This window comes from Nocardia sp. NPDC003726 (genome assembly GCF_053586955.1).
The window spans coordinates 1-56,213 of the sequence record NZ_JBSFNF010000017.1; the positions used below are offsets into that span (position 1 = coordinate 1).

Annotated in this window: 57 protein-coding genes (1 of these 57 running past the window's edge); 37 read left to right on the top strand and 20 right to left on the bottom strand. The window is 69.2% G+C overall.

What is annotated here, in order from left to right; translation table 11 throughout:
- The first annotated feature begins 108 nt into the window (after positions 1–108).
- The 5 genes from ACWDMM_RS21735 to ACWDMM_RS21755 all read left to right on the top strand — a co-directional run bounded on the left by ACWDMM_RS21735 (position 109) and on the right by ACWDMM_RS21755 (position 4,180).
- Positions 109–999, top strand: coding sequence for a dienelactone hydrolase family protein (locus ACWDMM_RS21735; RefSeq protein WP_449939108.1), 891 nt, complete (start codon positions 109–111; stop codon positions 997–999).
- 44 nt (positions 1,000–1,043) lie between these two features.
- Complete coding sequence (locus tag ACWDMM_RS21740) at positions 1,044–2,222, top strand: PQQ-dependent sugar dehydrogenase (RefSeq protein WP_449939111.1); 1,179 nt, start codon at positions 1,044–1,046, stop codon at positions 2,220–2,222.
- Positions 2,223–2,306: 84 nt separating this feature from the next.
- Positions 2,307–2,753, top strand: a complete 447-nt coding sequence (locus ACWDMM_RS21745) for a MarR family winged helix-turn-helix transcriptional regulator (protein WP_357106341.1) — start codon at positions 2,307–2,309, stop codon at positions 2,751–2,753.
- 1 nt (position 2,754) lies between these two features.
- The gene (locus ACWDMM_RS21750) at positions 2,755–3,177 is read left to right on the top strand and encodes an organic hydroperoxide resistance protein (protein ID WP_195081655.1); all 423 of its coding nucleotides are present in this window, start codon (positions 2,755–2,757) and stop codon (positions 3,175–3,177) included.
- Positions 3,178–3,193: 16 nt separating this feature from the next.
- Positions 3,194–4,180: a zinc-binding dehydrogenase gene (locus ACWDMM_RS21755; RefSeq protein WP_195081654.1), complete on the top strand. Its 987-nt coding sequence runs from the start codon at positions 3,194–3,196 to the stop codon at positions 4,178–4,180.
- On the opposite strand, the gene ACWDMM_RS21760 is transcribed toward ACWDMM_RS21755, so the two are convergent.
- On the bottom strand, positions 4,168–5,727 hold the full coding sequence (locus ACWDMM_RS21760) for a phytoene desaturase family protein (protein WP_449939117.1): 1,560 nt from the start codon (positions 5,725–5,727) through the stop codon (positions 4,168–4,170). The genes ACWDMM_RS21755 and ACWDMM_RS21760 overlap by 13 nt on opposite strands.
- Positions 5,728–5,856: 129 nt before the next feature.
- Here ACWDMM_RS21760 and ACWDMM_RS21765 point away from each other — a divergent pair, with 129 nt between their 5' ends.
- The 6 genes from ACWDMM_RS21765 (at position 5,857) to ACWDMM_RS21790 (ending at position 11,204) form a co-directional block, all read left to right on the top strand.
- On the top strand, positions 5,857–6,459 hold the full coding sequence (locus ACWDMM_RS21765; RefSeq protein ID WP_357462285.1) for a hypothetical protein: 603 nt from the start codon (positions 5,857–5,859) through the stop codon (positions 6,457–6,459).
- Positions 6,460–6,792: 333 nt separating this feature from the next.
- Complete coding sequence (locus ACWDMM_RS21770) at positions 6,793–7,401, top strand: hypothetical protein (RefSeq protein ID WP_195081652.1); 609 nt, start codon at positions 6,793–6,795, stop codon at positions 7,399–7,401.
- Positions 7,402–7,901: 500 nt separating this feature from the next.
- Positions 7,902–8,177: a hypothetical protein gene (locus tag ACWDMM_RS21775; protein WP_357106331.1), complete on the top strand. Its 276-nt coding sequence runs from the start codon at positions 7,902–7,904 to the stop codon at positions 8,175–8,177.
- A gap of 195 nt (positions 8,178–8,372) precedes the next feature.
- A complete protein-coding gene (locus tag ACWDMM_RS21780) occupies positions 8,373–9,044 on the top strand; it encodes an SGNH/GDSL hydrolase family protein (protein ID WP_357206351.1) in 672 nt (223 codons plus the stop codon).
- Positions 9,045–9,124: 80 nt separating this feature from the next.
- Positions 9,125–10,513, top strand: coding sequence for an MFS transporter (locus ACWDMM_RS21785; RefSeq protein ID WP_449939122.1), 1,389 nt, complete (start codon positions 9,125–9,127; stop codon positions 10,511–10,513).
- Positions 10,514–10,898: 385 nt separating this feature from the next.
- Complete coding sequence (locus tag ACWDMM_RS21790; RefSeq protein ID WP_195081647.1) at positions 10,899–11,204, top strand: hypothetical protein; 306 nt, start codon at positions 10,899–10,901, stop codon at positions 11,202–11,204.
- Positions 11,205–11,517: 313 nt separating this feature from the next.
- Here the strand turns inward: ACWDMM_RS21790 and ACWDMM_RS21795 are convergent, their stop codons facing one another.
- Both ACWDMM_RS21795 and ACWDMM_RS21800 read right to left on the bottom strand, forming a co-directional pair.
- A complete protein-coding gene (locus ACWDMM_RS21795; protein WP_449939124.1) occupies positions 11,518–13,512 on the bottom strand; it encodes a serine/threonine-protein kinase in 1,995 nt (664 codons plus the stop codon).
- A 243-nt stretch (positions 13,513–13,755) separates the two neighbouring features.
- Positions 13,756–14,988: a PucR family transcriptional regulator gene (locus tag ACWDMM_RS21800; protein ID WP_449939127.1), complete on the bottom strand. Its 1,233-nt coding sequence runs from the start codon at positions 14,986–14,988 to the stop codon at positions 13,756–13,758.
- Between the two features lie 126 nt (positions 14,989–15,114).
- Here ACWDMM_RS21800 and pruA point away from each other — a divergent pair, with 126 nt between their 5' ends.
- The 6 genes from pruA to ACWDMM_RS21830 all read left to right on the top strand — a co-directional run bounded on the left by pruA (position 15,115) and on the right by ACWDMM_RS21830 (position 23,604).
- The gene (gene pruA / locus ACWDMM_RS21805) at positions 15,115–16,752 is read left to right on the top strand and encodes an L-glutamate gamma-semialdehyde dehydrogenase (RefSeq protein WP_195081644.1); all 1,638 of its coding nucleotides are present in this window, start codon (positions 15,115–15,117) and stop codon (positions 16,750–16,752) included.
- Positions 16,752–17,711, top strand: coding sequence for a proline dehydrogenase family protein (locus tag ACWDMM_RS21810; protein ID WP_449939129.1), 960 nt, complete (start codon positions 16,752–16,754; stop codon positions 17,709–17,711). The genes pruA and ACWDMM_RS21810 overlap by 1 nt, the downstream gene beginning before the upstream one ends.
- A 338-nt stretch (positions 17,712–18,049) precedes the next feature.
- Positions 18,050–19,495: an amino acid permease gene (locus tag ACWDMM_RS21815; RefSeq protein WP_195081642.1), complete on the top strand. Its 1,446-nt coding sequence runs from the start codon at positions 18,050–18,052 to the stop codon at positions 19,493–19,495.
- 113 nt (positions 19,496–19,608) lie between these two features.
- A complete protein-coding gene (locus tag ACWDMM_RS21820) occupies positions 19,609–21,018 on the top strand; it encodes an amidase (RefSeq protein ID WP_195081641.1) in 1,410 nt (469 codons plus the stop codon).
- Between the two features lie 727 nt (positions 21,019–21,745).
- Positions 21,746–22,387, top strand: coding sequence for a GntR family transcriptional regulator (locus ACWDMM_RS21825; protein ID WP_195081640.1), 642 nt, complete (start codon positions 21,746–21,748; stop codon positions 22,385–22,387).
- Positions 22,387–23,604: an MFS transporter gene (locus ACWDMM_RS21830; protein WP_449939134.1), complete on the top strand. Its 1,218-nt coding sequence runs from the start codon at positions 22,387–22,389 to the stop codon at positions 23,602–23,604. Before ACWDMM_RS21825 ends, ACWDMM_RS21830 begins: the two co-directional genes overlap by 1 nt.
- A gap of 10 nt (positions 23,605–23,614) precedes the next feature.
- On the opposite strand, the gene ACWDMM_RS21835 is transcribed toward ACWDMM_RS21830, so the two are convergent.
- Entirely contained in the window at positions 23,615–24,046 is a 432-nt protein-coding gene (locus tag ACWDMM_RS21835; protein WP_195081638.1) for a nitroreductase family deazaflavin-dependent oxidoreductase, read from the bottom strand.
- Positions 24,047–24,141: 95 nt separating this feature from the next.
- Complete coding sequence (locus tag ACWDMM_RS21840) at positions 24,142–24,549, bottom strand: TIGR03668 family PPOX class F420-dependent oxidoreductase (protein WP_357106457.1); 408 nt, start codon at positions 24,547–24,549, stop codon at positions 24,142–24,144.
- Positions 24,550–24,724: 175 nt separating this feature from the next.
- Here ACWDMM_RS21840 and ACWDMM_RS21845 point away from each other — a divergent pair, with 175 nt between their 5' ends.
- The 9 genes from ACWDMM_RS21845 (at position 24,725) to ACWDMM_RS21885 (ending at position 32,609) form a co-directional block, all read left to right on the top strand.
- Positions 24,725–25,141 (top strand): hypothetical protein, encoded by a 417-nt coding sequence (locus ACWDMM_RS21845; protein WP_357106310.1) that lies wholly within the window; start codon positions 24,725–24,727, stop codon positions 25,139–25,141.
- Between the two features lie 469 nt (positions 25,142–25,610).
- Positions 25,611–27,002, top strand: a complete 1,392-nt coding sequence (locus tag ACWDMM_RS21850; protein ID WP_449939137.1) for a sensor histidine kinase — start codon at positions 25,611–25,613, stop codon at positions 27,000–27,002.
- Positions 26,999–27,415 carry a roadblock/LC7 domain-containing protein gene (locus ACWDMM_RS21855; RefSeq protein WP_195081635.1) on the top strand — a complete coding sequence of 139 codons (417 nt, stop codon included), beginning with the start codon at positions 26,999–27,001 and terminating at the stop codon, positions 27,413–27,415. Before ACWDMM_RS21850 ends, ACWDMM_RS21855 begins: the two co-directional genes overlap by 4 nt.
- Positions 27,412–27,777 (top strand): DUF742 domain-containing protein, encoded by a 366-nt coding sequence (locus tag ACWDMM_RS21860; protein WP_195081634.1) that lies wholly within the window; start codon positions 27,412–27,414, stop codon positions 27,775–27,777. Before ACWDMM_RS21855 ends, ACWDMM_RS21860 begins: the two co-directional genes overlap by 4 nt.
- The gene (locus ACWDMM_RS21865) at positions 27,758–28,393 is read left to right on the top strand and encodes an ATP/GTP-binding protein (protein WP_195081633.1); all 636 of its coding nucleotides are present in this window, start codon (positions 27,758–27,760) and stop codon (positions 28,391–28,393) included. Before ACWDMM_RS21860 ends, ACWDMM_RS21865 begins: the two co-directional genes overlap by 20 nt.
- Positions 28,390–29,661 (top strand): cytochrome P450 family protein, encoded by a 1,272-nt coding sequence (locus tag ACWDMM_RS21870; protein WP_357206367.1) that lies wholly within the window; start codon positions 28,390–28,392, stop codon positions 29,659–29,661. Before ACWDMM_RS21865 ends, ACWDMM_RS21870 begins: the two co-directional genes overlap by 4 nt.
- A complete protein-coding gene (locus tag ACWDMM_RS21875; RefSeq protein ID WP_323124312.1) occupies positions 29,658–30,893 on the top strand; it encodes a cytochrome P450 family protein in 1,236 nt (411 codons plus the stop codon). Before ACWDMM_RS21870 ends, ACWDMM_RS21875 begins: the two co-directional genes overlap by 4 nt.
- Before the next feature lie 27 nt (positions 30,894–30,920).
- Complete coding sequence (locus ACWDMM_RS21880) at positions 30,921–31,763, top strand: helix-turn-helix transcriptional regulator (protein ID WP_195081631.1); 843 nt, start codon at positions 30,921–30,923, stop codon at positions 31,761–31,763.
- Between the two features lie 75 nt (positions 31,764–31,838).
- Positions 31,839–32,609 (top strand): SDR family NAD(P)-dependent oxidoreductase, encoded by a 771-nt coding sequence (locus tag ACWDMM_RS21885; RefSeq protein WP_195081630.1) that lies wholly within the window; start codon positions 31,839–31,841, stop codon positions 32,607–32,609.
- Between the two features lie 15 nt (positions 32,610–32,624).
- On the opposite strand, the gene ACWDMM_RS21890 is transcribed toward ACWDMM_RS21885, so the two are convergent.
- Complete coding sequence (locus ACWDMM_RS21890; protein WP_357106296.1) at positions 32,625–33,617, bottom strand: NAD-dependent epimerase/dehydratase family protein; 993 nt, start codon at positions 33,615–33,617, stop codon at positions 32,625–32,627.
- Between the two features lie 218 nt (positions 33,618–33,835).
- Here ACWDMM_RS21890 and ACWDMM_RS21895 point away from each other — a divergent pair, with 218 nt between their 5' ends.
- The 3 genes from ACWDMM_RS21895 to ACWDMM_RS21905 all read left to right on the top strand — a co-directional run bounded on the left by ACWDMM_RS21895 (position 33,836) and on the right by ACWDMM_RS21905 (position 36,083).
- A complete protein-coding gene (locus ACWDMM_RS21895) occupies positions 33,836–34,432 on the top strand; it encodes a TetR/AcrR family transcriptional regulator (protein WP_195081628.1) in 597 nt (198 codons plus the stop codon).
- Between the two features lie 52 nt (positions 34,433–34,484).
- On the top strand, positions 34,485–34,883 hold the full coding sequence (locus tag ACWDMM_RS21900) for an NUDIX hydrolase (protein WP_195081627.1): 399 nt from the start codon (positions 34,485–34,487) through the stop codon (positions 34,881–34,883).
- A gap of 129 nt (positions 34,884–35,012) precedes the next feature.
- Positions 35,013–36,083 carry a DUF2293 domain-containing protein gene (locus ACWDMM_RS21905; RefSeq protein WP_449939144.1) on the top strand — a complete coding sequence of 357 codons (1,071 nt, stop codon included), beginning with the start codon at positions 35,013–35,015 and terminating at the stop codon, positions 36,081–36,083.
- A 5-nt stretch (positions 36,084–36,088) separates the two neighbouring features.
- On the opposite strand, the gene ACWDMM_RS21910 is transcribed toward ACWDMM_RS21905, so the two are convergent.
- The gene (locus ACWDMM_RS21910; protein ID WP_195081625.1) at positions 36,089–36,493 is read right to left on the bottom strand and encodes a hypothetical protein; all 405 of its coding nucleotides are present in this window, start codon (positions 36,491–36,493) and stop codon (positions 36,089–36,091) included.
- Positions 36,494–36,921: 428 nt separating this feature from the next.
- On the opposite strand from ACWDMM_RS21910, the gene ACWDMM_RS21915 reads away from it, so the two are divergent.
- The 4 genes from ACWDMM_RS21915 to ACWDMM_RS21930 all read left to right on the top strand — a co-directional run bounded on the left by ACWDMM_RS21915 (position 36,922) and on the right by ACWDMM_RS21930 (position 40,054).
- Positions 36,922–38,085, top strand: coding sequence for a lipase family protein (locus tag ACWDMM_RS21915; RefSeq protein ID WP_357106289.1), 1,164 nt, complete (start codon positions 36,922–36,924; stop codon positions 38,083–38,085).
- Between the two features lie 129 nt (positions 38,086–38,214).
- Positions 38,215–38,541, top strand: a complete 327-nt coding sequence (locus ACWDMM_RS21920) for a plasmid stabilization protein (RefSeq protein ID WP_067809656.1) — start codon at positions 38,215–38,217, stop codon at positions 38,539–38,541.
- 43 nt (positions 38,542–38,584) lie between these two features.
- Entirely contained in the window at positions 38,585–38,830 is a 246-nt protein-coding gene (locus ACWDMM_RS21925) for a hypothetical protein (protein WP_067809689.1), read from the top strand.
- 162 nt (positions 38,831–38,992) lie between these two features.
- A complete protein-coding gene (locus ACWDMM_RS21930; protein WP_195081623.1) occupies positions 38,993–40,054 on the top strand; it encodes an NAD-dependent epimerase/dehydratase family protein in 1,062 nt (353 codons plus the stop codon).
- A 139-nt stretch (positions 40,055–40,193) separates the two neighbouring features.
- Here ACWDMM_RS21930 and ACWDMM_RS21935 read toward each other — a convergent pair whose 3' ends face one another.
- Together ACWDMM_RS21935 and ACWDMM_RS21940 are read right to left on the bottom strand one after the other, a co-directional pair.
- A complete protein-coding gene (locus ACWDMM_RS21935; RefSeq protein WP_195081622.1) occupies positions 40,194–40,934 on the bottom strand; it encodes an IPT/TIG domain-containing protein in 741 nt (246 codons plus the stop codon).
- Positions 40,935–41,121: 187 nt separating this feature from the next.
- Entirely contained in the window at positions 41,122–41,706 is a 585-nt protein-coding gene (locus ACWDMM_RS21940) for a TetR/AcrR family transcriptional regulator (RefSeq protein WP_323124311.1), read from the bottom strand.
- Between the two features lie 64 nt (positions 41,707–41,770).
- Here ACWDMM_RS21940 and ACWDMM_RS21945 point away from each other — a divergent pair, with 64 nt between their 5' ends.
- The 3 genes from ACWDMM_RS21945 (at position 41,771) to ACWDMM_RS21955 (ending at position 43,997) form a co-directional block, all read left to right on the top strand.
- A complete protein-coding gene (locus ACWDMM_RS21945) occupies positions 41,771–42,637 on the top strand; it encodes an alpha/beta fold hydrolase (protein WP_195081621.1) in 867 nt (288 codons plus the stop codon).
- Positions 42,638–42,759: 122 nt separating this feature from the next.
- Entirely contained in the window at positions 42,760–43,134 is a 375-nt protein-coding gene (locus ACWDMM_RS21950) for a MerR family transcriptional regulator (protein WP_195081620.1), read from the top strand.
- Positions 43,131–43,997 (top strand): TIGR03619 family F420-dependent LLM class oxidoreductase, encoded by an 867-nt coding sequence (locus ACWDMM_RS21955; protein ID WP_449939149.1) that lies wholly within the window; start codon positions 43,131–43,133, stop codon positions 43,995–43,997. The genes ACWDMM_RS21950 and ACWDMM_RS21955 overlap by 4 nt, the downstream gene beginning before the upstream one ends.
- A gap of 32 nt (positions 43,998–44,029) precedes the next feature.
- Here ACWDMM_RS21955 and ACWDMM_RS21960 read toward each other — a convergent pair whose 3' ends face one another.
- The 10 genes from ACWDMM_RS21960 to ACWDMM_RS22005 all read right to left on the bottom strand — a co-directional run bounded on the left by ACWDMM_RS21960 (position 44,030) and on the right by ACWDMM_RS22005 (position 54,441).
- Positions 44,030–44,530: a flavin reductase family protein gene (locus ACWDMM_RS21960; RefSeq protein WP_195081618.1), complete on the bottom strand. Its 501-nt coding sequence runs from the start codon at positions 44,528–44,530 to the stop codon at positions 44,030–44,032.
- 326 nt (positions 44,531–44,856) lie between these two features.
- Entirely contained in the window at positions 44,857–46,080 is a 1,224-nt protein-coding gene (locus ACWDMM_RS21965; protein WP_195081617.1) for a cytochrome P450 family protein, read from the bottom strand.
- A gap of 10 nt (positions 46,081–46,090) precedes the next feature.
- Positions 46,091–47,353 carry a cytochrome P450 gene (locus tag ACWDMM_RS21970; protein ID WP_195081616.1) on the bottom strand — a complete coding sequence of 421 codons (1,263 nt, stop codon included), beginning with the start codon at positions 47,351–47,353 and terminating at the stop codon, positions 46,091–46,093.
- A 204-nt stretch (positions 47,354–47,557) separates the two neighbouring features.
- Positions 47,558–48,850, bottom strand: a complete 1,293-nt coding sequence (locus tag ACWDMM_RS21975; protein ID WP_397070985.1) for a cytochrome P450 — start codon at positions 48,848–48,850, stop codon at positions 47,558–47,560.
- 298 nt (positions 48,851–49,148) lie between these two features.
- On the bottom strand, positions 49,149–50,378 hold the full coding sequence (locus ACWDMM_RS21980; protein ID WP_195081615.1) for a cytochrome P450 family protein: 1,230 nt from the start codon (positions 50,376–50,378) through the stop codon (positions 49,149–49,151).
- 13 nt (positions 50,379–50,391) lie between these two features.
- Positions 50,392–51,663 carry a cytochrome P450 gene (locus ACWDMM_RS21985; protein WP_195081614.1) on the bottom strand — a complete coding sequence of 424 codons (1,272 nt, stop codon included), beginning with the start codon at positions 51,661–51,663 and terminating at the stop codon, positions 50,392–50,394.
- Complete coding sequence (locus tag ACWDMM_RS21990; RefSeq protein ID WP_195081613.1) at positions 51,660–52,265, bottom strand: GTP-binding protein; 606 nt, start codon at positions 52,263–52,265, stop codon at positions 51,660–51,662. Before ACWDMM_RS21990 ends, ACWDMM_RS21985 begins: the two co-directional genes overlap by 4 nt.
- Positions 52,240–52,590, bottom strand: a complete 351-nt coding sequence (locus ACWDMM_RS21995) for a DUF742 domain-containing protein (RefSeq protein ID WP_039805398.1) — start codon at positions 52,588–52,590, stop codon at positions 52,240–52,242. The genes ACWDMM_RS21990 and ACWDMM_RS21995 overlap by 26 nt, the downstream gene beginning before the upstream one ends.
- Positions 52,591–52,663: 73 nt before the next feature.
- Positions 52,664–53,089 (bottom strand): roadblock/LC7 domain-containing protein, encoded by a 426-nt coding sequence (locus ACWDMM_RS22000; protein WP_039805396.1) that lies wholly within the window; start codon positions 53,087–53,089, stop codon positions 52,664–52,666.
- On the bottom strand, positions 53,089–54,441 hold the full coding sequence (locus ACWDMM_RS22005; RefSeq protein WP_323124310.1) for an ATP-binding protein: 1,353 nt from the start codon (positions 54,439–54,441) through the stop codon (positions 53,089–53,091). The genes ACWDMM_RS22000 and ACWDMM_RS22005 overlap by 1 nt, the downstream gene beginning before the upstream one ends.
- Before the next feature lie 646 nt (positions 54,442–55,087).
- On the opposite strand from ACWDMM_RS22005, the gene ACWDMM_RS22010 reads away from it, so the two are divergent.
- Positions 55,088–55,519, top strand: a complete 432-nt coding sequence (locus ACWDMM_RS22010) for a type II toxin-antitoxin system Rv0910 family toxin (protein ID WP_195081611.1) — start codon at positions 55,088–55,090, stop codon at positions 55,517–55,519.
- 5 nt (positions 55,520–55,524) lie between these two features.
- Here the strand turns inward: ACWDMM_RS22010 and ACWDMM_RS22015 are convergent, their stop codons facing one another.
- Positions 55,525–56,213, bottom strand: partial view of an SDR family NAD(P)-dependent oxidoreductase gene (locus ACWDMM_RS22015; protein ID WP_195081610.1) — the 3' portion only. The gene runs 28 nt beyond the window's last position; only the last 689 of its 717 coding nucleotides appear in the window; its start codon lies beyond the right edge, outside the window — the gene reads right to left on this strand; its stop codon occupies positions 55,525–55,527.

The window sequence follows — 56,213 nt, forward strand, 5'->3', positions numbered from 1 at the left end:
CCGCAAGGCCACCCACTTCCTCGCCTTCCTCACCCTCGCTGCGGCCCTGACCTGCTACAAGAAACTCGCCAAATCAGCCACGTGAGACATGCTCTTAGGGTGGAGCACATGACGCCGCTGCAGCGCTACATCGCGGAGGAGATCGCGGCCGATCACGCGGACGGCCTGCTCCCCCGGCGGGAGGCACTGCGCAGGCTGGGGCTGCTCGGGCTCGGCGCAACGGCCGCCGCCGCCCTGCTCGCCGCCTGCGCGAACTCCGATACCCCGATCACCGACTCCACGCCGACGTCGCCATCGACACCACCGGGGTCCGCCGCCGCTCTTCCGACGAGCGCCGTCACTTTCGCCGGTCCCCGTGGCACGCTGCAAGCCGCCTGGGCAGCGGCGCCGCAACCGCGGGGCGGGGTGCTGGTGATCCACGAGAACAAAGGCCTCACCGACCACATCCGTTCGGTGGCAGGTCGTTTCGCGGGGGCGGGGTACTCCGCGCTCGCGGTCGATCTGCTGTCGGCGCGAGGCGGCACCGCGACGTTCACCGATCCCGCCGAGGCGACCGCCGAGCTGAGCCGGATCCCGCAGGACCAACTCGTCGCCGACCTGCGTGCCGGGCTGGACGAACTCGGACGGCGGGTCGAGGGAAAGAAGCTCGGGACCACGGGTTTCTGCTTCGGCGGCGGTTTGACCTGGTTGCTGCTGGCCTCCGGCCCGTCGCCGCTGGCCGCGGCCACACCGTTCTACGGACCGTTCCCGGACAACGGCGATCTGTCGGCTTCGAAAGCGGCGGTGCTCGGCGTCTACGCGGCGGCCGATGCCCGCGTCAACGCCTCGCGGCCCGCCGCGGAAGCGGCACTGGCCCGATCGGGCAACCCGCACCAGATCTTCACCGCGCCCGACGCCGACCACGCCTTCTTCAACGACACCGGTCAGCGGTACAACGCCACGGCCGCCACCGAGGTTTGGCGTCGCGTATTGGACTGGTACGGAACGTATCTCGGCTGATGCGCACCGGGTCGGGACGTTTCCCCGTTGTCCGGAGCCCTTCCATGAGCTCCGACCCCAACCGGGCAGTTCGGCGCGCGCACGCTCGCGAGGGCAGGCTGCCGGCACCGGAACGGCTTCATGCGCGCCGCTCGTGCACGGCGATCGCCGCACTCCTGCTCGCGACGGCGCTGACGGCGTGCGGCGAAGACGCGTCGACCGCGCGCACCAGCACACCCGCGGCGGCGGAAACCACCGCCGCGCCGAGCGATCCCGCCGGTCGGCCCGACCTCGATGCCGCCGAGGAAGTCGCCGGCAACCTCGACGTGCCCTGGGGGCTGGCCTTCCTGCCCGACGGCGCGGCACTGGTCGCAGAGCGGGACTCCGGACGGATCCTGCGCGTCGCGCCGGGCGGTGCGCCGCAACAGGTGTACCAGGTGCCGGGCGTCTCCGCCCGCGGCGAGGGCGGACTGCTCGGGCTCGCGGTCGCGCCGGACTACGCCGAAAGTCGTTATGTCTACGCCTATCTCACCGCCGATACGGACAACCGGATCGTCCGGTTCCGGCTCGACGGCCCACCGGAGGTGCTGGTCGACGGGATCGCGAAGGCCGGTGACCACAACGGAGGACGGATCGCGTTCGGCCCGGACGGCATGCTCTACGCCGGCACCGGCGACGCGGGGCAATCCGGACGTTCGCAGGATCCGGCGAGCCCGAACGGGAAGATCCTCCGGCTGACTCCCGAGGGCCGCCCCGCTCCGGGCAATCCGTATCCCGGCTCACCGGTCTACAGCCTCGGCCACCGCAACGTGCAGGGCCTGGCGTGGGACTCCGGCGGCCGATTGTTCGCGGCGGACTTCGGGCAGGACCGGTTCGACGAGATCAATCTGATCGAGCCGGGTCGCAACTACGGCTGGCCCGCTGTCGAGGGTTCGGGCGGGGCCGAGCGCGGCTTCACCGATCCGTCGCTGACCTGGACCACCGCGGAAGCCTCACCCTCTGGCATCGCCATCGCCGGAGACACCTTGTACGTCGCCGCGCTGCGCGGCCGCCGACTGTGGACAGTGCCGCTGGTGAACGGCCGGGTGGGTGCGCCAAGCGCCGCACTGCGCGACCGCTACGGCCGGTTGCGCACCGTGACGGTGGCGCCGGACGGAGCGCTGTGGCTCACGACCTCCAACACCGACGGCCGTGGCGACCCCGCCCGCGGTGACGACCGCGTCCTTCGCTTCCCGGCCCGCTGAGCTTCGCCGTCGGCAGTCCTGATGTGACGAGCACGACCATCAATTTGGTTGTGCACAACTCAATTGCTCACTACATTATTGCTCATGACCGATCACCTGAGCCTCGACGAGCAGCTCTGCTTCCCGCTGTACGCGGCGTCCCGGGCGATGACCGCGGTCTACCGCCCGAAGCTGGAACGGCTCGGGCTCACCTACCCGCAGTACCTGGTGATGCTCGCGCTCTGGGAACGCGACGAACGCAGCGTCGGCGACGTCTGCCACGCGCTCGACCTGGACTCCGGCACGCTCTCGCCGCTGCTCAAGCGGCTGGAGGCGACGGGCCTGGTCGAGCGGCGGCGCTCGGCGGCCGACGAACGCCGCGTCGATATCCGGCTCACCGACCGCGGGCGCGCGCTGCGTGCCGAGGCGGGCGACATCCCGGCCAGGATGGCCGAGGCCAGCGGCCTGTCCATGGACGACATCGCCACACTGCGCGACATCCTGCACCGACTGACCGATTCGCTGAAGTCCCAGCTGAACGAAGGAGAATGACATGCCGATCCTCTACACCGCCGAGGCCCTGGCCAGTGGCGACGGCCGCAACGGCCGCGCACGCACCACCGACGGCAAGCTCGACCTGAACCTGTCGGCGCCCAAGGAGATGGGCGGGGACGGCGAGGGCACCAATCCCGAGCAGCTGTTCGCGGCCGGCTACGCCGCGTGCTTCCATTCGGCGCTGCGGCTGGTCGGCAAGCAGGCCAAGGCGAACATCGACGACTCCGCGGTCGGCGCCAAGGTGGGGATCGGGCCGAACGACGCGGGCGGCTTCGGCTTGGCGGTTACCCTTGAGGTGTCACTCCCCCACCTGTCCAGGGAGGACGCGCAAGCGCTCGCCGACAAAGCACACCAGGTCTGCCCGTATTCCAACGCGACCCGCGGCAACATCGACGTCCAGGTTCTCATCGCCGACGACTGATCGAGAAGGAGCGGATATGCGTGCCGTAGTCATCGAACGGTTCGGCGAACCGAAGGATGTACTGACCGTCGCCGAACGCCCGGTACCCGAGCCAGGTCCTGGCGAGGTGCGACTGGCGCTGATCCTGTCGCCGATCCACAATCACGATCTGGCCATCGTGCGCGGCGTGTACGGCTACCGGCCCGAGCTGCCCGCCATCCCGGGCAGCGAGGCGGTCGCGCGCGTCGACGCGGTGGGCCCCGGCGTCACCGATATGTCGGTCGGACGGCGGGTGACGGTGTCCGGCGCGATCAACGTGTGGGCCGAGTACTTCGTGGTCCCGGCCCGCCAGGTGGTCCCGTTGCCCGACACGGTCTCCGACGAGACCGCGGCCCAGCTGCTGGCCATGCCGTTGAGCGCGCTGATGCTCATCGAGGACCTCGAACTGCGCGCCGGCGAATGGCTGGCGATCAATGCCGCCAACGGCGCGGTCGGCAGGCTGGTCAATGTCTTCGCCCGGCAACGCGGTCTGCGCGTGCTGAACCTCGTGCGCGGTCCGAGTTCTGTCGCGGCGCTGCGCGAACTCGGCTACGAACCGGTGCTCGACACCGAGAGCGAGGGCTGGCGCGACCAGGTCGAAGCGGCCACCTCCGGTGCGCCCATCCTCCGGGCCGTCGATCAGGTGGGCGGTCGCGCCGCGGCCGACGAGCTGGCACTGCTCGCGCCGGGCGGTCAACTGATCTCCTTCGGCGCGCTCTCGGGCAAGCCGCTGACGCTGGATACGGGCAACCTGATCTTCGGCCAAGCCGTGGTCAAGGGCTTCTGGGGCGCCAAGCGGATCGAGGAGATCGGCGCCGACCAGCGCGGACGGCTGATCAGCGAACTGATCGATCTCGCCGCCCGCGGTGAGCTGCGGCTCGATGTCGAAGCCGCCTACCCGCTGGACGCCGCGGCGGACGCCGCCGTCGCCACCGAGACGCCGGGGCGCGCCGCCAAGATCGCGCTGCGCGGTCAGCCCGCCTGACCGGCGTCGAGCACGGCCATCGCGGCGTTGTGCCCGGGAATCCCGCTCACGCCGCCGCCCCGGATGGCGCCCGCACCGCACAGGAACACATTGCGGTGACCGGTCGCCACGCCCCACCGGGCGGCTGGGTCGGCCGGGTCGGCGTCGTCCGGGAGGTAAGGGAAGGCCAGATCCCGGTGGAAGATGTGCCCACCGGGCAGGCCGACTTCGCGCTCGAGTTCGACGGGCGTCTTCGCCTCCAGGCACGGCACTCCGTTCTCGTCTCTCGCCAAGCAGTCGGCGATTGGCTCGGCCAGTACCGAATCCAGCTGTACCAGGGTGGCTTTCACGAACTCGGCTTTCGCTGAAGCGTGGTCGGCGGCGAACAGCTTCGCACGAGCGTGCAGTCCGAACAGGGTGAGGGTGTGCGCGCCTCGGGCGGCGAGCTCCGGCGACAGAATCGTCGGATCGGACAAGGTGTGGCAGTAGATTTCGGCGGGTGGCGCGGACGGAATCCGGCCGATCGCGGCCTCGCCGTAGGCCCGGTCGAGTTGGGCGTACGACTCACCGATGTGGAACGTCCCGGCGAACGCTTCGCGAGGATCGGCTTCGGCGTCGCGCAATCGCGGGAGGCGGCTCAGCAGCATATTGATCTTCAACTGCGCGCCTTCCGGCTTCGGCGGCAGAGATTCGCCGAGCAACCCGGCGAGCGTATACGGCGCGACGTTCGCCAAGACGTGTCGCGCCGCGATCTTCCCGTCCTGGTATCCCACTTCCGCTGTGGCGCCGTCGGTTTCGATGCTCGCCACCTCGCGGCCGGTGACGATCTCCGCACCCGCCGCGCGGGCGGCGGCGTCCAGCGCGCCGGTGAGCGCGCCCATGCCGCCGATCGGCACATCCCAGTCTCCGGTCCCGCCGCCGATCACGTGATACAGGAAGCAGCGATTCTGCCGCAGCGACGGATCGTGCGCGTGGGTGAACGTGCCGATCAACGCGTCGGTGAGCACCACGCCGCGCACCGTGTCGTCGGCGAAGGCCGACTCGATCGTCTCGCCCAAGGGGCGCTCGAACAGCGCTTCCCAGGTGGCGGCATCGTCCACGATGTGCCGCAATGCCTCCTTCGACGGGAGCGGCAGGGTCAGCGTCGGAAAGATCCGCCGGGCCAATTGCCCCGTGGTCGCGTAGAAGCGCTGCCATGCCCGGAATTCCCGGTCCGACCCGGTCAGCCGCGCGAAACTCGCCGCTGTGCGCGCGTGCGCCGACGAGACCAGCAAACCCCCTTCCCGCATCGGCGTGTAGGACGAGACCGCCCGCCGCCGCGTCTGGAACCGCAGGCCCAGATCCGTCACGATCGACCGCGGTAACAGGCTCACCAGATACGAGTACCGCGACAGCCTGGCGTCGACGCCCGCGAACACCCGCTCGGACACCGCGGCCCCGCCGGTGTGCGGCTGGCGCTCGAGCACCAGCACCGACCGCCCGGCCCGCGCCAGATACGCGGCGGCCACCAAACCGTTGTGCCCGCCACCGACGATCACGACATCGTAGAAGGACCGCGTCGGTGTCATCTGTTCTCGATAGCACGAAGCGGCGCCTGGCGACAGCGACGCGCCCGACGACGAGAATTCTTGAAACGCCGCACGGGGTTCGTTCGATGAGACGATCGAGTTGCCGGGGCGGCTGCGGAGGAAGCTGACATGATCGACGGAATGGCCATTGCCACTTATGTATCCGCGGCGCTCAGGGCAACCGGCGGACAGGTCATCGACCGGCCGCTCGATCGAGAACTGACCGCGCTCACCGGCACGGTCACACGCAGGCTCGGACGACGCGCACTCGACGACCTCGACCGGAACCCGCGCAGCATGGCGGCACGCCGCCATCTCGCCGATCAGATCGAACGGGCGGCCGTCGGCGACACGGAATTCGCCCGCGACCTCGCGGCCCTGCAAGCGACGCTCGACCGGATGAACGGGGCGACCGTGATCAACACCGCGACCCACAGCAGCCGGATCGTCACCGGCAGCAGAGGCATCACGGCGGGAGGAAGCATTCACAACACGGTTTACGACATCGCCTCGGACGAAGATCTGTCCCGTGCTCCGATGTGGACCAAAGTGCTGTTGTGGATCGGCTTGGCGTTCATCGGCATCGGCTTCGTGGGCGGGCTGATCGGTATGTCCCAGGGCGCTTCGGTGTCCGAGCAATTCAGCTTGGCGCCATGCTTTCTCATCGGCGGTGTGCTCATGACCTTCGCCGAGCTCGGCGCGAGGACATCGGCACCGAGACGCCGCCGGTAGTTCGCGACTCGGACGCTCCCTGCGGCCGGCGGAACGCCCGTGCGAGGAGTGCGATCGGCAGTAGAGAAGTTCGATGCGGTAATAAATGCGGCAGTTCAGCTGGAGGACCGCTGAGCCAAACATTCTCACGAATCAGATGGACGCATAGCTGCGGGTATGGATCGTCGATATCTGCGGTTTGCGATCGAATTCGACTTCTGGCACGCGGCCCGCTACCGCGTAGACCTACCGGAACCCGGTGAACTGGTTTTCGGGTCGAAATACCTGAAACGACACCGGCGGTTCGTTCGATGAGATGATTATGCTGCCGGGGCGGCTTTGCAGGAGGCTGACATGATCGACGGAATGGTCGTTGCCGCATACGTGGCCGCGGCACTGGGCGCAGCGGGCGGACGGTTCGTCGACCGGTCGCTGGATCAAGGACTGACCGCTCTCACCGGCGCGGTCACACGAAGACTGGGCCGACGCGCACTCGACGACCTCGACCGGAACCCGCGCAGCATGGCAGCACGCCGCCAACTCGCCGACGAGATCGAACGCGCGGCGGCCGCCGACGCCGAATTCGCTCGCGAACTCACCGAACTTCGCGACCGACTCGATCGGATGAACGGCCCGACCGTCATCAACACCGCCACCCACGGCAGCCGGATCGTCACCGGCGGCGACGGCCTGACCGCAGGCGACGATGTCTACAACACCACCTATGATTCCCCGGCGCCGGGCGATCTGTCGGGTGCGCCGCTGTGGAGCAAGGTCCTGCTCTGGATCGGCACGACAATCGGCGTGATCGGCTGGGGAATCGGCGCGATCGCGATCGCCCAGCACACTCCGGGCCACATGAACGATGCCACCAACGGATTCGTGATTTTCATGATCGGCGTAGGTATCGCGCTGGTGGGGCAATACGGCGCGAGCACGTCGACACCTCGACGGCGGCGGTGACGCCGGACATTCGACCGAATAGTCCCGCGAACCGCGGTGCGGCGACCAGGTCGGAATGCGGGGGCAAGACTGCGCGCTCGCTGGACGAGCGAATCGGGGCGCGACACCTCGGTATAGCCCGAAAGTCTCGAGTACACTGACCTGCGAAGCGCTCGGGTTGCGCCATCGCCGGAACCGGCGATCTCGTCCATCAGCATCCGCAGGGTCACGGAATGTTTCTCGAGCGGAAGGGCGTCCATCGCGCTGCGTGCGGTCCGAATTCCTTCGGCTCGATCACCCGCTCTGACCAGCATCAGACCGCGATGCATCTCCAGATGCGTTGCGAAGCGCGGCAACTCGGCCGGAAGCATGAGCCGGGCAGCAGCTCCCCACATCTGCGGACTGTCCAACTGCTGTTGCAGGACCGCCAGGTCAACGGCCAAGCGCCGCTGGATATCCGCCGCACCGAGCGACATGTAGTCGAGGGTTCCCGTGCCGGATCGACCACTGCGGCTCTCCCGGTGAGCGGCGATCGAGAGGCCGAGCGTTCCGCCGCCGAACTCGATGTTCTCACCGAGGTTATCGGCACGCTGGTGACCATTACCGGGGATGCGGTACGCGACGGGATGACCGAGGCCGCCCGCGCCAATGTGATGGCGAAGGTGATCTATGTCCTGATCACCAGCGCCCGCACCGCCGCAGCGCCCCACGCCGGGCGGCTCTATGCCGCCGCGGTGCTCGACCCGATCATCGAAATACCTCCGCCGCTGACGAGATCACCCCGTTGGATCTGCTGATACCCCCGCGCTCATCGGCCAGCGCGTCGGCGGTGTCTGAACCGAAGCCATCGCTACGCCGATGATGCGACCGTCGATCTGCGCGCTACATCTACCTATCCGCGCATGCCCCACGAGCGCCTGTATCTCCAACCGTGACCGAGCGCCGACACGACATCTTGCTAAATGCATACGGCCGACCGTATATTTTTCCCCATGGAGCACAGCGTCTTCACCGAGGAGACCGACCCGTTCTGCCTGGATCAGGCGGATGCCGTGGCAATGCTGGCCGAGGCCCCGTGGGGCAGGTACGCCGTTGTCGGCGACAGTCTTTCGGCGGGAATCGGCGATCCCACCCCGGGCTACCAGGATCAGGGCTGGTCGGATCGGGTTGCCGGTGTCCTGCGATCCGTCCGGCCGGATCTGGATTACCTCAACGTCTCCGAGAACGCAGCGACCACCGCCCAGACGCTCGAGAAGCAGGCGGCCCGCATGGTCGAGTTCTCCCCCGACCTGCTCCACCTGCCCTGCGGGGCCAACGACATCGTGCGGCGCAGGCCGGATTTCGGCGAGATAGAGCGAACGCTTCGGCAGATGTACGACCTGGCGAAGGGGACCGGCGCGCTGCTGACAACTTTCACGCTCGGCAGGGCGTATGTCGTCCCGGTCTTCTCCGACTGGGCGGAGCGGGTGGCCGCGGTGAACGAGATCGTGCGCGGGCTGGCTTCGGAATACGACGCCATCGTGGTGGACATGTGGGACCACCCGGTCAACGACCGCGACAACCTGCTCAGTGCGGATCGCATCCACTTCTCGACCTCGGGTCAGGCCGTCATGGCGGCCGAGGTGGTCAAGAAGCTGGCTGATTCCCTGGGCACCGGCAAATGAAGAGGTCTCTCATCGTGGCGAGTAGTCGGCAAACGGCCAGTCGGCCGGTAGTGGCCGCGGAAGCGGACGCGATTGCGTGGATGACGGTATCCATCCTTTTGACCGCCCTGTTCATGGCGGTCCTCGACTCGTTCATCGTCGTGGTCGCGGGCCCATCGATCGCGGTGGACCTGCACGCGTCCGACGGCGATGTCCAGTGGGTGCTGGCGGGCTATCAACTGAGTTACGCGGTCTTCATCATCACGGCAACTCGCCTGGCCGACATGTACGGCCGCAAGCGGATCTTCCTTCTCGGGGTGGCTCTGTTCACGCTGTCGTCAGTCGCTTGCGCGCTGTCACCCAACGCGGGCAGCCTCATCGCGGCGCGTGTCGTCCAGGGCCTGGGAGCCGCACTGATGGTTCCCCAGGTGTTCGCGTACGTCACGGTGCTGGTACCGGCAGCGAAGCGGCACAGCGTATATGGCGTGCTCGGCATCGTCATGGGGATGGCCACCATCGGCGGGCAGGTCATCGGCGGGTTGCTGATCGGCGCCGACCTGTTCGACTCCGGCTGGCGCCTGGTGTTCTGGGTGAACGCGCCGATCGGAATCGCCATGCTCCTGCTCGCCGTGCGATACGTGCCGGAGACAGGCTCGGCCGTCACCCGCAAGCTGGACATGCCCGGGGTGCTGGCGCTCAGCGCGGCACTCTTCCTCCTGGCACTCCCGCTCATCCAAGGGCAGGAGGCAGGCTGGCCGGGGTGGGTCTGGGCGTGTTTCGCGGGCAGCGCGGTCGCGTTCGGCTCGTTCGTCGCGCTCGAGCGACGTCTGGAACAGCGGGGCGGGGATCCGCTGGTACCGCTGACGCTGTTCGGACAGCGCTCGTTCTCGCTCGGTATCGTTCTCGTCCTCGCGCTGTACGCGTTGATCTACTCCTATTACCTGGCCTTGTCGGTGACGATGCAAGAAGGCCTGGATATGTCGGCGCTCGGCGCGGGCCTGGTCTACACGCCGGCAGCCATCGCATTCTTCGTGTTCAGCATGGTGGCGAGCCGGATCATCCCGAGATACGGCCGACGTGTCCTCGAGATCGGGGCGCTCATATTGGCGAGCGGTTATCTGGCGACCGGCCTGCTGCTGGTGTCCGGCCCGCGGATCACCCCGCTGCTCGTGATCCCCACCCTCGTACTGCAAAGCGTCGGCGGCGGACTCGTCATCACACCGGCGCTGAACACGGTGCTGAGTCGCGTGAAGCCGGAGTCCGCCGGTGTGGCGTCGGGAGCTTTGTCCACGGCCCAGCAGTGCGGCGGGGCGCTGGGCGTCGCCGTTATCGGAGCGGTCTACTTCAGCTCGTTCCATCCCACGGAAGTCGGCAGGGTTGCCGCCGCAGGCCACGCCTTCGCCGTCGCATCTTTCGCGACGTTCGTCATCGCTGTCATCGCGGGCATCGTCGTCTTCCTGCTTCCGAAGCAGCCGGCAGGCCAGGCCTGAGTGCGAGGATCACCGACGACCCCCTTACCGAGCTCGACGAACGTCATCGAACACCCGCGACGCGACTCAGGCGCTCGGTAGCTCGGCGGCTTCTCGTTCTGCGCGCGCAGGCTCACGCGCTGGGCGAGCAGCTCCATCAAGTGATGACTCATTCCTCTATCAGAAGTGCGCCTTCACTTGACATGCGATATGCCGTCGGGCGACTTCCCTTCCGCCGCATGTAGGGCTTCAGAGTGCGGATTGGTCCTGATTGCGCAGCAGAGGCCAGCAATCCACCGGAAGATCCTGACCGCAAGCGGCGAGACTTGCTCCGCGATCTCGCGCACACCCGGACGAAACTCTCGCTACTATGTCAACGACAATTCTTCAACAGAGGAGCGCAATGATGCGTACGCCCCTTCGCCTCGCCGCCGCCTCGGTCGCGGCGGCGGCTCTCGTCGCCACCGCAGCCGGTGCGACCGCCGAACCGACCAGCTCCACCCCGGCGACCGCGGTCGCAGCCGGAACCGGCTCGTCCGCGGTGGATTCCGGCGCGGCGGCGGCGCAATCGGCCGTGTACTTCCTCCAGCGCGGTGACGTCATCGGGATTCTCGTACTCCTGGTCACCGCGCCCTTGCAGATATTCACCGGCGCCGTCTGCGATCTGGCCACCGGGTCGGCACTTCCCAGTCCGTGCGCCACACCGAGGTGAATACCCAGAGACGCATCCGCTCCGGCGCACCGGGATAGGCCCGCACAGTCGGAATTCGTCCGCCGATAGCGTGCGCATGGCCACCGACGGCGGGTGCCGCATAGCCGCGGCCCCGGTGGTCGCGCAGTTCACGCGCGACCACCGACCCCGCGTGGCGGGCGGCCGCGCTCGGCTGCTGGTCCGCGAGAGAGCGCATGGCAAGACCCCGCCCGGCGATGCGGCCGGACGGGGTCGCGCATTCCCCGTCCGAAGATACATCGGGTTCCTCGCCTAGGCATCGGCCCGAGCACCGCACAGACCGAGGGGCGAGGCACTAGCCGAAATACCGGTGGAACCATGCCGTCAGGTCGGCTTCGGTCTTCGGACCCGGTTCCGGATGATCGGCGCGCAATGTGCAGAAATGACCGATGATCGCGAACTTCTGGTGGATCAGCATCAGGCAGCTCGGCCCGAGCGCCGGGTCGGTGTTCGGATAGCAGAAGTAGCGGCCGAGCACGTTGCCGTTCTGTCGCCAGACATCGTCGCCTTGGTCGCCGCGACCACAGACATGGCCGGAGAACTGCCCTCGATCCGCCTCGTACAGGTACGTCGCGGACTCCTGGCTCGCGAAGCCGTAGAACTCCGCGGACGGAAACCCGGCCTTCGTGCCGCAGGCCAGCGCCGCGGCCACCGGACCGGGCGGCGGGTCGGCGTGGCGGCAATTGGCAGCACCGAAATCACCGGCCAGATGGTTCAGCACGGCGCGATCGGCCGGCGTGAAATAGTCCGGATCCCGGGCGAGGTCGGCGGTGCGGAACCCGAGGCGGTTGCGCACGGCGGCATAGTCGCGGTAAGGCTGCTCGTCGGAATTCCAGATGTACACCGCGGCGGCCGGTATCCGCTCGTCGGTGAGCAGCAATGCGGGCCGCGGCGCGGCGGGATCGTCCATCTTGCTCTCGAAGCACGCCTTGCGGCCGACTTCCACGCCGTCGCGCAGCATCGGCCCGTCCGACCCCGGCGGGTCTCCCGGACAGCTGTGTCCTTGCAGGCCGGCCAGCAACGACTGCGTGTAGCCGCGCATCTGGTCGGGGGTGCGGAAGCGCAGGAACCGAGCCACCGGATCGCTCGCCGCCGGATTCGCCGCGCAGAAGACGACGGCGACGCTGGGTGCGTCGGGGTTCTCGTGCACGCAGTTCGCGCGTTTGTAACCAGAGGGGCCGACCAGCGACAGCAACTCGATGTCCTGGCCGTTGGGCGCGCTCGCGTCCGGCACGGCGGTGCCGGTGGTCGGCCGGATCAGCTCCCAGCCCAGGAAGCCGATCGCGGCGGCGAGCAGGACGACGCACAGCAGGGCGAGCATGCGCAGCAGCCGACGGCGGTGTGGCCGCCCCGAGCGGTGCAGTCCCGGCGCCGTCGGCCCGTCGTCGCGGCCATCCGCACCGGCCGAAGCCTCTACGGCCGGGGGCGGCTCCGACGGCCCCGTGGCCCGGCCCGCCACCACCGCCGCCTGCGCGGCCGCGCCGAGTTCGCCCGCGGTGCCGTAGCGCGTCTGCGGATCTTTGGCCATGCCGCGCGCGACGACGTCGTCCAGCCGGGCGGGCAGTCCGGGGCGGTGCGCGTGCGGCTGCGGCGGCGGCTCGAACAGGTGCGCGGAGATGATCTGCGCTTCGGTGTCCCGGGGGTAGGGCCGCGAACCGGTCAGGCATTCGTACAGCACACAGGTCAGGGCGTAGATGTCGGCGGCGGGGGTGACCGTGCGGGAATGGAACCGCTCCGGCGCCATGTAGTGGAACGACCCGATCGCCGAGCCGGTTCCGGTGAGACTGTCCCCGGTGGCCGATTGCGCGATACCGAAGTCCACCAGATAGGCGAAGCCGTCGGGGGTGAGCAGGATGTTGTCCGGCTTGATGTCGCGGTGCACCAGGCCGTCGGCGTGCGCGGCGTCCAGCGCAGCGGCGACCTGCCGCACGACCGCGACCGCCCGTTCCGGCTCCAGCGGCCCCTGCGCCTTCAGCAACGCGCGCAAGCTGTCGCCGCGGACCAAACGCATATCGATGTAGAGCCTGCCGTCGATCTCGCCGTAGTCATGGATCGGGATGATGTGCGGCTCCTGCAGCCGCGCCGCGACGTGCGATTCGCGCCGGAACCGTTCCCGGAACACCGGGTCGTCGTGCAACCGCTCGGGCAGCACCTTCAGCGCGATGACGCGGTCCTTGACGGTGTCGTAGGCCTCGAACACTTCCCCCATGCCGCCACGACCGATCAGGCGATCCAGGCGATACGGCCCGAATCGCGACCCCACCTCGAGCATCTGACGTCGCGTCGTCATCTCGTCCTCCGTGACGGGGACCCGGAGGGTGTCCGGCGCGGACCGAGCCGAACGCCTTCCCAGGGCCGTGACCCGGGTTCCTGCGCTCAACTGTAGAGCGCGGCGACCCGCCCGGCAGACGTATCCCGGTCGGCCGCCGATTCGCTCCGGCCGACTCGCCGGTGCCGGTTCGAAACCGCCCCGCTGCTCGCGACGGTCGAGGCCGAGACGACTCGGTGGGTCGCGACCGCGCAGAAGCCGTCGTCAGCCCGGGCGGCGGTGCAGGGCGAGCTGGATCTCCAGCAGCAGTCGGTCGGCGGGGTCGTCGAGGTCCATACCGAGGATGTCCTCGACCCGGCGCAGCCGGTAGCGCAGCGTGTTCGGATGCACGCACAGGGCCGCGGCGGCGGCGCGCACGTCGCCGTGTTCGCGCAGGTAGGTCTCGACGCTCTCGCGCAGGCTCGCGGCGTGCTTGCGGTCGTAGTCGAAGAGTGCGGTCAGCCGCGGATCGCGCAGCTGCGCCCGTGCTCCGACCAGATCGAGCACTTCGCCGAGAAGCACCGCGGTACGCGCCTCGGCGAGGGTGGTCACCCGGCTCGCGGGCGATCCGGCCGTGCGGTCCAGAACCCGATCGACCTCGGCGCGCGCGTCGGCCACCCGCCCCGGATCGGGTACAGGACAGGCGATCGCGGCCCGCAGCGACAGCGACCGCTTCGCTTCGAGTTGCTCGATCAGCTGCCGCGTCCAGGCGGTCACGGCCTGCGCCGATCGATAGCCGGGCAGCAGCACGTAGACACGGTCACCGATCGCGGCGGTCACCGAGTCGGCGCGAAAAGCACTGGCGCGCAATCGAAGAACGCCGCCCAGCGCCGACCGCTCGACGCCGGGGGCCTGCTCGCCCGTCGTGAGCGCGAAGCCGATCACCGCGGCAGGACCGGTCGGCGGCAGGTGCAGCGCGTTCGCCACCGCCGCGGCGTCGACCGCAGCCCCGCCCGCGCCGAACAGCCGACGGGCCAGCAGCGCTTCGGTGGTCGGCGCGTCCAGGTTGCGGGAGATCAGTCGTCCGGCGATGGCCGCTGCGCCGCGCAGGATCTCCGCCGCGTCCGGGTGGAACGGCCGATCGCCCTGCTGCAGCCAGATCGTGCCGAGCATGCGCGGGGCGCGCGCGTGCGCGTCCGCCGGCTCGCGGATGCCGATCACCAGCCTGCGCTTGATGTTCAGTTCGTCGTGCGCTGGCACGTCGACGACCTCGTCGGTGTCGCGCAGCCGATCGAACACGCCCCACTGCCGCAGCAGGGTCAGGTATTCCCGCGGCCCCTCCCGGCCCAGGATCGATCGCACCCGCAACTCGTCGGCGGTCTCGTCGGACGCCGAGTACGCGAGCACGTGCGACCCCGAATCCTCAATGGATACCATCGCGCCCGCGTTGTCCGCGATCATCTGCGCCAGCGCGAACAGGTCGATGTCCGCGGCGACCTCGTCCCCATCCCGGCCCACGTTTCCGTCCTTCGGCCAACTCGACAACGCACTTGCCTCATCTTTGTCCAATCGGCTCATTATCCGGGCAGTTTTCCGGCGTTGACTTCTCACTACCGAAAATTCATCTGTCATCTGGGAGGTCCCATGGATGCCGTCGTGTCCCCGCCCCCGCCGGTCAACGAACCCGTGGGCAGCTTCGCGCCGGGCACGCCGGAACGCGAGCGCCTGCGCGCGAAGCTGACCGAACTCGCCGCGACCCCGACGGAGGTCACCCACGTCATCGGCGGTGCGCACCGGCACGGCTCGGGCGAGCGCGTCACGGTGGTGCAGCCGCACCGGCACGCCGCCGTGCTGGGCACGCTCACCACGGCCGGACCGGGCGATGTCGACGACGCCATCGCGGCGGCGGCCGCGGCGGCCCCGGAGTGGCGCGCGCTGTCCTTCGCCGATCGCGCCGCGATCTTCCTGCGGGCCGCCGACCTGCTGGCCGGGCCGTGGCGCGAAACCATCGCCGCCGCAACGATGCTCGGCCAGTCCAAGACCGCCTACCAGGCCGAGATCGACACCCCGTGCGAACTGGTCGACTTCTGGCGGTTCAATGTGCACTTCGCTCGCCGGATCCTCGCGGATCAGCCGATCTCTGCGCCCGGGATGTGGAATCGGATGGACTACCGGCCGCTGGAGGGATTCGTCTACGCGATCACGCCGTTCAACTTCTCCGCCATCGCGGGCAACCTGCCCACCGCGCCCGCGCTGATGGGCAACACCGTGGTGTGGAAGCCGGCCGTCACCCAATCGGTGGCGGCGTACTGGACGATGGCGTTGCTCGAGGCGGCGGGCCTGCCGCCAGGGGTGATCAACATGGTGCACGGCGCGGGCCAGGAGGTGTCGGAGGTCGCGCTGGCCGACCACCGGCTCGCGGGCATCCATTTCACCGGATCGACCGCCACCTTCCGCCACCTGTGGCGCACCGTCGCGGCCAATCTCGACCGGTACGACTCCTACCCGCGCCTGGTCGGCGAGACCGGCGGCAAGGACTTCGTCGTCGCGCACAGTTCCGCCGATCCGGACGTGCTGAGCACGGCCCTGATCCGCGGCGCGTTCGACTACCAGGGCCAGAAGTGCTCGGCGGCCTCGCGCGCTTTCCTGCCGCGATCGCTGTGGGACCGGATGGGCCGCGAGTTCATCGACCGGGTGTCCGCGCTCAGCTACGGCGACGTGACCGACTTCGCCAACTTCGGTGGAGCCCTCATCGATCGGCGGGCTTTCGACAAAAACGCCGACGCCATCGCGCGCGCCAAAGCGACGCCGGGCCTGACCATCGCCACGGGCGGCCACGCCGACGACAGCGTCGGCTATTTCGTCGAGCCGACCGTCCTGCTCGGCGACGACCCGGCCGACGAGGCGTTCGGCACCGAGTACTTCGGCCCGATCCTGGCCGTGCACGTCTACGACGATTCGGTGCGCGGCGCGTTCGAGTCCGTGCTCGACCTGATCGACCGTGGTTCGCCCTACGGCTTGACCGGCTCGGTCATCGCCCGGGACCGCGCGGCGATCGCTACGGCCACCGAGCGCTTGCGCTTCGCGGCGGGCAACTTCTACATCAACGACAAACCCACCGGCGCGGTCGTCGGCCAGCAACCGTTCGGCGGGTCGCGCGCCTCCGGCACCAACGACAAGGCAGGCTCGGCACAGAACCTGCTGCGCTGGACCTCCGCTCGCACGATCAAGGAAACCTTCGTTCCCGCGACCGACCACCGCTACCCGCACCAGGAGTTGTGATGGCCTTCTCCGGACTGCTGCGGCCCGCCGTGCTGGCGGCCTCCCGTTCCCCGCGCATGGAGCGCGCGATCACCCGCATGCCGGCCACCAAGAAGCTGGTCGACCGTTTCATCGCGGGCGAGACCGAGAGCGACGCGGTCGCCGCGGCCTCCGCGCTGCTGGGCTCCGGCCGCTCGGTGACCATCGACTATCTCGGCGAGGACACCACCGACCTCGACCGCGCCCGCGGAACCGTCGCGCACTACCTGCGACTGCTGTCGGCGCTGGCCGAACTGCGCGCCGTGGACAACCCGCCGGTGCCGCGACTGGAAGTGTCGCTGAAACTCTCCGCGCTCGGGCAGTCGCTCCCCCAGAACGGGTACGCCATCGCCAGGGAGCACGCCTACGAGATCTGCACGGCGGCCAAGGCCGCCGGGGTCTGGGTGACCGTGGACGCCGAAGACCACACCACCACCGACGCGACGCTGGCGATCGTGCGCGAACTGCGGGTGGACTTCCCGTGGCTCGGCACGGTCCTGCAGGCCTATCTCAAACGCACCGAGGAGGACTGCCGCACCATCGCGGGCCCGGGTTCGCGGATCCGCTTGTGCAAGGGCGCCTATCGCGAACCCGCCTCGGTGGCCTATCAGAGCCGCTCCGCGGTGGACGAGTCCTACCTGCGATGCCTGCGGGTGCTGATGGAGGGCAACGGGTACCCCATGATCGCCACGCACGACCCCGCGCTGATCGACGCGGCGCTGCGCCACGTGCGGGAAAGCGGCCGCAAATCCGGCGACTTCGAATTCCAGATGCTGCACGGCATCCGCGACACCGAACAGCGCCGCCTCGCCGGAGCGGGCCACACGCTGCGCGTCTACGTGCCCTACGGAGACCAGTGGTACGGCTACTTCATGCGCAGGCTGGCCGAGCGTCCGGCCAACATCGCGTTCTTCCTGCGCTCCCTCGGCCGCGACCGCTGAGGGGGGACGGTGCGGTGGCGCGGCGCAACGCGGGTGACGCGGGCAAGGTGGCGCAGCCGCAACGGGGATGACGCGCGCGACACCGGCAGCAGCACCGATGGCGCGGCGCGACGCGGGTGACGCGGGCGCAACGCGGGTAACGAGGCAGCGCTTGGAGCGATCAGCGGCCGGAGGAAGACTTGTGGTCGGTCGGCCGCCCACCCGAACCGAGTAACCAGGATTGGCGTGCTTTTCGCCGCCACGTGCGACGCCACGCGACCATACTGGCGGAACCTACGGTTTCGAGCGAAGCGAGACCGAGCATCCGCCGTTCGCGGCGAATTCAACACAGGAGTCGTATGTCGCTCGCGCAGTTACGAGCCCAGATGACGCGCCGCAAGCCGCTCGGCGAGGTCGAGGACGAAGCCGCCGCGGCCGACGAGCAGCTGTCGCGATCGCTGGGCCTGTGGCAGCTCACCGCGATCGGTGTCGGCGGCATCATCGGCGCGGGCATCTTCACGTTGGCCGGCGCGGTGGCGCACTCGGTCACCGGGCCTTCGGTGCTGATCTCGTTCCTCATCGCGGGCGTGGCCAGCGCCGCCGCCGCGCTGTGTTACGCCGAGTTCGCCGGGATGGTGCCCAAGGCCGGGTCCGCCTACACCTACGGATACGTGTCGCTCGGCGAGATCGCGGGCTGGTTCATCGGCTGGGATCTGCTGCTGGAGTACGTCGCGGTCGCGGCGGTGGTGGCCATCGGCGTCTCCGGCTACTTCAAATTCCTGCTGGAACAGGTCGATATCGCACTGCCGGATTGGATGCTCGGCGCGGCGGGCACCGGCGAAGGACACGTCGTCGACGTGTTCGCCGTGCTGTTCTGCCTCGGCACGGCCTGGCTGCTCTCGCGCGGCATCCGCAGCGTCGGACGGTTCGAGACCGTCGCCGTCGGCATCAAGGTCGCCCTCGTCGTGCTGATCATCGTGCTCGGCGTGTTCCACATCGACAGCGCCAACTACACCCCGTATTTCCCGTTCGGCACGGGCGCGGTGTGGACCGGCGCGGCCACCGTCTTCTTCGCCGTGTTCGGCTACGACGCGATGAGCACCGCCGCGGAGGAGTCCACCGAGGGCAAGAAGCATCTGCCGAAGGCGATCCTCTACTCGCTGGCCATCGCGATGGTCCTGTACGTGCTGGCCACCCTGGTGCTCACCGGCATGCAGAAATACACCGAGATCAGCCCGACCAGCGGGTTCTCCACCGCGTTCGAGTCGGTCGGGCAGCCTGGCGTCGCGAACGTCATCGCGATCGGGGCCATCATCGGCATCGTCACCGTGGTGCTCACCTTCATGCTCGGCGTCACCCGCGTGTGGTTCGCCATGAGCCGCGACGGGCTGCTGCCGGAGTGGTTCGCCAAGACCCATCCGGTCCGGAAGGTGCCGACCCGGGTGACCTGGATCGTCGGCATCGGATCGGCCCTGATGGCGGGGCTGCTGGACATCACCGTGGTGGCCGAGCTGACCAATATCGGCATCCTGATGGCGTTCATCGTGGTGTCGGTGGCTGTGATCGTGCTGCGGCGCACCCGCCCCGACGAGCCGCGCGAGTTCCGTCTGCCGTTCATGCCGGTGGTGCCGCTGATCGGCATCGGGTTCTCGGTGTACCTGATCTGGTCGCTGCCGTGGGAGACCTGGGCGCGTTTCGTGATCTGGCTGGTCGTCGGTCTGATCGTCTACTTCACCTACTCGCGCACCCATTCCAGGCTCGAGCGCGCCCGGCCCGCCGCTGCGGAAGGCTCAGCGGCTTCCTGATCCGTCGTCGGCCGGGTACCCCATTGCGGAACGGCCGCTCGAGTGCATACGGTCGAGAACGTCGGCATCGGCGACAGCCGCGTCGTCGCGCGGCTCGGAAGGAGCGGTGGCGGATGGATCTGCGGGAGGTCGTGTCGGCGGGTGTGCTCGAACAGCGCGAGTTGCTGGCTCAGGGCGCCCTCTCGGCGGAGCAACTGGTCGAGGCGACACTCGACGAAATCGACGCGGCGGCGGATCTCGGCGCCTTCACCCATGTCCTGCGCGAAGAGGCCAGGGCAGCGGCCGTCGAGCGGGACCGCGAGCGGGCGGCGGGCGAGGCGGTCGGCCCGCTGCACGGAATTCCGGTCGCGGTGAAGGACGAGTTCGATGTCGCCGGCGTGGTGACCACCTTCGGCACCAGGGCGAACGCCACGCCCGCCGTGGCGGACGCGGAGGTGGTGCGCAGACTGCGCGCGGCAGGGGCGATCATCGTCGGCAAGACCGCCATGCCGGAATTCGGGCAGTGGCCGTACACCGAATCCAGCACCTTCGGCGTGACCCGCAACCCGTGGGACCCGAGCCGCTCCGCGGGTGGATCGAGCGGCGGGTCCGCCGCCGCGGTGGCGGCCGGGCTGGTGCCGGTCGCGCTCGGCGGCGACGGCGGCGGGTCGATCCGGATCCCGGCGGCGTGCTGCGGATTGTTCGGTCTCAAACCGCAGCGCGGGCGCGTGCCGATCGCCCCGAACGAGCACCTGTGGTGGGCGCTGGGTGCCGCCGGGCCGCTGACTCGCGGCGTGCTGGACTCCGCCGTCGTCTACGACGTCATCCGCGGCAGCACTCCCACCGACCGCTTCCGCGCGCCGGAACCGGCGACCTCCTTCGAGGCGGCGGCACGCGAGCCGGCCCGGCCGTTGCGCATCGGCTACAGCACCAAACCGCACGCCCTGATGGTGAAACTCGATCCGCAGCACGTGCGCGCCATCCGCGACACCGCGAAACTGCTCACCGAACTGGGGCATACGGTGGCCGAGATCGATGTGCGCTACCCGGATTCCATGCACGCGTTCTTCCCACAGTTCTTCGGCGGGGTGCGCGCCGAACTGGCCGAAATAGATCATCCGGAACTACTCGAACGCCGCACCAAGCAGACGGTCGCGGTCGGCGCGTGGGCGCGCAGGCCGGTCGTCGAGTGGGCGATCCGGCGCGGAGCGGCGTTGACGCGGAAGATGGACCGCGTCTTCGCCGAATGCGATCTGCTGCTGACGCCCACCATCGCGATCCGCCCGCCGCTGCTCGGCGTGCTCGACGGCGCGAACACGGTACGCGCTCAGCTCGCATCGATCCCGATGGTCGCCTACACCGAGCTGTGGAACGTCACCGGCCACCCCGCAGCTTCGCTGCCCGCGGGCGTCGGCGACGACGGCCTCCCGTTGTCGGTGCAGCTGGTCGGCCCCACCAACGGCGAGACGGCGATTCTTCCGGTCGCCGCGCAGCTCGAGCAGGCGCGCCCGCATCCGCGACCGGCGGCCCTTTCGAACCGCTAGTCCGACCTGCACGACATCGCGCCGGAATCGGAAGCACCGGCTCCGGCGAAAAGCCTCGCGAGCGTGCCCGAATACGCGGCCCGGTTCGCGCTCGGCGTCGCGTCGCACCGTCCCGACTGGTACGCGCTGCCGCATGCCGCGTCCCGATCGGCGGTCCGTACCCGCGTCTTGGTCGGCCGTCCCCGCCGCATCATGATCGGTCCTCCGCGCCGCGTATTGATCGTTCTCTGTACTGGGCGGCCCGATGATTCGATTACGGCGCGGCCGGGGCTGATGTGGGGTCCTCGGCGGGTGCAGGCCGACAGCACCTGAATGTGCCGGGCCGGGTGCTTATTCGATGGTTTCGGCGGAGACGCCGGTCAGGTTTTCGGCTTCGGCCCACAGCCGTGCCGCAGTTGCTTTGTCTCGGCCCGGCCGCGGCAGTGAGAAACGTTTGGTGGGACCGACCAGAGCCCACGGGGCCCGTAGTGCGCACCTGCGAGAACCGACACCCACAAGGCCTGCTACTGCCTGATGTTGCTCTGGATCGGCGGTTGCGGTGTGTTCGCCACGGGCGCATGCCCGCAGTCGGACCACTGGACCACCAGGACACTACGAACAGGCCTCCGGTGGTCAGGGCTCGGCGGTCGCCGCCGAGGACGACATGGCCGTTTCCGTCGAAGACCTGCCAGCCCGAGGAGCCGGCCCTCGATATATCCACCGCGCACCCGGGCGTAAGATACAACTTGTGTCTAAGACGTATTCATCCGCTGAACAGGCCTATCGCGCCGTGAAGGAGCGCATCCTGTCCGGCGCGCTCGCGGGCGGAGAGCTGATCAGCGAGGGCGAGATCGCCGCCGACCTGGGCACCTCCCGCACGCCGGTGCGCGAGGCGTTCCTGCGGTTGGAGACCGAAGGGTGGATGAAGCTGTACCCGAAGCGCGGCGCTCTGGTGGTTCCGATCCCGCCCGACGAGGCCGAGCACGTCGCGCACGCGAGGTACGTGGTGGAGACGGCCGCGGTCCGCGGCGCCACCGCGAAAGACACCGGCATGCTGGTCGAAGCGTTGCGTTCCTCGATCCTGCGGCAGCGCGAACTGGCCGCCGCGGGCGATCTGGACGGCTTCGCGCTCGCCGACACCGACTTCCACCGCACCTACGTCCTGGCCGGCGGCAATCCGCTGCTGTCGGGCTTCTACGACTCGCTGCGGGAACGCCAGCGCCGGATGAACAGCGTCGCCCTGCGCCGCGGCCCGGTCGACATCACCCGGATCATCGAGCAGCACGCGCGACTGGCCGACCTGGTCGCGGCTTCCGACGTGGACGGGTTCGCCGCCGCGCTGGTCGAGCATCTTTCCGGCGTGCACCAACTGGAACTACGAGGCCGGTGATGGCGACACTCACCGTCACCGCGCCCCGAGACCTGGCCGTCCCGAGCCGATGGCGCGGCGTCGCCGCCGCGATGTTCGCGATCGCCTGGGGCGGCAACGAATTCACGCCGTTGCTGGTGATGTACAAGCACAACGGACTGGCGGCCACGACGGTCGACCTGCTGCTGTTCTATTACGTGCTCGGCATCGTGCCCGCGCTGCTGATCGGCGGCCCGCTGTCGGATCGCTACGGCCGCCGCGCCCTGCTGCGGCCTGCACCGCTCATCGCCGCGACCGGATCACTGCTGCTCGCGTTCGGGTCCGCGTCGGTGCCGCTGATGTCGATGGCACGGGTGCTGTGCGGCGTCGCGCTCGGGCTGGCGATGGCGGTCGGCGGCAGCTGGCTCAAAGAGCTGGCGCAACCTCCCCACGGCCCGCGGCTTGCCGCGGGCACGGGCGCGCGTCGCTCCGCGATGAGCCTCACCGCGGGCTTCGCCATCGGCGCTTGCTGCGCCGGTGTGCTCGCGCAGTGGGCGCCGTGGCCGAACACCTTGGCGTACCTGATCAACGTCGCGCTGTGCCTGGTCGCCGCCGTGTGGGTGCGGCGTGCGCCCGAAACCGTGCCCCGGCGACGGAATCCGGGCAGTCTCCGCGACGACCTGCGCATTCCCGCCGCAGGCCACCGCCGCTTCCGCGCGGTGGCGCTGCCTGCGGCGTTGTGGCTGTTCACCTCCGCCGCGGCGGCGTACGCGGTGCTGCCCGCGCTGATGGCGCCCCGGGTCGGCGCGGCGCCGATCGCCTTCTCCGCCATGATCTGCGTGATCACCCTCGGCTGCGGATTCGCCGTCCAGTCCGTCGCGCGCCGGATCGACCGGCCGGGCACCGCGCGGGCGGTCGCCGCCGCGCTGATCGCGGTCACGGTCGGGATGGCGCTGGCCGCGACGGCTTCCGGGCTGCTGACCCTGTGGGCGACGGTGGCCGCCGCCGTGGTGCTGGGAGCCGGATACGGCATCGGCTTGGTGGCCGGGCTGCAGGAGATCGAACGCATCGCCCGCCCGGACGATCTGGCCGGGCTGACCGCCGTGTTCTATTCGGCGAGCTACTTGGGATTCGGCGCCCCGGCCCTGCTTTCGTTCCTGCACGACACGTTCGGTCTCGGTTATCCGGCGATGTTCACCGCTGGCGCACTCGCCGCGGCCGGGTGCCTCGCTGCGGTGCTGCGCAACTATCGCGCCTGAACGGCAGCGGTCAGCCCTTCGGGGTCAGCAGTACGAGCGGGATCTCGCGCGTGGTCTTCGTCTGATAACCGGCGTAGACCGGCTGCGCGGCGGTGACCCGCGGCCACAGCGCCGCCCGCTCCTCGGCGGTGGCCACCCGCGCCGTCATCGGCAGCTTCGGGCCGTTGCGCACCGAGACGAGCACATCGGGGTTGTCGCGCAGATTCAGGAACCACGCCGGATGGACAGGGTCGCCGCCACGGGAGGCGACCACGACGTAGGTGTCGCCGTCGACGATCGGCGCCGTGAGCATCACCGCGTGCGGCCGACCCGATTTGCGGCCGGTGGTGGTGAGCTCGAGCGACGGCATGCCGGAGAAATCGTTGCCCAGCTTCCCGAAGCTGATCTTCAACAGCGCGCGATGCGCCGTATTCATGGCCTTCAGCGCGAAATTCGAGGGCATACGATCCTCACGATCGGCTCGACGGGTGGTTCGGCTCGACGACTCCCGCAGTGGGAGACCGTGAATCGGACTGTACCCGAAGCGGCGCGGCTCGCTCAGCGGGCGGACCATCCCGACCAGCGCGCGACATCGATGGCGATCACCGGGCCCGGCGGCGGCTGCCGCTCGTACTGGGAGTAGCGCACGGTCAAGTGGCGGATCGCCGCTTGCGCCTCGGCGCCTTCCGCGATGCGAGCCGTTCCGTCGGCACGGACCCACCACAGCTGCGTCCAGTCGTCGTCGTAGCGGTCCACGAGCACCGCGACGGCGGGGTTGGCCGCGATGTTGGCCAGCCTGCGCAACGCCGTGGTGGTCTTCGGTTTCGCGTCCACGCTGGTGTAGACCACCTCCCCCGCCACGGCGAAGACGATGGGCACCACATGCGGGCGCAGTTGCGGCGAAACGGTTGCCAACCGCCCGACCGGACTGGTCGCGAATCGTTTGCGCGCTTCCTCGGAACGCAGCAGCAAATCCGCCTCCTCGAGATCGTTGTCCCCGCGAATCGGGGATCGAGTATGTTCCGCCCCCTATGCAACCGGACATTTGCCGTGAAATCGCGGCGATCGACTACTCCCACGCTACGGTCGAGGCAATGTGTGACCCGTCAACAGGCTAAGTCGCCAGAAGGTGGAGGCGGTCGTGGAAATCGATATCACTACCCGGCTGAACCTAGCGTTCGAGATGTGGGAGCGCGCGCACGGGCGCCCGCTCGCCGACGATACGGTCGAGACATGGGTGACCGCAGCCGGGTACGACCTGGAACCAGGTCACCTGACCAAAGTTCGGCGCGGACATCTCGCCACGCTTCCCGAACAGGCCCGCGCCGGGCTGGCCCACGTGTTCGGGCTCGACCCCAGCTATTTCGGCTTCGATCCCGGCCCCGACCGGGCCGACGACGCGGAAGTCATCGCGCACCTGGACAATTCGGCCCTGCGCCGCCTCGGGCAAGCCGTGAACGGCGTGTCGCTGCGCACCCTGCTGTATCTGGAGTCCGTCGCCGAAGTACTCCGCCAGGCCGACGGCCTGCCCCCGTGCGAGCAAACCGCGCAACTCTGATCGAACGACAGCGGCTCGGCTTCGGCCCCCGGGAAGCCCGGCGGGCCGGCCACTCCGCCCACGCGGCGCCACCGCCGCTCACGGACGCGAACACATGACGCGTCGATAATTCGAGATTCACATACCGCTTCGGTGATACGGCCGCACGTGAGCGCCCCCAGCACACCGATAGTGAATTACAGGCAAACGAGAATTCACTCATTTCGCGCTGAGCGCGCGGTCGCGCCACATTTTTCGGCCGTAGTCAGCGTAATCCGAGCATCGGCACGGCAGCGAAAAAATCCCCCGCGCCGCCTTCCCGTGAAATCCGCCCGAGTGGCGCCGCATCGCGCACGCCGCTATGCTCGGGCCGCGATATTTCGAAACTGCTTGTCGGTCTGCGTATTTGGGGTGCCGAGGCACGCGGACGAGGGCAGTTGTGCCGTTTCCTGCGGCAAGCGCGAGTGCGGAAGTACGGATTTTGTCAGAGTTGTTGAATGCGTCGGCGAGCGGCCGCGGCGAGGACGTCGTCGGACACCCGAAACCGCCGTACGCGATATTGTCGGCCTGCCTGATCGCGAGCGCCGCCATCGTGACGGCGGCGGTGTACTACGCGCCCGCCGAATTCCGGATCCCACTCGCGGCGGGCGCCACCGCCGCGGCCATCGCCCTGTGCGCCGCCACGACGGCGGCGGTCCACTTCCGACGGCAAACGCGGCACGCCCAGCGGGACGCGGGGCAGGCCGTCCAGGACCGAGCGCGCGTCGCCGGCGGCGCGGAAGCCGAGATCGCCGCCGCGGCCGCGGCGGTCGCCGAATACGAGGCGCGCGCCAAGGACAGCGAGAGCGGTCGCGCCGCGGCCATGGCGGCTTTCGCGGGCGCGGCGGGCCGCATGCAGGCGATGACCACCAGCATGCTCGCCGAGCTGCGCGAGATGGAGCATCGCCACGGTGATCCCACCGTGCTCGCCGACCTGCTGCACCTGGATCACCGCACCGCCCAGGCGGGCAGGCTCGCCGACAGCATCGCTGTGCTCAGCGGCGCGCGATCGGGCCGCCGCTGGGCCAAACCCATTGCGATGGAATCGATTCTGCGTGGCGCGATGGGCCGCGTCGCGGGCTACCAACGGGTCCGGTTGCGCGCGATCGCCGACATCGCGGTCTCCGGTCACGCCGCGGAAGGCGTCATGCACGCGCTCGCGGAGCTGCTCGACAACGCCTGCAACTTCTCCCCGCCCACCACCGAGGTGCACGTGTACGCCGCCGAGGTGCCCGCGGGCGTGATCATCACCATCGAGGACAGCGGATTGGTGATGAGCGAGTCGGCGCTGCGCCGGGCCGAGGCGGCGGTCTCGGCCACCGGGCCGGACGCCCGCGGGGCCGGAGCCGACCTGTCCTCGCTGACCGGAACCAGACTTGGCCTGGCCGTCGTGGGCAACCTGGCGCGCAAGCACGGGCTCACCGTCTCGTTCCGGCCTTCCGCCATCGGCGGCACCGCCGTGGTCGTGGTGATCCCGCGCGACCTCACCACCCGCGCCGAGCGCCCTCACCCGTCCACCACCACCGGCACGCTGCCGGTCGCGCGAGAGCCCGCCCGCACCGCCGCGCCGGAGCACGCGTCCGCCGAGCCGCGGCCTGTGCGTCCGTCCACTGCGGAAGACGCTCCCGCCGCCACCCGGACACTTCCCAAGCGGCGTCGAGGCAGCACGCTGGCCGCCGTGCACCCCGATGGCCTCGCCGCGCCGGAGCCCGCCGCACCGACCCCTCCCGCCGCACGACCGGACTCGCTCGGCGCGTTCCAGCGCGCGGTGACCGGGTCCGCGAGCGGCAGCGCCGCCGCCACTCCCCCCGTCCCTTCCGTCTCCGTGGAGCACGAACGATGACGACCTCCGAGACCGCCCAGCTGAGCTGGCTGTTGGAACAGCTGCTCACCCGCACGCCGCGCAGCAGGCATGCCCTGCTGCTGTCCAGCGACGGGCTGAAGATCTGTCACACACCCGAACTCACCGTGGACGGCGCCGACCAGCTCGCCGCCATCGCGGCCGGTATCCAGAGCCTCTCGCACGGCGCGTCGGTGGAATTCGGCGACGGCCGGGCCGGGGTGCGCCAATCGATGACCGAGTTCTACGGCGGCATCCTGTTCATCGTCGAAGCCGGGCTGGGCGCGCACATCGCGGTCGTCGCCGCCGAGGACGCGGACGCCGGGCTGGTCGGCCACAACATGCGGGAGCTGGTGGAACAACTCGGCGAACATTTGGCGGCCACGCCGCGCTTCCCTGGAGCGGGCGTGTCGTGAGCAGACCAGGCCGCGACGACGACCCCGATCGGCTGTACACGCTGACCGGCGGGCGGAGCAAACCGGACTCCGACACCTTCGATCTGGTCACTCTGGTGGTCAGCGAATGCGCGCCGGCGTCCGGCATGCAGTCCGAGCACGTCGCGATCCTCGAGCTGTGCCAGGCCCCTACCTCCGTCGTCGAAATCGCCGCCGAGCTGCGGATTCCGGTCGGCATCACGACCATCCTGCTGTCGGACCTGCTGCTCGCGGGCAAGATCACCGTTCGCCCGCCCCAAGCCGGTCCGCCCGGTTCGCCGTGGCACTGCCTGCCCGACACCACGACGCTCGAGAAGGTGCTCGTTGGACTTCGCAAACTCTGATCCGCGTCCCGCCCGCGCGGACGCGCCCCTGCACCCTGCGGCGACGCGGGGGCTGAAGATCGTGATCGTCGGGGGTTTCGGCGTCGGCAAGACGACGATGGTCCGCGCGGTCAGCGAGATCCGGCCGCTGGACACCGAGGCGATCATGACCGACGAGGGGCTCGGGATCGACGATCCCAGTGGCGCGCCCGGCAAATCGACCACGACCGTCGCCTTCGACTTCGGGCGCATCACCATCGATGACGAGCACGTGCTCTACCTGTTCGGCGCGCCGGGGCAGGAGCGGTTCCGGTTTCTCTGGGATCGGCTGTTCACCGGCGCGCTCGGCGCGATCGTGCTGGTCGACCCGGACCGGATCGCGGACTCCTGGTACGCGGTGGACCGGCTGGAACACCAGCGGACGCCGTTCGTCGTCGCCTGCAACGACTTCGGCGACGGCCACCGCCCCGACGCGGTCCGCGACGCGCTCGACCTGGATCCGCACGTGCCGGTGATCGACTGCGACGCCCGCTCGCGCGAGTCCGGCAAGGGCGTGCTGATCGCCCTGGTCGAACACCTCTATTCCCGCGCGCCGTCCCCGGCCGCCCTGCTCCCCACTCCGGAGGCCGCGTCATGACCACGCCCGCGCCGAGCTCCACCGACAGCTGCCCTGTCCACACCGCGCCGGTCACGTTGAGCGGTCCGCGTTTTCACACCGACCCGCATCAGCTCTATCACGAGATGCGCCGGGAGCACGGCGCGGTGGTCGCCGTGGAGTTGCCGGGCGGCGTTCCCGCGTGGCTGGTCATCGGCTACCGCGAACTGCATCAGGTGACCAGCGATCCCGAGTTGTTCCCCCGCGATGTGGGGCGGTGGAACCAGTGGCCGAACATCCCTCCGGACTGGCCCTTGCTGCCGATGGTCGGGCAGCCGACGCCGTCGATCTATTTCACCGCGGGCGCGGAGCACCGCAGGCACCTGGCGATGGTGGAACCCGCGCTGGAGAGGATCGACACCTTCGCATTGCGCCGTGCGTGCGAGGAGCTGGCCGACCGCCTGATCGACGCGTTCTGTGGGCGGGGGGAAGCCGAGCTGGTCGCCGATTTCGCCGAGCCGCTGCCGGTGCTGGCCCTGGCGCGCGTCCTCGGCTTCCCCGACGAGGACGGCCCGCGGCTGGCGTGGACGATGAAGACCCTCGCCGACGGCGGCGCCGACGCCCAGGCCGCGCATCAGCAGTTCGGCGAGCACATGGGGCGCCTGCTCGCGACCAAGAAGGTCGCGCGGGGCGCGGACCTGGTGTCCTGGATGCTGGCGCATCCCGGTCCGTTCACCGACGAGGAATACGTCCTGGATCTGATGGCGATCACCGCAGCCGGATATCTGCCCACGGCCGACTGGATCGGGAACTCGGTGCGGCTGATGCTCACCGACGACCGGTTCGCCGCCGCGCTCGGCGGCGGGCGCCACAGCGTGGGCCAGGCGATGAACGAAGTGCTGTGGGAGGACACGCCGACCCAGATCCTCGCCGGGCGATGGGCCGCGCGGGACACCCGGCTCGGTGACAAGGTCATCCGGGCCGGAGACATGCTGCTACTCGGCCTGGCCGCGGCCAACGCCGATCCCCATGTGCGACAGCATGTCTCCGACGGCGCGGACCCCGCGCACACCGGCAACAGCGCGCACTTCGCGTTCAGCTACGGCGAATACCGCTGCCCGTTTCCCGCGCAGGAGATCGCCGAGGTCATCGCGCGCACCGGCATCGAGGTCCTGCTCGACCGGCTGCCCGACCTCGATCTGGCGGTGCCGGCCCAGAACCTGGTCCGGCGGCCGTCGGCCTTCCTGCGCGGCATGACGTCCCTGCCCGTCCGCTTCACACCCGTTCGCGCCGTCGGAGGTACCCCGTGACCAGAGAATGCCCGCACGCAGCAGCCCTTGTCATCGATCCGATGGTCGGTGACCTCGCCGGAGAGACCAGCAGGCTGCGCGCCGCAGGCCCGCTCACCCGGATCGAGCTGCTCGGCGTGCCCGCCTGGACCGTCACCCACCACGCGCTGGCCAGGCAGCTGCTCGTGGACACCAGGCTGGTCAAGAACATCGACGCGTGGGCGCTGTGGCGGTCCGGCGCGGTGACCAGGCAGTGGCCGCTGATCGGCATGATCGACGCGGGCCGCTCCATGTTCACCGTCGACGGTCCCGAGCACCGCAGGCTGCGGATCAAGACCACCCAGGCGCTGACCAAGCGCAGGCTCGACGCGCTGCGTCCGGCGATCGAGCGCATGACCGCCGAACTGCTCGACGACCTCGCCGCGGCCGGGCGCGACGGGGCGGCGGTCGACCTCAAGTCGGTGTTCGCCTATCCGCTGCCGATGCGGGTCATCAGTGAGCTCATGGGCGTGGACCGTGCCGACCACCCGATGCTGCTCGACTGGTACAAGGCGTTCTTCTCACTGCTGACACCGCAGGACGAGCGATTGCGGGTGATCGACGAGCTGGACGTGTACTTCACCGACCTGGTGCGCAAGAAGACCGCTGACCCGACCGACGACTTGACCAGCGCCTTCATCGTCGGCGGCGACGACATCGAGCCGCTGACCGAAGAGGAAGTGGTCGGCAACCTGAAGGCGCTGGTGGCCGCCGGGCACGAAACCACGATCGGTCTCATCCTCAACGCCGTGCGCGCCCTGCTCCAGCGGCCGCAGCAGTTGCACGCCGTCCGCGCCGGGGACCGCACCTGGGCGGACGCGGTGGAGGAGACCCTGCGCTGGGACAGCCCGGTGACCCATCTGCTGATGCGTTTCGCCACCGAGGACATCGCCGTCGGCGACACCGTCATCGAGAAAGGCGAAGGCGTGGTCATGTCCTACCGCGCGATCGGCCGGGATCTCGCCGTGCACGGTGAGGACGCCGACGACTTCGACGTCTCCCGCCCGACGGCCAACCGGCACTTGGCTTTCGGCTACGGCCCGCACATCTGCCCCGGCGCGGCGCTGGCCCGGCTGGAAGCGGGCATCGCGCTGCCCGCCTTGTTCGCCCGCTTCCCCGGCCTGCGCTTCGCCGTGCCGGTCGAACAGATCCGCAACCTGCCGGTGCTCACCCAGAACGATCTCGAGGCGTTCCCGGTGTATCTGGGGAACTGATCCGGCGCATCGGTTGTTACCGTGCCCATGGCCAGTGATTCCCCGGCGCCGCACCGGCGCGCGCAGCTGCGCGACTTCCTCCGCACCCGCAGAGCCCGGCTCACACCGCGAGACGTCGGCCTGCCGACCGTGGGCAAACGGCGGACACCCGGCCTGCGGCGGGAGGAGGTCGCGCTGCTCGCCGGAGTCGGCGTCTCCTGGTACACCTGGCTGGAGCAGGGACGCGACATCACGGTGTCGGCGGAGGTGCTGGACGCGGTCGGCGCGGCGCTGCGCCTGTCCGGCCCGGAACGACGGCATCTCTATCTGCTCGCCGGTCTCAACCCGCCGCCCCTGGGCCCCGGCCGTGACGCCGAGGTCACCCCGCAGTTGCGCCGACTGCTCGACGCGTGGGGAGCGCGGCCCGCCGTGCTGCGTGACCGTTACTGGAATCTGCTCGCGGTCAACGACATGGCGCGCACCGTCTTCGGATTCACCGCCGCCGACCACAACTGCCTGGTCTCCTTCTTCCGCAACCCCCGGTATCGCGGTATGCACGTGGCGTGGGCCGCGATCGCGCCCGCCGTCGTGGCCGCCTTCCGCGCCGACGCCGCCTACGCTCCCGACGATCCCGAATTCGGCCGGGTGGTCGGCGAACTCAGTGCCGCCAGCCCCGAATTCGCCGGCTTGTGGGCCCGCCACGACGTGGACGCCGCCGTCCAAGCCGTGAAGGCGGTACGCCATCCCGACGCCGGCGACCTGGTGTTCGACACGACCACCCTCGCGGTGGCCGGCCACCCCGGCTGGTTCCTGGTGCTCTACAACCCGCAGCCGGAAAGCGCGGAGCGGGTGGAGGACCTGATGCGCGTCGCGCTCACCGCCCCGGCGTGACCGCAGCCTGGTGGCGCCAGACCTAGGTCGACTGGACACTGTTCGCCCGCGCCGACCTTCGGCACGCTGACTCTCATGACGCACAACAACTCCCGATTCGACGGCAAGGTCGCACTCGTCACCGGCGGCTCCAGCGGCATGGGGCTGGCCACCGCGCGACGGCTGCTCGCCGAAGGCGCACAGGTGGTCATCACCGGCCGGGACAGGGCCCGGCTGGACGCCGCGGTCGACGCGCTGCACGGAGGGGAACGGGTGCTCGCGATCCAGGCCGACGCGGCGCGCCTCGCCGATCTCGACGCGCTCACCGCCGCCGTCCGCGACCGGCACGGCCGATTGGACGTCGTGTTCGCCAACGCGGGCGTCGCGTCCTTCCAGCCGAACGCCGAGATCACCGAGGACGAGTTCGCGCGCGTCGTGGACATCAACTTCAAGGGTGTGTTCTTCACCGTCCAGAAGGCGCTGCCGCTGCTGTCCGAGCACGCGGCGATCGTCATCAACGCGTCGTGGACCCTGCACCGCGGCCTGCCCGGCGCGTCGCTGTACGCGGCCACCAAGGCGGCCGTGCACAACCTGGCGCGCAGCCTCGCCGCGGAATTGGGGCCCAAGGGGATCCGGGTGAACTCGGTGAGCCCCGGTTATATCGAGACTCCGATGTTCCACGACAACGTCAGCCCCGACGCGCACACCGCCGTGCTCGCCGAAGTGGCCAGCCGCCGGCTCGGCACCGCCGAGGACGTGGCCGACGCCGTGGCGTTCCTCGCGTCCGCCGAGGCGTCCTACGTCAACGGGCAGGACCTGATCATCGACGGCGGTTTGGTCGCGGCCATTTCCCGGGAGATGATCTGACCGGCGCGTACCGCGTCATGCGCGGGAACCCGTTTCCCGGCGCACGGATTCGATGATCGCTTCGCCGATGGGCCGCCAACGCACACCGAGTTCGGCCAGTGTGCGGGAGTCGTCGGTCGGTGTGGCGGTGGTCAGCAACCAGGCGGCCTCGTAGCTGAGGCCCGCGCTGATCGGGAGGAAGCGGGCGGCGGCGTCGGTGAGCCGTCCGAGTCCGAGCAGCGCGGCCTTCGGCACCGGGATCCGGCGGATGCGCTGTCCGGCAGCGCTTTCCAAGATGTCCACGATTTCGTCGAACGCCACCAGGTGACCGCCGCACAAATAGCGCCTCGGGCCGAGACCGGGGCGCATGACGGCGGCGTGCACGGCGGCCACGTCCCGGACGTCGATCATCTGCATCCCGCCCCGGATTCGCGGAGCGACGCGGGCCCGCAGGATGGCGCCCCAGCCGTCGGAGGTGATGCCTGCCTGCGTCCCGAGACCGGGCCCGACGACACTGGAGGGATAGGTGATCACGACCGGGGCACCGGTGGCCTGCAACGCACGCGCGATCCGGTCGGCGGCGGACTTGGTGCGGCCGTAGGCGCTGCGCCCCGGCGCGGTCGGGCTGTCCGGCGTGATGACCGGATCGGGGCTGGGAAACAGCGCGCTGTAGCTGGCGACGTGCACGATCGGGTCGAGTCCGAGCGCCGTCGCGCGGGCGAGCACGGTCGCCGTGGCGTCCGCGTTGACCTCCCACATCAACTGCTCGCGGCGGTTGTCGGTGCCGACGACGCCCGCCGCGTGCAGGACGGCGTCGCATCCGACGAGCAACTTCTCCACCGTCCGCGGGTCCCTGATGTCGCCCGGCAGCACCGACAGCGCCTCGGGCGTGGCGTCGAACATGCCGACGACCTCCGCGACGGACTCGCTCGGATGAACGAGCAGGACGACCTGATGCCCGTCCCGCAACAGCGCGGAGACGGTGTGCGCGCCGAGATAGCCGGTGCCGCCGGTGACCGCGATTCGCATACCGGCTATCCCTCGTCGCGTCCGGTCGTCGGCGTCCAGGCGCTCGCCGCCGTGCCGGTCTCAGCCGGTATGTGTCCACCCATTTCTATCCTTCGTCAGCATGGTTCCGCCGTCCGATCCACCGCCCATGCCCGCCGCACACGCGAGAATGGCCGCACATCGGAAGCATCGGCACAAATTCGATGCCAGTGGCATCGTAATGGAAGTCAGGGAGCGGCATGGGCGAAACGGCGCAGGACCCGCCTGCGGCGAGCAGGAGCGCGGGCAGGCCCAGGGACGAGTCGGTCGAACAGCGGGTGCTGGCGACCGTCCGGGAGATGCTGGTCGAAGTGGGGTGGGACGAGTTGAGCGTGCGGGCGGTGGCCGCGCGCGCCGGCGTCGGCCGGGCGTCGATCGCTCGCCGCTGGCAATCGAAGGCCGAATTGGTGCTGCACGCCGTGCTGGGTGAGACACCGGATCTGGGCCCGTTCGAGGGCGCCGACCAGCAGGGGTGGATCGAGTGGGTGCTGCGCGGCAGCCGGGAACTGTTCGCCCGCGACGACGTTCGCGCCGCCGTCCCGGGGCTGTTGACCGCACTCGACCGCGATCGGCAATTGCGCGACCGGCTGTGGGCGGGATTCAGCACCCCGGCCGCCGCGCTGTTCGCCGCGGGCGACACCGAATCGCGTGCGCGGTCCGAGCTGGACGCCAGGGCCGTCATCGCGCTGGCGGCCGGTGCGGCGCTGTTCCTGGAATTCGTCGCCGACGGCGACGACACCGCGCAGATCCACCGGCGCATCGGCGAACTGCTGCACCGCGCCGTGCCGGAGCGCTGAGCCGCCCGATTCCGGTTGGCGTCGGGTTCGCGCCGCTCAGTACAGTGGGCCGGTGATTCGCACCGCCGCGCTGGCCCACGTCCGGGATCGCCGCCTGCTGCAGGCGCGCTCGGTGGGCAAGGACGTCTTCTACATGGCAGGCGGCAAGATCGACCCCGGTGAGACACCCGAAGCGGCGCTGCACCGCGAGGTGCGCGAAGAACTCGGCGTCGGCGTCGTCGCCTACGACGAACTCGGGGTGTTCCAGGCGGAGGCGTACGGGCACTCCCCCGGCACCCGGTTGCACATGACCTGCTTCACCGCGGAACTCGACGGCGAGCCGCGTCCCACCAGCGAGATCGCCGAGTTGCGCTACTTCACGGTGAGCGAGTACGCCGCCATGGACCACGTGGCCCCCGGCTCGATGATGGTCTTCCGCCGACTGCACGAACTCGGCGCGGTCGACTGGTAGGCGGCGTGCGAGCCCGCCGTTGCGCGCCGGCCCACCTGCTCGGCGATTTCCGGACCGAGCGCGGTCGCCGCTTGTTCCGACTCTTCGGCTTTCGAGTGGATTCCCCGGCGTGCGCTAAGGTGCGAACCCGTGTCCAAGCTGAAGCGGCGAGTAGTCGAAGCTGCGGAAGCGTCGCTCGTGCAACGCAAATACGTGTCGGCGGTCGATGTGTTCACCGTGCTGGGCTGGGTGCGGTCCGGTCAGGTCGATCGCTGGCGGCAAGGGCAGGTGCGGTCGCTGGAGCAGCTCACGGCAGTCGATGGGCGGCGGTTGCGGGAGGCGGCGGACCTACTGGGCGAGTGGGCCCGCGAACACGGGCTCAGCGCGAGCACCGCGGCGTATCTGTCGGGTGGGCGCGATCGCGAGGCGCTGCGTTTCGTCGACCACGGCGAAGACGAGGTGTTCCGAGTGCACTGGCTCTCGGCGGACCTCAGCCCGGCGCGGCGCGAACAGGTCGTCCAACGCCAGAACCGCGCCCCTGATCTCACCGTGATCGAGGCCGCGGAGTCGTGGACGTGCGCCGAATGCGCCGAGACCGGCCCGTATCTGATCACCTCCGCGGCCGGGCCTCTATGTCTTACCTGCTCGGACCTCGACCATCTGGAGTTCCTGCCCGCCGGGAACGCGGCGCTGAGCCGGCGAGCCAAGAAGGAGAGCACCCTCGCCGCCGTGGTGGTCCGCTTCAACCGGCGGCGCAAGCGCTACGAGCGGCTGGGCATCCTCGTGGAAGAGGCCGCCCTCGCCCGCGCGGAAGAGCAATGCCTCGCCGACGAAGAGGCCCGCGCGCGCCGCCGCGATCGCGACCGCGTCCGCCGCGCCGTGGAGGACGACGAATACCGCGCCCGCATGTCCGCCGAGATCCGGCGGCTGTTCCCCGGCTGCCCCGCCGACCGTGCCGCCGAGATCGCCGAACACGCCGCCGCCCGGGGCAGCGGCCGCGTAGGCCGCACCGCCGCCGCCAAACTCCTGTCCCCCGAAGCCCTCACCCTGGCCGTCATAGCCTCCATCCGCCACCGCGACACCGATTACGACAACCTGCTCATGACCGGCGTCCCTCGCCCGGAGGCCAGAACCCGTATCCGGCCCACCGTCGACCGCGTCCTCGACAGCTGGCGCGACGGAAGACGTTGCAATATCGTTGCCGTTCCCGAGTCGCCGTGATCAGGTCATCCTTCGGCCCCGTCTCCCGCCGCCGCGGGCGAGCGGCGGGCGTGCTCGGCCACCCAGACGCCCACGCCGATCGCTCCGGCGACCGGCCACGACACCAATCCGGTGACCGCCGCCGCGCCGAGCCCGCCGAAATAGAGCAACGACTCACGGTCCGGCACCCGGTCGCGCACCGCCGTGGTGGCCGAGGAGACTCCGGTGGCCACGGTGCGCGGCCCTGGTAGCAGCGGCACTCGCGCCATCCGCATCCCGAGCGTCGGGATCGGGACGCGCAACCCGCCGCGCTCGGTGGTCGCGGCGTCGGAGCCGGCCGGCGATCCGGTCTCGGTGGACGGCGCGGAACGTGCCGTCTCCGGTGCTTCGGAACCGGACTGGCGGACCTTCTCGGTGGCTGTCTTGGACATGACCGCTCCTTCCTCGCCCTGCGCCTCGTCGCTGTGTATGTGATCCAGCCAAGCCGTGCTCGCCCCGCACCGCAACCCCTGGTAGGCATGCTTTTCATCGCGAAGTGACAAACGAACGGGTCCGGCGCGGGTGTGCGGGCTCCGCCGCGGAGGAAGAGCTGTGCGGGTTGGTTGCCAGCCATCACGATACATTGCGCGAGCGCGATGAAAACCCTCAGTTTTAACTGATGCCAAAAGGTTTTTCGCGCATTCATGACTCAGCCCGGCGTGTTGCTGATAGTTTGCCGACGAAGGCACTTTGAGGCAGACCACTGTTCGGCGAATACGGCGAACTACCCCTGGAGGTCAAGGTCGTGACTCGTCCGTTTCTTCGATTCCTCGGCAGAAAAACCATCGGTTCCGTCCGCGCCATCGGCGCGTGCGGCGGAATGGCACTCACTCTCCTGATCGGGACGGCGGCGGCCGCGGAACCGCTGTATCCGTATCCCGACCCGGACCCGTTCTACGCCCCCCCGGCGGACGTGGGCGCACACCAGCCCGGCGATGTGCTCGACACGCGGATGCTGCCCCCGCTCGCGCTCTTCCCCGGCACCACCGTCCGGCTCGTCGAGTTCCGCTCCACGAACTCGCATGGCGCGCCGATCTCGGCGACGACGACGATCCTCACCCCGCTGGGCCATCGTCCCGACATGCCGCTGCTGTCGTATCAGCACTTCATCAACTCGCTCGGCACGCACTGCGCGGTATCGCACCTGCTCTACTCCAACGATCTGAACCTGTCGGCTTCGACAGGGATGTTGAACGTCCTGCTGGCGCAGGGCTGGAGTATCGCGCTGCCGGATCATCTCGGTCCGCAGTTCGCGCTCGGCGCCGGACGTCTGGGCGGCCAGATCACGCTGGACGGAATCCGCGCGGCGAAGCGGCTCCCCGAACTCGGCCTGCAGAACAGCCCGATCGCGCTGACCGGTTACTCCGGCGGTGGCCTCGCCACGGCATGGGCGGCCGCGCTGCAGCCGACCTACGCGCCGGAACTGCGGCTCGCGGGCGCGGCCATCGGCGGCGCCCCGATGAACCTGGTGACGATGGCCAAGGCGCTGGGATTCGAACCGCATCCGGCGTTCGGCCTGGCCATGGCGACGGCGATCGGGCTGGAACGGGAATACCCGGACCGCGTGCCGACCAGCCAGTCGCTGAACGAGCGCGGCCTCGCGCTGCGTGACGAGATGGCCAACAGCTGCACCAACGAAATTCTCGCCGCGGGCATGAACGGCAACGCGCGCGACTACGTGACCTCCGCGTCGGTCTTCGACACCACGCCCGGCGCGTGGTCGGTGGTCGAGGAGAACAGCGTGGAGCTCTACCCGAACGCCCCGCAAACACCGATCTTCGAATGGCATTCGCCGAGCGACCCGCTGATTCCGATCGATGCCATCGACAACACCAACCGCCATTGGTGCTCGGCCGGGGTGCCCGTGCAGACACTGCGCGTGCCCGACGCGGAGCATCTGACCGCGGCGGTCCTCGGCGCGCCCTCGGTGCTGCCGTGGCTGCAGAGCCGGGTGCGCGGCGAGCCCGCGCCCAGCACCTGCTGACGCGAGCCTGCCGTCGGTTCGCCGCCTCCGGGGCGGTGGTCGCGGGTGACGGGCCCGGCGCGCGAGCCGGGCCCGATCCGGATTGCGCGCAGATTCCCGGGGTAGACCGCAGATACAGGAGGTGATGACATGCCGAAGGCTTGGACCGACAAGCAGGAACGCCAGTACGAGCACATCAAGGATTCGGCGAAATCCCGGGGCGCGAGCACCGGACGCGCGAAGGAGATGGCCGCACGCACGGTCAACAAGAACCGTGCGCAGTCCGGGCAGTCCAAGACCGCGAGCAAGACGTCGACCGACGACAAGTCTCCGCAGCAGCGCGGCGGGCAGCGTTCGCACAGCGGCGCCCAGGGCCCGACGCGGGACCAGCTGTACAACGAGGCCAAGAAGCGCAATGTCGAAGGCCGCTCGAAGATGACGAAGAAGGAGCTGGCGCACGCGCTCGGACGGGACTGAGCCCGGCGCGCAGCTCGGCGACGAAGAAGCGAAAGGAGTGGAGATGACCAAGCAGCAGGAAGAAACGGGCACCATCACCGGCACCAGGGACAAGGACTACAACCTGATCTGGTTCGTCGAGGCGTCCCTCGAGAACGCGCTGCGTCTGGACACGTTCATCCAGGACGCGGAACGTGCCGGGGACACCGAGCTGGTGGAGTTCTTCCGCAAGGCGCAGGCCGACAGCCGCAAGGGCGGCCGGATGGGTAAGGAACTCCTGGCCAACCGTCTCGCGCAATCGAATATGTGACGTTTTCCGATGAGCCTGCGGGCCGGAGCCGAATGGGCTCCGGCCCGCCGCGCTGTGCGCAGGTTCCGCGCGGCCGAGCCGGGAGAAATCCGGTGGCCGGTGTCGTCGCGGCGATCCTGGGTAAGTCGCTGACGAACCTCGTCGCCGAGCCAAGGAGCGGATATGCGCGTCGTCGTGGTCGGTGCCACCGGAAACGTCGGAACGAGCGTGCTGGAGACACTGTCGGCAGAAGCGGGAGTCGGTTCGATCGTGGGGATCGCCCGGCGCGTGCCGGGCAAACCTCGCGCGGGCGTGGAGTGGGTGCGCGCGGATGTGCGCACCGACGACCTGGAAGCCCACTTCCACGGAGCCGACGTGGTCGTGCACCTGGCCTGGTTGTTCCAGCCCACCCATCAGCCCATGGTCACCTGGCGCGCGAACGTCGGCGGCACCGAACGCGTGCTGCGCGCGGTCGCCGCGGCCCAGGTACCCGCGTTGGTCTACGCCTCCTCGGTCGGGGCCTACTCCCCGTGCCAGAGCGACGAACCGGTGCCGGAGAGCTGGCCGACCGATGGCTGGCCGCCTGCCGCGTACATGCGGGAGAAGGCCTACGTCGAACGGCTGCTGGACCGGTTCGAGGCCGAGAATCCGGATCGCCGCGTGGTTCGCATGCGCCCGGCGTTCATCTTCCGCAGGCACACCGCCAGCCAGCAGCGTCGTCTGTTCGCCGGACCGCTGCTGCCGAATCGCCTGATCCGGCCGGGCCTCCCGCCGATTCTGCCGATTCCCCGTGGTCTGCGCTTCCAGGCGGTGCACAGCGCCGACGTCGGCCGCGCCTATGCCCTCGCCATCGCGACCGACGCCCGCGGACCGTTCAACCTGGCCGCCGAACCGGTGATCGATCGCTCCCGGCTGGCCGAGGTCTTCGACGCCAGGGTGGTGTCCGTGCCGCCCTCGCTGGCGCGCGCCGCGCTCGCGATGGGCTGGCACGCTCGCACGCTGCCCGCGACGCCGGACCTGCTGGACGGGGTGCTGCATCTGCCGATCATGGACACCGGCCGCGCACGGGCCGAGCTGGGCTGGACGCCGCGGTTCACCGCCGTCGACGCTCTGCGCCACCTGCTCTCCGGGTTGCGCGCGGGCGCGGGCGATGACACCCCGCCGCTGGCCGCGGACGCGGGCGGACCCTGGCGCTGGAAGGAGTTCGCCTCCGGAGTCGGTGGCCGAGAAGTCGGCGTCGGCTGACCCCTCGGCCGGGCGCGGCGCGACCGATCGCCACGAATCCGACGATCCGCGCACGGGCCGACCGAAGGGACCGTCCACCGTCATGAACGGCCCCTTCGGATTCGGATGGCTCGTATCCCGAGCCCGGACTGCGGCTGTGTCAGACGTAGGTGAAGAAGACGCCGGTGGCGATACCACCCGGTCCGGTGACGGTGACCGGTACCGGACCCAGCCCCACCGGGGTGATCGCGGTGATCTGCGTATCGGAATTCACCGTGAACGACACCGCCGGAAGGAAACCGAAGAACACACCGGTGGCGCCGGTGAACCCGCTGCCGGAAATCGTGACCGCGGTGCCGCCCGTCACCGGACCCGTATTCGGTGTGATCGATACCAGCGTGGGAACGGACACATACGTGAACGGCACGCCCGGACTCGTCCCGGCCGAATTGGTGACGGTGACCGGAACGGTGCCCGTTCCCGGCGGGGCGATGGCGATTATCAGCGTGCTGGAAATCGCGACGAAGAACGTGGCCGGTGTGGCGCCGAAGTTGACGGAAGTAACTCCGGTGAATCCGGTACCGACGATCGAAACCAGTGTTCCACCGCTCGCGGGCCCGAAATTCGGAATGACCGATGCCACCGCGGGAACAGGAACGACATAGGTGTAGGGAACGCCATTACTGGTTCCGTCCGCGTTGGCGACGGTGACCTGTACCGTCCCGGTTCCGGGCGGAGCGATCGCGGTGATCTGCGTAGTGGAATCCAGTGTGAAAGTCGTTGCCGTGCCGCCGAATCGCACGGTGGTCGGCTGCGCCGTGAATCCGGTTCCGGTGATGACCACGCTATTTCCTCCCGAAGCCGGGCCGGTGGTCGGAGATACAGAAGTTACAGTAGGCATGACTCTGCCCCCTTTTCAGCGTTGATTTCCTGTACCGGGGGGTGCTCGACCTTCAGGAAGCCCGGCTGTAACCATTAACGCTCCGGAAACGTTGCCCGGCAATATATATCGCGATCCGTTTTGGTCTGTTCTGGTCCGATTTCGTCCGTTTCCGTACGGCTCGACCGGCGAATGAATCCGGGAAGCACTAGTGGCGCACCCCGGCCAGCATCTGTTCGATGCGGGCGCGCACCGACCGGCCCGCCGCGCGCAGCGGTTCCGTCGAACGCAGTGTGCGGCTGAGGACGAACGCACCCTCGAGGCTGGTGAGAACGGCGAGGATGAGTTCGCGGGCGTCCGTGGCGGACAGGCCGCGACGGACGAAGTAGTCGGTGCCGTCGCCGATCCAGGAGGCGATGACTTCGGCGGCGACCTCGCGCAGCGCGGGTTCGCTGTCGGCGACCTCACCAGCGACGGTGCCGACCGGGCACATGTTGATCCAGCCGGTCTGCTCGATCTGTTCGGCGGCCGCGGCGAAGGCCGCTGGTATCGCTTCGCGCAGGTCGTCGTCGGCGTCGAGCAGCAGCGGGAGCAACTGGATGTACGCGGCGCCGGACGTGCGCAGCGCCGCGGCGGCGACCTGCGGTTTGCCCTCGGGAAAGTGGTGATAGAGCGAGCCCATCGGGGCCCGAGCGGCGACGGTGAGCTGCTTGACGCTGGTGCCCGCGTAGCCCTGCGTCCGCATCAGCTCGGCCATCGCGGTGACGAGGCGTTCCCGGGTGCTGGTTGACATCTTCTCGGTCACCCTCCCAGACTAGAGCAAATACTCTAGAGCGATCGCTCGAACGGAGGCGGACATGCCTGAGATCGAACTGCCCGCGGGCCGGGTGCACTATGTCGAGCGCGGCGAGGGGCCCCCGGTGGTCCTGCTGCACGGCCTGCTGATGAACCACACGGTCTGGGACGAGGTGCTCGACGCCTTGCCCGACGGATTCCGGTACGTGCTGCCGGACCTGCCGCTCGGCGCCCATCCCCTGCCACTGCGTCCCGGCGTCGACCTGAGCTTGCGCGGTTTGAATCACCTGATCGCCGACTTCCTCGCCGCGCTGGATCTGCACGAGGTCACGCTCGTGCACAGCGATTGGGGCGGTGCGCTGTTCCTCACCGCCTACGGGTTGGACGAACGCGTCGGCAGGCTCATCGTGCTGCCGTGCGAGGCGTTCGACAACTTCCCGCCCGGCCTGCCCGGCAAGATGGCCACCGTCGCCGCCTATCTGCCGGGCGGCATCTCACTCGCCCTGCGGCAGTTGCGCATTCGGTGGCTGCGCCGATCGCCATTGCTGTTCGGCTGGATGGCGCGGCGACCGTTGCCCGACGCGCTGGTGCGCGGCTGGACCGAGCCGGGGCTGCGCGACGCCAGAATCCGCCGGGACCTGCTCGCCTACACCAGGTCCGGGTTCCCCCGGGAGGAATTGATCGCCAACACCGAAGCACTGCGCAACTTCCGGGGAGACGCGCTGATCCTGTGGTCGTCGGCGGGCAAGGTGATGCCGCGCGAGCACGGCCGTCGGCTCGCGGACCTCATTCCCGCGGCGCGGCTGGTCGAGATCGACGACGCGTACGTGCTGTCCATGCTCGATCAGCCCGCCGCGGTGGCCGAGGCGATGTCGGCGTTCCTGCTCGACACCACCGCGTCTGGGCGCGACAGGCCTGCGCCGCGCTAGCGCCGCACGAATGCCGACGTGCCACCAGCGCATGAGGTCTCCCCCGGGCAGGCAGCGCGGCGGCTTGCCTTGACGCCGACGAGAAGGTTTAGCGTGGCGGCAGCGGAGGCGAAGGAGGACGGATGCGCATCGGCGAACTGGCGCAGCGGGCGGGCACCAGCACGCGCGCCCTGCGTTATTACGAGGAGCACGGGTTGGTGCGGCCGCGCCGCGCCGCCAACGGGTACCGCTCCTACGACGACGGGGAGGTGCTGATCGTGGCGCAGATTCGCGAACTGCTCGGTGCGGGCTTCGATCTCGACGACATCCGCCCGTTCGTCGCCTGCCTGCGGGCGGGCAACGGCTCCGGGGACGTCTGCCCCGATTCGGTGTCCACGTTGCGGCGCAAGCTGGCCGAGGTCGATTCCTACCTGACGCGGCTGGAGCACGTACGGACCCATCTGCGCGCGCGGCTCGCGGCGGCCTGCGAGTTCGACCGGATCGATGAGCCGAGGTGAAGTTCGCGGTCAGCTACAGCACCCCCTTCTTCGGCGTCGACCCGGACCGGTTGATCGGCTACGCCCAGCATGCCGAGCGCTGCGGATTCGAAGCGATCTACCTGCCCGAGCACATCGCGTTGTACCCGGGGGCGACGGTCGGGCCGATGGAGATCACGCCGACGGTGCCGTTCGCCGATCCGCTCGACGCGCTCGGTTTCGTGGCCGCCGCCACCGAGCGGATCCTGCTCGGCACGGCGGTGCTGCTGCTGCCCTATCACCATCCGGTGGTGCTGGCCAAGCGCCTGGCGACGATCGACGTGCTGTCCAAGGGCCGCATGCGCCTGCTCACGGTCGGGCTCGGCACCCTCCCCGGTGAGGCGCGAGCCGTCGGCGTCGATTTCGCCTCCCGCGGCCGTCGCGCCGACGAGGCCATCGACGTGCTGCGGCTGCTGTGGTCCGGTGACGCGGAGGGGGTGAGCTTCGACGGCGAGTTCTTCCGGTTCGAGAACCTGTGCAGCTACCCGAAACCCGTGGGCGGCGAGCCGTTGCCGATCCATGTCGGCGGATCGAGCCGCGCCGCGGCGCGGCGCGCGGGATCCCGCGGCGACGGTTACTTCCCGGGCGGGATGCTCGCGCCGGCCGAACGCGCTGCCCAGCTGGAGACAGCCCGCGCCGCGAGGAGCGCGGCGGGCCGCGATCCCGGCGCGTTCGAATACACGCGGTGGGGATCGATCGACATGCCGGTGGAGCGGGTCCGGGGACTGGCCGATCAGGGTGTCACGCGCATCGTGGTGAGCGCGAGCACGGGTGACCCGCAGCGCGCCCGCGACGAGTTGTCCGCCTTCGCCGCGCGATTCGATCTTGCGAACGCACTGAAGTAGCGTTCACGCCGAGGGGGCGGCCCCTAACCTACTCAGACGGTATGTCCCGCAACCAGATCCGCGACCGAGTGATAGTGCATTGTTTCCGCGGCGGGCCGCAACACCGCCGCGTCCTCGGGCTCCAGCAGCATTCCGACGTGATCGCCGAGGTCGTACCGGTCGCGGATGCGAGCGACGAACCAGCTGGGCACCGTGCTGAGCACCGGGATGCCGCCGGGGCCCGCGTGCCAGTCGCAATGCACGAACTTGTCGATGTCGTCGCCGGTCTCACCGCCGAAAAGCCGCGCGAGGGACAGTTGTTCGCTGCCCAGCAAATGCACCGCGAGCCGGTCGGCGTGCTGCGCGACCCGGTAGGTGTAGTTCTTCTTGGACAGGCCGACCAGGAACCGGCGCGGCTCGATGCTGACCTGTGTGGCGAAGCCGACGAGACAACCGGCGCGCCGGCCGGCCGCCTGCACGGTGACCAGCAGCACGGGATAGTCCGCCGCCGCGACCACCGCGTCGAACACTGCGGTCCGGTCTTCGGTAGCCATCGGTCCTCCCAGCGTGATACGACGTCTTCCCCGGATGCCCGCGCGATCGTCGCGCAAACATGCCGGGACGAGCAGCGCTCACCCTACAACCGTGGCGGCAAGGCGTCTGAGACGCTGATGCCGGCAAGGGTGGGGCGCCCGAGCGACGGCCGGTAGATCGGCTCTTTCCGATCTACGTTGCCGTGGATGATAGTCCACCACAACGACTTCCGCGCCGACACCGAAAACGCATGGTGGCGGTCGCCACATTGCGAGCGCATCCGGCACGATCGAGGCATCGCGCGGATCCGCGCCTCCGGCCGCGACCGGAGGCGCGGATCGGGCCGCTAGTCCGCCAGGTACACCGGCAGCCTGGCGTGCCCGTTGGAGATGAAGCTGGACACGGTGCCCAGTTCGGCGGGATCGGCTGCCAAGCGCAGGTTCGGGAACCGCTGGAAGAGGGCCGGCAGTGCGACTTCGGCCTCCAGCCGGGCCAGCGGCGCACCCAGGCAGTGGTGCGCTCCGTAGCCGAAGGCCAGATGTTCCTTGCTCGCTCGCCGCACGTCGAACTCGCTCGCGGTGGGACCGTGCAGATTCGGATCGCGGTTGGCCCCGGCGTAGGAGGCGAGAATCGGTTCACCCTTGGTGATGCGCAGACCGGCGATCTCGATGTCGTCGGCGGCGAAGCGCAGCGGCAGGTGCGCCACCGGCGACTCGTACCGCAGCGCCTCCTCGATCAGATCGGTCCAGGCCGCACGGCCCTCGGAAATCTCGGCACGCTGGTCGGGGTGGGTCAGCAGCGCGAAGACGGCCTGATCGATCAGGTTCACCGTGGTCTCGTGCCCGGCGCTGATCACGAGCAGCAGCGTATCGATCAGCTCCTGCTCGGTCAGCTGCGAGCCGTCCTCTTCGTCCCGGTGCGAGATCAGCAGGCTGGTCATGTCGTCGCCGGGCGTCTCCCGCCGGTACGCGACGAGCTCGCCCAGGATCCGGTACATCTCCATATAGTTCGCCTGGGACTCCTCGGGTCCGAGCGACGTGTCGAAGATGCCGTCGACGCAGGTGCGCAGACCCGCGTTGAGGGCTTCGGGAACGCCCATCAGCGCGCTGATGACCTGGATCGGCAGCGGGTAGGCGAAACCTTCCCTGAGATCTACCGCCTCGCCCGCCGGTGTCGCCGCGAGCGCGTCGAGCAGGTCCGCGGTGATCTGTTCGACCAGCGGTCGCATCGCCTGGGTGCGGCGGTGCGTGAAGGCGGGCGCGACGAGTTTGCGCAGCCTGCGGTGATCGGCGCCGTAGGCGGTGAACATGTTGTTCACGGCGACCCACGGCAGCAGCGGCCAGTCCTGCGGTATGTCGCCGTTGATCAACGCGGGCCAGTGCTGCTTGGCGTCCTTCGACACCCTGGGATCGGCCAGCAACCGCTTGAGCACGTCGGCGTCGGTGACCGACCACGCACGCACGCCGCCAGGCAATTCGACGAGCGTCACCGGCCCGCGCGCGCGAATGCGGGCGGACTCGCCCTGGATGTCGGCGCCCGTCGGGTCTAGGACCAGGGGCTGTGTGGTCATCGGGGACTCCTTAGAAGACGGTCAGCGGAGGGGATTCGGGGAAGACGACCGGCAGCGACACCAGCGCACGGTGGAACGGCCCTGGCCGCCAGCTCAATTGATCGGGTTGCACGGCCAACCGCATCTCGGGCAGCGCGTCGAGAATCTGATCGATCGCGTCCTGCACCACCAGGTACGCGGCCGACCGGGCGGGGCAGGCGTGCGGGCCGACGCTCCAGGCCAGATGGGCACGGCTGTCGGTGCGCTGCCCGACGCCGATCGCCGGATCGTTGTTGCATCCGGCCATGCTGATCAATACCGGCTGGTGCGCGGGTAGCCAGACGTCATCGATGAGGATGGGCTGGCGCGGAAAGCTGACGCAGTAGTTGGCCATCGGCGGATCGTTGAACAGCACCTCGTCGAGGGCGTCGCGGGTGGAAAGGCTGCCGCCGAGGAAATCCCCCGCGAAACGTTCGTCGGTGAGCATCAGCAGCACCGTGTTGACGATCAGGTTCTGCATCGGTTCGATGCCCGCGCCGTAGAGGGTGATGAGCTGATGGATCATCTCGACGTCGTCCAGCCCGGCTTCGTGCCGCAGCAGCCGGGAGGTGATGTCGTCGCCGGATTCCTTGCGCTTGAGCTGCACCAGTTCGAACAGCGCGTCGCTGAGCATCGCGTTGCCCTTGTCCGCGTTGACGCCTTCGAAGATGGCGGCCATACCGGTCGCGACCTGCTGGCCGATGTCGGGCGGGCAGCCGATCATGGCGTTGAGCACAGCGAAGCTGAGCGGAAACGCGTACTGGCTGATCAGATCCGCCGCGCCGTCCTCGCAGAAGGCGTTGATCAGCGGGACGGCGATCTGCTCGACCGTTCCGTGCAGCGCGTGCAGATCGACCCCGGCGATGCTGGCGACATTCGCCTGCCGGTAGCGCAGATGCTCGAGGCCCGAACTGCGCAGCGCGTTCTTCCGCCACTCCAGCATCGGCAGGACCGGGCACTCGCCCGGGATGTCCTTCTGCCAGATCCGCGGATCGGCCGGAAAATGATCGGGATCGTTCAGGATGCGCAGCGCGGTGTGGTAGCCGATCACCAAGGTGGCGGGCACGCCGGGCGACAGCTCGACCGGGACGAGGGAACCGTACCTGCGGCGCATTTCACGGTATGCCCCGTGCGGATCTTGGGCGTATTCCTGCGAATACAGCGGGTAGCGGGGGCCGCTGGTGTCGATCGGCGAGCCGTGCGCGACGGGGCACCCGTTCGCGGAAGTGGACGGCGGGAAGTGTGGCGTGGTCAAAAGACGAAACTCCAGAGGAACGAACATGCGACGAACGCGATCGACCGGGCGCTGGCGCGCCGCGACGGCGTAGGCCGGCGTGATGCGTGGGATCGGTGACAGGCCGGCGCACACCCTCATCAGCTGTGTGCACGACGACCTCTGAGCGGCAACCTCCTTCCGGATCGGAACGCGGCGATGTCGGCTCGCCGGAGCAGAGCGCGGCTACCTCGCCGCGCTGCCCTCCGGCTGCGACGCATAGCCCGGCAGGGGCGGGGATGCCGGGAAGAGCACCGGCAGTGCGGTCAGCGACCGATGGAACGGACCGGGCCGCCAGCTCAGCTCCTCGGCGGGGACGGCCAGCCGCAGCTCGGGCAACGCGTCGAGCAGCTGATCGATGGCGTCCTGGGCGATCAGATAGGCCACCGACCGAGCCGGACAGGTGTGCGGCCCGACGCTCCAGGCCAGATGAGCGCGGTTGTCGGTGTAGGCGCCGGTGTTGATGGCCGGATCGTTGTTGCATCCGGCCATGCTGATCACCACCGGCTGGTGGGCGGGCAGCCAGACGCCGTCGACGAGCATCGGCTGCCGCGGGAAGGTGACGCAGTAGTTCGACAGCGGCGGGTCGGTGAACAGCACCTCGTCCAGCGCGTCCCGCGTCGACAGGCTGCCGCCGAGGATGCCGCCGGCGAACCGCTGGTCGGTGAGCATCAGCCGCAGCGTGTTGACGATCAGGTTCTGCTGCGGCTCGATGCCCGCGCCGTAGAGCATCAGCACCTGCTGGACCATCTCCTCGTCGTCGAAGTCGACGGGGTGGCGCACGATCCGGGAGACGATGTCGTCGCCGGGATGAGATCGCTTGAGCGCCACCAGGTCCGACATCGCGTCGTTGAACATCGCGTTGCCCTGCTCGGCGTCAACGCCTTCGAACATCGCCGCCAGTCCCATCGCGGCCCGCTGCCCGATGTCCGGCGGGCAGCCGAGCATCGCGTTGATCACCGCGAACGCCAGCGGGAAGGCGTACTGCGCGATCAGGTCCGCCGAGCCGTCCCCGCAGAAGGAGTTGATCAGCGGAACGGCGATCTGCTCCACGGTGTTGTGCAGCGCGAACTGGTCGATCTCCTCGATGCCCGCGACCGTGGCCTGCCGGTACCTGGCATGCTCTTGGCCGGAGTTGCGGATCGCGGCCGGACGCCACTCGAGCAGGGGCAGGACCGGGCAGTCGCTGGGCACGGTCTGCTGCCAGGTCCGCGAATCGGAGGGGAAATGATCGGGATCGTTCAGGATGCGCAACGCGGTGTGATAACCGATCACCAGCGTCGCGGGCACGCCCGGTGACAGTTCCACCGGCACCAGCGAACCGTACCGCGCGCGTGCTTCTCGATAGACATGGTGTGGGTCCGCCGCGAAATCGTCCGTGTAGAGCGCTATCCGCGGGCCATCGGCGCCGACCGGGGACCCGTGCGGGATCGGGCAGCCGCCGAGGGAGGACGATGTCGAGGACTGTGGGTGGGTCAAAACGTGACTCCAAAGTCGGAACGTTCGACGAGCAGGGTTGCCGGACGACACGCGGCCCCGGGTCTCGGGAACCGAATCCGCCGTGCGAGCGTAGCGAATTCCAGTGATTGATCGAATTCCACTGCGGCAGAGCATATCTCGTACTTCGCAGCGACGCGATGGGGCAGGTTCCGCGTGGCCCCCGCGCGGTGGAAACACCTGTACCCGCGTATCCGCGAGGGATACGCGGGCGGTCCAACCCGGCACGGCAGCGGCGAGCACCCATGCCGGGATGTGCTCGAGATGTCCTCGCGGCCTGCTACTCCGTGGCCTCCAGGAACACCGGCAGCTCGGAATGGCCGTTGGAGATGAAGCTGAGCACGGTGCCCAGCTCCGACGGATCGACCGCGAGGCGCATGTCCGGGAAGCGCCGGAAGATGGCGGGCAGAGCGATCTCGGCTTCCAGCCGGGCCAGTGGCGCGCCCAGGCAGTGATGCGCCCCGTAACCGAAGGCCAGGTGATCCTTGACCGTCCGGCGCGGATCGAACTCGTCGGCGTTCGTACCGTGCACCTTCGGATCCCGGTTGGCCGCCACATAGGAGGCCAGGATGGCTTCGCCCTTGGGGATGCGGACGTCGGCGATGTCGATGTCCTCCACCGCGTAGCGCAGCGGCAGGTGCGCGACCGGCGCCTCGAAACGCAGCGATTCCTCCACCACGTCCGACCAGGGGATCCGGCCGGAGACCACGTCGGCACGCTGATCCTGGCGGGTGAGCAGCGCGAAGATGGCCTGATCGAGCAGGTTCACCGTGGTCTCGTGCCCGGCGTTGATGACCAGCATCAGGGTGTCGACGAGTTCCTTCTCGGTCAGCTGCGAGCCGTCCTCCTCGTCGCGGCTGGCGATCAGCACGCTGGTGATGTCGTCGCCGGGGGTCTCCCGCCGGTAGGCCACGAGCTCGCTGATGAGCCGGTACATCTCCAGGTAGTTGGCCTGGGCCTGCTCCGGCCCGAACGACGTGTCGAAGAACCCGTCGACGCATTTCCGCACGCCGGGGCCGAGATGCTCGGGCACGCCCATCAACTCGGTGATGACCTGGATCGGCACCGGATAGGCATAGCCCTCACGCAGATCGACGGCGGTACCGCGCGGGGTCGCCGCCAGCCCGTCGAGCAACTCGGCGGTGATCGCTTCGATGCGCGGTCGAAGCGCCACCGTGCGACGGTGCGTGAACGCGGGGGCGACCAGCTTGCGCAGCCGCCGATGCTCGGCGCCGTAGGCGGTGAACATATTGTCGACCGCCACCCACGGGAGCAGCGGCCATTCCTCGGTGATCTCGCCGTTCATGAACGCGGCCCAGTGCTGCCTGGGATCTTTCGACACGCGCGGGTCGGCCAGAAGGCTCTTGAGCACGACGGCATCGGTGATCGACCACGCCGGCACCCCGCCGGGCAGTTCCACCAGGGCCACCGGCCCACGCTCGCGCAGCCGCGCCGCCTCGCCTTGGATATCGGAACCGGTCAGATCCAAGACTATCGGCTCTTGCGACATCGGACGCTTCTCCTTACACCATGTTCAACGGAGGGGACTCGGGGAAGACGACCGGCAGGGCCGCCAACGCCCGGTGGAAGGGGCCGGGCCGCCAGACCACGTCGTCCGCGGGCACGGCCAGCTGCATTTCCGGTAGCGCATCGAGGAGTTGGTCGATGGCTTCTTGGACGACCACGGACGCGACGGACTTCGCGGGGCAGGCGTGCGGTCCGACCGCCCACGCCAGATGCGAGCGGTTGCCGGTGCGGTCACCGCCGCGGATCGCCGGATCGTTGTTGCACGCGGCCAGGCTGACCAGCACCGGCTGGTGCGCGGGCAACCAGACGTTGTCGATCAGGATGGGCTGGCGCGGGTAGGTGATGCAGAAGTTCGCCATCGGCGGGTCGTTGAACAACACCTCGTCCAGCGCGTCCCGCGTCGAGAGGGCGCCGCCGAGCATGTCGCCGCCGAAACGGTCGTCGGTGAGCATCAGCAGCAGGGTGTTGGTGATCAGGTTCTGCTGCGGCTCGATGCCGGCGCCGTAGAGGCTGATCAGGTTGTACAGCAGTTCTTCGTCGTTGAGACCGGACGAGTGATGGACCAACCGGGAGGTCACATCGTCGCCCGGCTCCGCGCGGCGCTGCTGGATCAGCTCCATCAACGCCTCGGAGAGCATCTGCATGCCCTTGGCCGCCTCGACGGTGTCGAACAGCATCGCCATGCCGGTGGCCACCCGCTGTCCCAGTTCCGCTGAACAGCCGACGATCCGGTTGAGCACCTCGAACACGAGCGGGAACGCGTATTGCGTGACCAGATCGGCGGATCCGGTGGTGCAGAAGCTGTTGATCAGCGGAATGGCGATGCGCTCCACCATCGAGTGCACCTCGTGCAGGTCGATGGCGTCGATGCTCGCGACGTACGCACTCCGGTAGCGGGCGTGCGCCGCGCCGCTGTTGCGCAGCGCGTTCGGGTACCACTCCATCATCGGACGGATGGGCGAGTCCTCGGGGATGTTCTTCTGCCAGACGCGCGGATCGGCGGGGAAGTGCTCGGGATCGTTGAGGATCCGCACGGCTTCCTGATAGCCGATCACCAGAGTGGCGGGCACCCCCGGCGAGAGTTCGATCGGGACCAACGAACCATGGCGCCTGCGCATTTCCCGGTAGATCCCGTGGGGGTCGGCCGCGAATCCGTCGGTGTAGAGCGGGATTCTGGGACCGTCGGTGTCGATCGGCGATCCGTGTGCGACCGGGCAGGCGCCGCTGGATAGGTGCGCGAGGTTGTTCGAGGACTGTGGCGTGGTCAAATGCGCGACTCCAAACGGTGGAACAAGAATTCGACAAGCGTGATCAGCGAACGCAGGCAGGTGCCGCGGTCCCTGGCGTCCAGCGACGTCAGGGGGGTGCCGGGTTCCAGGTCGAGGGCATCGCGCACTTCGTCGAGCGGATAGTGCCTCGCGCCTTCGAATTGGTTGACGGCCACCGAATACGGCACGCCGCGTTCCTCCAGCACCGAGAGCACCTCGTCGGACTTCTCGATGCGGCGGGTGTCCACCAGCACCAGCGCGCCGAGCGCACCGCGGGCAAGTTCCTCCCACAGGGGGACGAACCGCTGCTGGCCCGGAGTGCCGAACAGGTAGAGCGCCAGTTTGGGACTGAGGGTGATGCGGCCGAAGTCCATCGCGACCGTGGTCTGCGACTTGCCGGGCAGCCCCGCCATGTCGTCGACGCCGACGCTGGCTTCGGTGATGGTCTCCTCGGTGCGCAGCGGTTTGATCTCCGAGACGCTGCTCACGAACGTGGTTTTGCCGACACCGAAGTTGCCGGCCACCAGCAGTTTCACCGAGCGGGTCACGGTCTCCGGCACGTAATCGACGGCGCGATCAGACGGCGAGAGCACGGAGCCCATTGAGTACCTCCTCCAGCAGAGCGATCTCCGGCAGGGACTCGGCCGGGGTGGGTGTGACCAGGTGTCCGCCGTCCATGAGATCGGACGCGACGATCTTCACGACGGACGGCGGAAGGTCGAGGTACGCCGCGATCTCCGCGATCGACAGCGCACCCCGACGGCTGCACAGGGCCATGACCCGGCGCGCATCGGGCGACGCGCCGGGGAGTGGATCTTTGGCGGTCAGGACCAAAGTGACCAGGTCCAGCTCGCGAGTGGGGCGCGTACGCCCTCCGGTGCGCACATAAGCCCGGACCAGGTCCGGATCGCGCCGCGGCTTGCTCATGACGGCACCTCGCTCTCGCTCGGCTCCGTGCTGCCCAGCGGCGCAGTACCTCTGACTCGCTCGCTGCGCTCGATCATGGCATTTCGCTGCCGTCTACGCGCCTGCGCGGCTGACTGCCGAGCTCGCGTCCGACCCGGCCCGCCAGCTCGTTCATCCGGTGGGCGACGAGGCCCACGTCGATGTCGTTGGTGGTGGCGACGCCGAGCAGCGCGCCCTCGCCCGCGGCGGTGATGAGGATCATCCCCTGGTCGTACTCGGTCATGTTCTGCCGCACGCCGTTGGTGGCGTCACCGCAGAATTCGCCGAGCGCCTTACCGAGCGAACGCAGGCCGGAGGCCGCGGCGGCGAAGCGTTCCGCCTCGTCGCGGGCGATCCCCGTGGAGTGCGCGATCCGCAGGCCGTCGTCGGACAGCAACACCGAGAACCGCACACCCGTGATGCTGAGATCTTCGAGTAGCCAGCCCAGTTTGTTGCTGCTGTCGGTCACGGGTGTGGCCATCAGGATGTCATCCCTTCCGTGTCATCAGATGCGGCGGCACGGCCGCTCTTGGAGCCGGTATGCCAAGCTGCGGCGACCTCTGGGCGCGCGAGGCCGGGTTCGGTGCGCGGCCCGACCGGGGCGAGCGCGACCGTTCTGCGTCGCCGCTTGGGTAGCCCGCCGCTGGTGATCTCGCTCACCGACAGCGACGGCTCGTTCTCGCCGGGCTGTTCGCTCGGCGCGTCCTGCGCGGGAACCGTGACCGGCTCCGGTTTTGCCTCGGTCACGGGCGCGACCTCCTGGACGTTCTGCGGGGCGACCAGCAGCGACTCCGGGATGTAGACCATCGCGCGCATGCCGCCGTAGACGTTCGGGCCGTCGATGTAGACGGTGAAACCGTAGCGGCGAGCCAGCGCGGCGATGCCCGGGAAGCCGACCTTCGGCGACGGGCCGAGCTGGTGGATGTCGACGGGCCGCTCGTGCGCGAGCACCTGGCGGGCCTCCTCCATCTGCTCGGCGTTCATCCGCACGCCCGCGTCATCGATGATGACGGTGACGCCGTGGTGGCCCTCCTGGAAGTTGACGTCCACATAGGAAGTCGGCGGCGAATACCGCAACGCGTTGTCCAGCAAGGTCGCCAGCGTGTGCACGAGCGGTTCCACCGCGCGGCTGATCACGACACGGTCGAGCTGGTTGGGCCGCACCCGCAGGTACTCCCTGACGCGGCCGATGGCTCCGCCGACCACGTCGGTCAGCGTCTGCGCGGGCCAGCGGCGGCCGGGCAGACCACCACAGACGATCACGTAGGACTGCGCCTGACGGATCATCTGCTGCACGGTGTGGTCGATGCGGGTGAGGGTTTCGTACACCGCGTCGTCGCGGTGCTCGCGCAGCGCGGCGCTCACCACCTGGCTGACGTCGGCGCCGAGACTGACCACGGAGGTGCCGAAGGAGCGGACCGCGGCGCTGGTCGCCTGGCGCGACGCGGCGGCGACCTCGTTGCGCGCGGCCTCCTCCGCCGCCTTGATCGCCTGCTGCGCCTCGTTGTTGGTCAGGTCCCTGGTCTCCGAGCGCATCAGGCTCAGGTCGTCGGCGTACCGCTCGGAGATCCACCGCAGGATCTGCGCGAGCCGCGAATTCTCCATGCCTGCCTGCACTTCGACCGGAGGCACCTGCGACTCGAACCGGCGGATCGAATCGGCCACCGCGGGTAACGTGGTGGCGGCGAACCGCTCGAGCGTGTCCTCGGTCGCGCGCTGTTCCCTGGCCAGAGCCTCGACCTTGGCCCGTTGAGCCCTGGCATACTGCACTGCGTACAACGCCCCCGCTACGGCGATCACCAAAGCGGCGGCGAGGATCCATGAAAGCACCACGGCGATATCTTGATTCATCAGTTCTTTCGTCGTTGACTGGTCTCGAGGAATCGGCCCACTGCCATCCTGCTTCGCTCGCCTTCCCTCGCCTGCCGACCATGAACGGACCGGTCGGTGGAGTCCGCGTCGGAGTACCGGAACCCGCGACGGCACCGGCGCTCACCGAGAGCGCCTACCGCACAGTGCCCGCAGGACAGGCGATTACACGTCAATCGCCGACCGCCCGGATCGTATCCGAACGGTAACCAGAACCCGACCATTCGCACATTAGCAGCATTCCAACGAAGTCTCTGCCGATCCCATCGACACTTTCCGGATTCCCGGAACTGGGACGATAGGTGCCGCGGATCGCGACATAGCCGGGCAATAATGTTGGGCTGTCGTGCAACCCGCGCACCATTCGTCCTGCGTACGGGCCCGCGCGCCGGACGGGCACCGGGGAGGCCGTGGCTGCGCGAAGACAGGGACACCGACCGCATCCGCGGCCGAACAGCGAGAATGCGCGTTCGCTGACGTATCAACAAATGCATTGGCGGCTGTTCGAATTCGGGTTCGCAAAGTTGCGTCCACCTCGGCGCCCGGGCGACCGCCGGGCTCGGCCGCCCTCGCGACGAACCGGGCCACCGGGGCCGGATACCATGCGCCCATGGCAAAGCTGAAGGTCTCGGTCGACGTTCCGATCTCGCCCGAGCAGGCCTGGACGCACACCTCCAACCTCGCCGAACTCGACAAATGGCTGACCATGCACGAAGCGTGGCGCGGCGAGGTTCCCGCCGAACTGACCGTCGGCACTCAACTGGTCGGCATCGCCTCGGTGAAGGGCCTGCGCAACCGGGTCACCTGGACCGTGCGCGCCGCCGAGCCGCCGCGCCGCCTGCAACTGACCGGCGCGGGCAAGGGCGGAACCAAACTGGGATTGCAGCTGCTCGTCGCCCCGAAGGGCTCCGGTTCGGAGGTCACCGTTGACATCGAGCTCGGCGGCGCACCGCTGTTCGGGCCGATCGGATCCGGTGTGGCCCGCGCCGTCAAGGGCGATATCGAACGTTCCCTGGACCGCTTCATCGCCCTGTACGGCTGACCTCGTCACCCACCGAAGACGTCGAAGATCGCTTCGGCACGGTCGCGGGCGCGGTACATGCCCCACGCGGTCTCGGCCAAGTCGTCCGGATCGAGAGTGTGGCCTTCCGTGCTGCCGAAGCGCGCCGGGTCGGCGGAGACCATCGCGTGGATGTCCCCGCGCTCGACGAGGCCGCCGATGGTGAGCGTGCCCGCGTAGAGCCCGCGTTCGGCCAGCGCCGCGTTGAGAGTGAGCGCGTAATTCCGCAGCGCGGCGGCCGCGAGGGCGAGGTGGCCGAGCATGGGCATGGGACGAACGCTGGAAAGCCCGCCCGCGAAGAACAACGCTCCCTTCCCACGATCGAGCATGCCCGGCAGCACGTCGCTCACCACGTCGACCGCGGGCCACACCCACTCGAACGCCGATCGCGCCGTTACCGCGTCGATGTCGGTGATCGGCACGGGCTGCTGCGTCGGCCCCGGTCCGTAATAGAGCATTCCGATCGGCCCCGCCCCGTGGATGTCGCCGAGTACCGCGCCGAGCCGCGACCGGTCGGTGACGTCCGCGACGTGGGCGGTGGCGTCGATCCCGCGCTCGGCCAAGTCCGCGACGTACGCGGCGTGCCGTGCGTCGCTGCGCGAGATCAGCGCGACGCGGAAACCTTCCCGTCCGAAGCGCCGGGCCATCGACATCCCGAGGCCGGGCCCGACACCGA

Bases quoted from the DNA above. Each gene is read 5' to 3' on its own strand.
- ACWDMM_RS21735 (WP_449939108.1), top strand. From the start codon at position 109: ATGACGCCGCTGCAGCGCTACATCGCGGAGGAGATCGCGGCCGATCAC.
- ACWDMM_RS21740 (WP_449939111.1), top strand. From the start codon at position 1,044: ATGAGCTCCGACCCCAACCGGGCAGTTCGGCGCGCGCACGCTCGCGAG.
- ACWDMM_RS21745 (WP_357106341.1), top strand. From the start codon at position 2,307: ATGACCGATCACCTGAGCCTCGACGAGCAGCTCTGCTTCCCGCTGTAC.
- ACWDMM_RS21750 (WP_195081655.1), top strand. From the start codon at position 2,755: ATGCCGATCCTCTACACCGCCGAGGCCCTGGCCAGTGGCGACGGCCGC.
- ACWDMM_RS21755 (WP_195081654.1), top strand. From the start codon at position 3,194: ATGCGTGCCGTAGTCATCGAACGGTTCGGCGAACCGAAGGATGTACTG.
- ACWDMM_RS21760 (WP_449939117.1), bottom strand. From the start codon at position 5,727: ATGACACCGACGCGGTCCTTCTACGATGTCGTGATCGTCGGTGGCGGG.
- ACWDMM_RS21765 (WP_357462285.1), top strand. From the start codon at position 5,857: ATGATCGACGGAATGGCCATTGCCACTTATGTATCCGCGGCGCTCAGG.
- ACWDMM_RS21770 (WP_195081652.1), top strand. From the start codon at position 6,793: ATGATCGACGGAATGGTCGTTGCCGCATACGTGGCCGCGGCACTGGGC.
- ACWDMM_RS21780 (WP_357206351.1), top strand. From the start codon at position 8,373: ATGGAGCACAGCGTCTTCACCGAGGAGACCGACCCGTTCTGCCTGGAT.
- ACWDMM_RS21785 (WP_449939122.1), top strand. From the start codon at position 9,125: ATGACGGTATCCATCCTTTTGACCGCCCTGTTCATGGCGGTCCTCGAC.
- ACWDMM_RS21790 (WP_195081647.1), top strand. From the start codon at position 10,899: ATGCGTACGCCCCTTCGCCTCGCCGCCGCCTCGGTCGCGGCGGCGGCT.
- ACWDMM_RS21795 (WP_449939124.1), bottom strand. From the start codon at position 13,512: ATGACGACGCGACGTCAGATGCTCGAGGTGGGGTCGCGATTCGGGCCG.
- pruA (WP_195081644.1), top strand. From the start codon at position 15,115: ATGGATGCCGTCGTGTCCCCGCCCCCGCCGGTCAACGAACCCGTGGGC.
- ACWDMM_RS21810 (WP_449939129.1), top strand. From the start codon at position 16,752: ATGGCCTTCTCCGGACTGCTGCGGCCCGCCGTGCTGGCGGCCTCCCGT.
- ACWDMM_RS21815 (WP_195081642.1), top strand. From the start codon at position 18,050: ATGTCGCTCGCGCAGTTACGAGCCCAGATGACGCGCCGCAAGCCGCTC.
- ACWDMM_RS21820 (WP_195081641.1), top strand. From the start codon at position 19,609: ATGGATCTGCGGGAGGTCGTGTCGGCGGGTGTGCTCGAACAGCGCGAG.
- ACWDMM_RS21830 (WP_449939134.1), top strand. From the start codon at position 22,387: ATGGCGACACTCACCGTCACCGCGCCCCGAGACCTGGCCGTCCCGAGC.
- ACWDMM_RS21835 (WP_195081638.1), bottom strand. From the start codon at position 24,046: ATGCCCTCGAATTTCGCGCTGAAGGCCATGAATACGGCGCATCGCGCG.
- ACWDMM_RS21855 (WP_195081635.1), top strand. From the start codon at position 26,999: ATGACGACCTCCGAGACCGCCCAGCTGAGCTGGCTGTTGGAACAGCTG.
- ACWDMM_RS21870 (WP_357206367.1), top strand. From the start codon at position 28,390: ATGACCACGCCCGCGCCGAGCTCCACCGACAGCTGCCCTGTCCACACC.
- ACWDMM_RS21880 (WP_195081631.1), top strand. From the start codon at position 30,921: ATGGCCAGTGATTCCCCGGCGCCGCACCGGCGCGCGCAGCTGCGCGAC.
- ACWDMM_RS21885 (WP_195081630.1), top strand. From the start codon at position 31,839: ATGACGCACAACAACTCCCGATTCGACGGCAAGGTCGCACTCGTCACC.
- ACWDMM_RS21890 (WP_357106296.1), bottom strand. From the start codon at position 33,617: ATGCGAATCGCGGTCACCGGCGGCACCGGCTATCTCGGCGCGCACACC.
- ACWDMM_RS21895 (WP_195081628.1), top strand. From the start codon at position 33,836: ATGGGCGAAACGGCGCAGGACCCGCCTGCGGCGAGCAGGAGCGCGGGC.
- ACWDMM_RS21910 (WP_195081625.1), bottom strand. From the start codon at position 36,493: ATGTCCAAGACAGCCACCGAGAAGGTCCGCCAGTCCGGTTCCGAAGCA.
- ACWDMM_RS21915 (WP_357106289.1), top strand. From the start codon at position 36,922: ATGGCACTCACTCTCCTGATCGGGACGGCGGCGGCCGCGGAACCGCTG.
- ACWDMM_RS21920 (WP_067809656.1), top strand. From the start codon at position 38,215: ATGCCGAAGGCTTGGACCGACAAGCAGGAACGCCAGTACGAGCACATC.
- ACWDMM_RS21925 (WP_067809689.1), top strand. From the start codon at position 38,585: ATGACCAAGCAGCAGGAAGAAACGGGCACCATCACCGGCACCAGGGAC.
- ACWDMM_RS21930 (WP_195081623.1), top strand. From the start codon at position 38,993: ATGCGCGTCGTCGTGGTCGGTGCCACCGGAAACGTCGGAACGAGCGTG.
- ACWDMM_RS21935 (WP_195081622.1), bottom strand. From the start codon at position 40,934: ATGCCTACTGTAACTTCTGTATCTCCGACCACCGGCCCGGCTTCGGGA.
- ACWDMM_RS21940 (WP_323124311.1), bottom strand. From the start codon at position 41,706: ATGTCAACCAGCACCCGGGAACGCCTCGTCACCGCGATGGCCGAGCTG.
- ACWDMM_RS21945 (WP_195081621.1), top strand. From the start codon at position 41,771: ATGCCTGAGATCGAACTGCCCGCGGGCCGGGTGCACTATGTCGAGCGC.
- ACWDMM_RS21950 (WP_195081620.1), top strand. From the start codon at position 42,760: ATGCGCATCGGCGAACTGGCGCAGCGGGCGGGCACCAGCACGCGCGCC.
- ACWDMM_RS21960 (WP_195081618.1), bottom strand. From the start codon at position 44,530: ATGGCTACCGAAGACCGGACCGCAGTGTTCGACGCGGTGGTCGCGGCG.
- ACWDMM_RS21965 (WP_195081617.1), bottom strand. From the start codon at position 46,080: ATGACCACACAGCCCCTGGTCCTAGACCCGACGGGCGCCGACATCCAG.
- ACWDMM_RS21980 (WP_195081615.1), bottom strand. From the start codon at position 50,378: ATGTCGCAAGAGCCGATAGTCTTGGATCTGACCGGTTCCGATATCCAA.
- ACWDMM_RS21990 (WP_195081613.1), bottom strand. From the start codon at position 52,265: ATGGGCTCCGTGCTCTCGCCGTCTGATCGCGCCGTCGATTACGTGCCG.
- ACWDMM_RS21995 (WP_039805398.1), bottom strand. From the start codon at position 52,590: ATGAGCAAGCCGCGGCGCGATCCGGACCTGGTCCGGGCTTATGTGCGC.
- ACWDMM_RS22000 (WP_039805396.1), bottom strand. From the start codon at position 53,089: ATGGCCACACCCGTGACCGACAGCAGCAACAAACTGGGCTGGCTACTC.
- ACWDMM_RS22010 (WP_195081611.1), top strand. From the start codon at position 55,088: ATGGCAAAGCTGAAGGTCTCGGTCGACGTTCCGATCTCGCCCGAGCAG.